This window comes from Pararhizobium sp. DWP1-1-3 (assembly GCF_049896125.1).
Taxonomy (GTDB): Bacteria; Pseudomonadota; Alphaproteobacteria; order Rhizobiales; family Rhizobiaceae; genus Pararhizobium.
In genome coordinates, this window is sequence record NZ_JAFCTR010000014.1 from 112,056 (window position 1) to 152,586 (window position 40,531).

Sequence of the window (40,531 nt, forward strand, 5' to 3'; positions counted from 1 at the left end):
AGAACCGGCCGAGCCGAGCGAAATGACGAGGTCGGGCAGGCTGTTGCGGTGCGCCAGTTCCGCGAGCGCGCGCGTCAGCGTTACCGCCGCTTCGACCGGACCGACACCGGTCATCAAGGGCGAGATGCGCTCGCGCAGGTGCACGCCGTATTCGGCATCGACGGCCATCACGTAGAGCAGGCTCTTATCCGCTACATGCTTCAGTTCGAATGTCATCCTTCGATCCCCTCGCGCCCACGGATCACCATCATCGTGCCGGTCATCGAGGCGATCAGCTTGGCCGGGCCATCCTGCGAAATCGCATAACCACGGCCGTCGGAGACGATGATCGTCGTGCCGGGTTTCGTCACTTCGCCGCGAAACAGGAAGCGTTCGCCCCGGCCGGGCGACATCAGATTGACCTTGAACTCAATGGTCAGGATCGAGGCATCCGGATCGATCACCGAATAGGCGGCATAGGTGCCGGCGGCATCGAGCGCTGCTGAAATGATCCCCGCATGTAGAAAACCATGCTGCTGGGTCAGTTTCTCATCGAACGGCAGCTCGATCTCGACCGAGCCCTGCTCCACCCGTGTCAGTTCCGCCCCGATGGTGGCCATGGCGGGCTGGCGGCCGAAGCTATTGCGGATGCGCTCGCGAAATTCCACCTTGTGCTCTCTATGTCTCAGTTTCTGGTCGCCGTTGCGCAGACAGTCGCATGGCGGAAAAACAAGGACAAGCCTCAATTCATGAGGAAAATCGATGCGTTGAGCAATGTCGCGAATGCGACCCAGGCAAGATAGGGCGTAAACAGCAGCGCCGAGACAGCATCCTGCTTCCGGCTGACGACGATGAAGCCGACGATCGAGACCAGGAGCGCGGCGATGACGATCAACGCCATCGCAATTTCCTGAAATCCGAAGAACAGCGGCGACCAGGCGAAATTGAAGACCATCTGCGCCACCCAGAACCGCATCGCCGCCGTGGCGCGATGGTTGAGGAAGGTGCGGGCGCCGACAAAGCCGATGATGACGTAAAGCGCTGACCAGACCGGCGCGAAAATCCAGTTGGGTGGATTGAAGGAGGGCTTTGCCAGCGACTGGTACCATTCGCCAGGAATGTTGTTGATGCCGATCAACAGGCCGCAGCCGAGAACGATAACGATGAAGAGGATATGGATCAGGATACGGTTCATGCAGCCGACATAGGGCGAGCATGAACCGAACGCCAGATGGACCGGGCTTTTAATTTGCCACCGGCAATCCCAATATCATCGTCATGAGCGACCAAAAATCTTTCGAGATCAGGACGGGCACGGGCGATGATCTGTTCATGATCGCCGGAGTGCTGGTCGATACATGGCGATCGACCTTTCGCGGCTTGCTGGCAGACGATTTTCTCGATGGCATGTCACGCGAGGAACAGGCCATCCGCCACGCCCGGCGCATGGGCGCTCCGGGCGTCTGTTATCTGGTCGCGGTCGAGCCTTCGGCCAATGAAATCATCGGCTTTGCCAATTTCGGGCCAGGTCGCGGCAAAGTGCCCGGCGATATCCACGAGATTTATGCGCTGTATGTCCGGGCCGGCTATCAGGGATTTGGGATCGGCACGGCGCTTGTCTGCTCGGCGGCGAGGCTCTGCGCGGAGCAAGGGGCGAAATCGCTGTTTGCATGGGTCTTGTCCGGCAACCCCAACCGGCCATTCTACGAGCGGCTGGGCGCAAAAGCGGTAGAGACGAGCAGCATCGGGCTGGGCGATCGGAGTTACGAACAGGTTGCCTATCTTTGGGAGGATATTGCTCCTCTCTTAACGCGCTGACCGGTTTGCGATCAGAGCTTGCCGACTCTGACGATATGCTGATCCCAGACGACCCGGCTTTTGGTTTCGCCGAACGCGCCCGAATAGGACGATGCGACGAAGCCATGTGCCGATGGCGCTATCCCGGCCGCATCGGCAAGGCTTTGCTGCCGCACGACCCGGCCGGTCCTTGCATCGACCGTCACCTCAGCGCCGCCTTTGGGCGATGTCAGGCCGACCAATCCGTCGCGCCGGTTGACCGCAATGGCACCGACATAGTTGGCGAGCGCCAGTGTCGTCTCCTCCGGCAAATCCAAGAACCGGATGTCCTCGCCGCGCGAAAAAGAACCGGCAAGCGGCGGCAGATCGTTGCGGGCACCCTCGTACTGGCAGGCAAACCAGATCCTTCCATCCGCGCCGATATCGACATGGCGGGTGGAGAGCTGGCGCAGGTTATCCGGCATCGCGTGACGTTCGATCATTGCGCCGGTGGCCGTGTCGATCAGCGCCAGCGACGGCTCCATATGGTCGAGATTGAGCTTGGTACGGCCGAAATCCGGATGGGTCTCGATGCCGCCATTGGCAACCACGAGCATCCGCCCATCCGCCGACAGGGTCATGTCGTGCGGCCCGATACCATAGGACGGAAACTCGCCAATGCGGGCAAAGCGGTTGGTGCCGTCATAGACGCCGATCATGCCGCGATTGCCGGCAAAATCATTCTCCGTTGCATAGAGCAAGCGGCCATCCGCCGAGAAGCAGCCGTGGCCGTAAAAATGCCGGCCTTCGACCGAGGTGATGACGATCGGATTCACACTGTCATCCGGCGCGAAGATCATCGCATAGGTGCCGGGACGGCGGGCAAAGGCGACGGCGCGGTTGCTGACCGGCGACCAGGTCATGCCATGGGCACGGGCCGGCAGCGGCACCCGCTCGATAATCTCTCCCTCCTCCGTCAGCGTCGCCACGCCATAGGAGCCATCAGGCGCCATGAATGCGGAGGCATAGATGGCGTCAGTGCGTGACAGGGCGAAGACTGCTTGCGGGGCAAGGGTCGCGGCCCAGGCGGCACCGGCCATCGTCAGGAAGGTACGGCGGCCGGTGAGGATTTGGCCGGTGGAGATGGTTTGGTATGCCATGAGATTTCCGTGGAGCATAAACTGGTCGTTAACCGGCTTGGCCCCTCCCCTTCCGTCATTCCTGTGCTTGTCACAGGAATCCAGCCACGCGACGTCCGTCGCGTGAAAGAGTCCTTCGCTCACGGACGTGAGCGCACTGGATCCCCGCCACAAGGGCGAGGATGACGGAGAATCTGGAGAATCGCCAGAGAAAACAACAAAAACTAAAGCCAGCCCCGCCGCTTGAAATAGAGGAACGGCAGGAAGGCCGACAGCACCATGAAGAACAGGGCCAACGGATAGCCAAACTGGAACTTCAGCTCCGGCATCGCATCGAAGTTCATGCCGTAGATCGAGGCGACCAGGGTCGGCGGCAGGAAGACGACGGATGCCACCGAGAAGATCTTGATGATTTGGTTCTGCTCGAGATTGATCAGGCCCAACGTCGCGTCGAGCAGGAAATTGATCTTGTTCGACAGGAACAGGGCGTGGTCGCCGAGCGAAGCGGCGTCGCGCTGGATCAGCTTGATCCGCTGGCGGCTTTCCTTGATCGCCTTGCGCGTGCCGATCCCGTCCAGCGCCGTATGATAGGCGACGAGACGTCCGACACTGACGAGGCTTTCGCGGATGACGCTCAGAAAATCACCCTTCTGGCCGATCTGCTCGATCAGCGACTGCAGATCGCGGGTCTTTTTGGTGACGCTCGAATGGTTCTTGCGGAACACTTCCCGTGAAATGGCATCGATCTCGTTGCCGATCCGCTCCAAAGCATCGGCCGTACGATCGATCATCGCTTCCAGCAGGCCGAGCATGACCAGTTCGCCGCTTTCGCAGGAAATGCCATTCAGGCGCTGCGTGCGGGCGGCATAGAGATGGAACGGTTTGGGATCGGCATGACGGACGGTGACCAATGTCGCGCCCTTCAGGATGAAGGTCACCGGCACCTTGATCGGGTTGTCGCCATCGAGTTCGGTTGCCGCCGTCATCGTCATGAACTCGGCGCCGTCCTCCTGATACAGGCGGTCGGAGAGTTCGATCTCCTGCATTTCATCGCGCGTCGGAATTTCGATGCCGAGCTGCTGTTCGACGATCCGGGTTTCATCCTGGGCGGGATTGAACAGGTCGAACCATACGACCGGCGTGATGTCACTCAGTTCCGGGATGGCGTCGATAACGGCAAGGTGATTGTTCTGGCAGGAATAGATGCGCAGCATGTCGGGTTCCAATCTGGCAAGTCGTCGACCGCCAGCGGACACCCTTCGATCAGGGCCTGACGGTCGAAAAAATCGAAGCTCTACTTCGACTGTCGGGGTTCATGATCCGTTGATCCTTGTTTGGCCGTGCTCACAGGTGAACACGGCCGATCCCTTGCGCCAATGTGTGTTTGTTGTCAACCGCTTGCTAGCGGCCGGAATGCAGTCTTTTTTGCTCAATCGCCATCGGCAAAAGAGAAGCCTGAGCTCAGCCCGATCGCGGCACCGAAATCCAGGTTTAGCCGCTGCAGGACATCGTTGGTATTCTGCAGGATGCGGTTCAGCCTGCCGCGCTGTTCGTCGTTCGCAATCGCCTCTTCGACCGGCAAATCGATCTCATCGAGATCATCGACGATCGCCTGCAGCAGATAGTTGACGGCGCTGACCACATCGGCGTTGCCATCCGGCAAAAGCGCCTTCATGTCCGCGGTGTTGAATAGGGTCTGCAGCGCCGTAAAGTTCGCGGAGAGCGCCGGCATCGTATTGCCGGAGCGCCAGTAGATCGCCATTTTCGGGTGGCCCTTGTCGGGTTCACCCTTGATGATCCCGGCATAGAACGGCCGCAGACGCTGGTCCCGGATGGCTTCGACACCATGGACGAGGATGCCGAGCAGCTCTGTCGCTGCCTCCTTGCCGTCGCGGTAGATCGGATTGTTCGGGCCGGGGTTCTTCCAGGCGGCCTGGATACCATCCGGCTTTTCCCATTCGGCATGCAGCTCGCCCGCTACCGCTTTCAGATTGTCGGCAATGGCGGCACCATAGCGGCAGCGAAAGCCGTTCTTCTCGGTCGGCAGGATTTCGGCTCCGGTACCGTACAGCACATATTCGAGCGCGCCGAGTCCCTGCGCCGCAACGCTCTTGCCTTTGAGAGTTTCCGCCGAGGTCGCGGTTTCGTCATTCGTTGCCAGAATGCGCTGGACCTGTTTCAGGCCGGTGCTCTTGCGATCCGGGAAAAACAGGAAGCGCTCGAAACGGTTGCCTTCGATCACCGGCCCGACACGGACGATCTCGATCGTCGACCATTGCTGCACGACTTCGTCAAAGCTCATCTGCACATCGCCGAGTGTCTCGTCCGATGGCTTTTCGCACAGCATATGCGCAGCCTCTGCCAGGGTCTCGGTGCCCTCCAGCAGATCGCGGTGACCGGGGCGGATGAAATCGTCGACGGCCTTCTGCATGACACCAGCCACCGCCTCCTGTTTCAGCCCGGCGCGTGGCGCCACCGCCTCTTCATCGTCCGCCATGACAGAAAGCGGCATGAAGGCAAGGCTCAAACCGAGAAACAGGATATGCCGGTGGCGCATCAGAGAGACTCCAGAAATGTGATCAGGGCTTGTCTATCGGCTTTTTCCAGCGCGGCAAACCGGTCGCGGGCTTTTGCCGCCTCGCCGCCGTGCCAGAGGACGGCTTCCGTCAGGTTGCGGGCGCGCCCGTCATGCAGGAAGAACGTGTGGCCGCTCACCGTCTTGGTCAAGCCGATACCCCAGAGCGGCGGCGTGCGCCATTCGCTGCCGGATGCGGCACCCACCGGCTGCCCGTCGGCAAGGCCTTCGCCCATGTCATGCAGCAGGAAATCGGAATAGGGCCAGACCAGCTGGAACGCGTGCGCCGTGTTGGCGGCATCGCGGCGGGTAACGAATTTCGGCACATGGCAGGACACGCAGCCGGTGTCGTAAAACACCTTCTTGCCCGCAAGCGTTTCGGCAAAGCTTGCCTTGCGCCGCGCCGGAACGGCGAGGTTCTCGGAATAGAACGTGATGAGGCCAAGGACAGGATCCGGCGCTTCCGTATCGCCCAGGCGCGGCTGCACGCCGTCTGCCATCGACAGACAGGCCGTCTGGGCGGGCGTGCAATCGCCGTGGCTGCGCCGGGCATCGGGCGACGAGATGCCGATATCATTGGCCAGCGCATCGGCTGCCTGCTGCCGCACCGTGGCGCTCTGCGCCTTCCAGCCGAAACGCCCGAGCGCCAGTTTTCCGGATTGCGGATCGCGGACCACCGGCAGCTTGCCGCTGATGCCATCGCCATCCGCATCGGCCGGATCGGCATTCGCGACGATATCGGCGGGGTGAATTGCCTCGATAAGACTGAGCCCGGACATCACCTGCGTCACCCTTGGCGACAGGGTGGTCGCCGGGTCGAGCGGGCCGTAACCGGGCTTATCGACCGAATAGCTTGGCTTGCGCAGGGAAACGCTTTCCCCGCCCGCCAGCGCCACCGGAGTTTCGGTGTAGCGAATCCGCATATGGCCTTCGGCAGCAAGACCGGGGACGGCGCTATCCTGCAGCTGCTGGCCGTAGACCGGATCAGGAAAATTCAGCACGTCATGCGCCGCGATCGCCGCGCGCTCGGCATCGTTTTTCGGCGCACGGGCAAGGCGCAAGAACATCGACGTGGCATCATTGGACCCCTCCGGCGGATGGCCCCGGCCGTCCTTCAGATGACAGGTCTGACAGGCGCGGGCGTTGTAGAGCGGTCCCAGACCATCCGAAGCCTGCGTAGAGGACGGCGATGACACCCAGAGCTTGCGAAACAGCGCATTGCCGAGCTTGAAGCTCTCTTCCTCGGCAAAGCCGATATTGGCGGAAAATTGCGAGAGACTATCCTGGTTGACGGATGCGATCGACGTGCCCGCTCCGCCGGACATGGCTTCGAACTTTTCAGCCTTGGAAAAATCAGTGGCGGGGCGCGTGAGAGTCTCGACGCGAGCTCGATCAGCCTCAGTCAGATCATCACGGGTGGAGGAAAGCGGGAGCTGTTCCGCAAGACTTTCTGTCTTGGCAGGCCGCATACCCCCCTCTGCCACATCGATCTCGCTCACCCGCTCGAATTTTCCAGTTTTTGACAGCAAGGGCTCTGAAAGATGGTTTTGCTCTGAGCCGATCTCCCCCCTTGAGGGGGAGATGTCACGCAGTGACAGAGGGGGGTATGCCGCACCCGCAAAAATATTGCCGTCAAGAACGGAAAAGCCGCCCGCCGCTGTCAGAAACAGAACGGCAGACGGCAAGATCAGGCGTCGGACAAGCCAAGTACGCATTCAGAAAAAACCGGGCCGCTCGCGGCAAGCGGCGGCCCGCCTTTGCTTTCTCATTGGAAGACAGCGTTAGGATTATCCAGGCTGTCTGAACCTTCAAGCTCGATCGTACCAAGTTCCAGCGACGCAATGACGCGCTCCACCGTCTTTGCCTGCGCAACGAGGCCATCAATGGCGGCCTGCACGACGGCATTGCCCTCGGTATTGCCCTCGCCGATCATCTGGTCGTATTTTTCCACGGTCTCGCCGCGCTTGGCCATGGCCTGCATCGCGGTGATCGTGGTCGCCAGCTTTTCCTTCATTTCCTTGTCGAGCGCCGGATCCTTGGCGGCAACGAGTTCGGACAGCGACGGGCCGGTCACCTTGGTACCATCGACCTTGGTATAGTCGCCGGTATAGGCCGACTGAATGCCGATCGCGTCATGCAGATGCGAGTTGTAGGTGTTGTCGGAGAAGCAGTCGTGTTCTTCTTCCGGATCGTGCAACAGCAGGCCGAGCTTCATACGCTCGCCAGCCAGTTCGCCGTAGGACAGCGAGCCCATGCCGGTCAGGATGGCGCCGAGGCCAGCCTTGGGGTCGGCTTCGACATTCTTGGTGGCAGCGCCGTCCGGCGTCCAGTTGGCAACCATGTCCTTCAGATCGGACACCAGCAGGTCGCTGGCAGCCTTCAGATAGGCAGCGCGGCGGTCGCAATTGCCGTTGGTGCAGGCCTTGGCATCATAATCGGTGTAGGGCCGGTTGCCGGCGCCCGGGCCGGTTCCGTTCAGATCCTGGCCCCAGAGCAGGAATTCGATGGCGTGGTAGCCGGTGGCGACGTTCGCCTCGATGCCGCCTGCCTCCTGCAGGGTGCCGGCGAGGAATTCCGGCGTGATATTGGTCGCGTCGACATCCTTGCCGTCGATCTTGATCGACTTGTTGGCAATAACGTTGGCGGTGAACAGCGCGTTCTCGTCGCTTTCCGCGCCATAGCTCGGGTCGACATAATCGATCAGGCCTTCGTCCAGCGGCCAGGCGTTGACCTTGCCTTCCCACTCATCGACGATCGGGTTGCCGAAACGGTAGACCTCGGTTTCCTGATAGGGGTTGCGGGCGGCGAGCCAGGCTTCGCGGGCGGCCTTCAGCGTCGCTTCGCTGGGGGTGGCGATCAGCGCGTCAACGGCCTTGTCGAGCGCCTCTGCAGTCGAAAGAGCATCCGAAAATTTTGCATGCGCCACATCGGCATAGTGCTTGACGACTGCGGCGGCATCAGTGGCAGCCTGCGCCGGCTGCAGCGCAAGCATCGAGGTAGCGGTGGCAAGCGCCAGCGCAGCGCCGCGAAGGAATGATTTGGTCATGGCCTCTCCTGGTATTTTCCCGGAAAAATCCGGCGTTCCCGCCGCCCGGTCCGGTCGCGCAAGCCGCGCGGCCCGAGATTAGGGCGTCGCTGTTCAGCCCGGTTTTCATGAACCAAAAGCAAACTGGTGTCAAAGTGTATAGTTTAGAATGTTTTCAATGTGGGGTGCCGCAGAAAGGCCCGCCGCATCTGTAGCGACGAGCCTATCGAGAACCTCGATCAGGGCTCAGTTCTTGCGGCCCATCACACAGAAGAAGAAGCCATCGGTATCGGTCGATGCTGGGGTCAGTGTCACGGTCTTCATGTCCGCAGACCACGGCTGCCTCTTGTCGGTGCCGTAGAGATCGGCCCAGGCGTCGGCTGCCGACAGGATTTCAAACTCGGGATTGTCCTCACAGAACGCATAGACCTGCGCCTCGTTTTCCTCCGGCAGTACCGAACAGGTAACGTAGATCAGATGACCGCCGGGACGCACGAAGGAGGCGGCACCGCCAAGCGCTTCCTGCTGCTGGCCCAGCCGCTCTTCAAGGTTCTTCTGCGTCAGCCGCCACTTGGTATCCGGACGGCGGCGCCAGGTGCCGGTGCCGGTGCACGGCGCATCGACGAGAACGCGATCGAACTTGCCGGTAAACGGCATCAGGCCGTCCAGCCGGTCATGGACCTGCACGTTGCGGGTGCCGGCGCGCTTCAGACGCTCGATGATCGGGGCCAGACGCTTGCGGTCGGTGTCGTAGGCGTGGATCTGGCCCTTGTTGTTCATGGCGGCTGCCATGGCCAAGGTCTTGCCGCCACCGCCGGCGCAATAGTCGAGGATCTGGTCGTTTTCCTTCGGCATGACGAGATCGGCGACGATCTGCGACCCCTCGTCCTGAACCTCGAACCAGCCCTTTTCGAAGGAGATTTCGGCGGTGACGTTGGGAAGGCGCGATGCACCCTCGCCCGCCTTGACGCGGATGCCGTTGCGGGCGATCGCCGTCGGCTCGACCGCGCTGCGATCCAGTGCCTTCAAAACCTTGTCGCGCGTCGATTTCAGCGTGTTGACCCGTAGGTCGAGCGCCGGACGGCCAGCCAAAGCCTGGGCTTCTTCAAGCCAGTCTTCGTCAAAATTTTCTTCAAACGACGGCTGAACCCATGCCGGGATATCGCCCTGCACATGCAGCGGCGCATCTTCGAGCTTGCGGCTGGCAAACGCGGCGGTCATTTCGGCGGTCAGCGGCTCAGGCGCAAACTTGTCGCCATCCAGTTCAGCGGCCAGCTGTTCGGGCGAAACGCCCCACTGGCGAAACATGACGGCATGGCCGAGCGCCGTGGCGCTGTCGCTATCCATCAGATAGGCATGCGAGAGTTTCATGCGCAGCGCGTCATAGACGATATTGCCGATCGCGGCACGATCGCCGGACCCGGCGAAGCGGTGCGCCAGCCCCCAATCTTTGAGGGCGTCGGCAACGGGACGCTTGCGCGTTTCGATATCGGCAAGAACCTCAATGGCTCCGGCGAGCCTGCCACCCAGTCGCATCTTTTAAACTCCATTTTCCGCCGTGGTAGCGGTGATGGCCGTCAAGAGCAAGCCGGGAGGTGCTGGCGTATGACGAATGCTGACCAGATGGGAGGCTGTGGTTTATGTCGGAAGGCAGCGCCTTTCCGTTCGAACCGTATCAAATGCATCCGGAACAATTCCCGGGCGGACGTGTTTGTTGTCAGCTGACGACGCGGTAACAGATGCTGGCAGTACCCGAGCTGACCATGCCGATATGGGATGCGGCGGCCTTGGAAAGATCGAGGACACGGCCGCGAATAAACGGGCCACGATCGTTGATGCGAACAACGACGGTCTTGCCGTTGCGCTTGTTTGTAACGGCGACCTTGGTGCCGAATTTGAGATTGCGATGAGCAGCAGTGAGAAAGCTGGCGTTCATGCGTTCGCCGGAGGCGGTGCGCGATGAGAGCGCATACCAGGAGGCACCGCCGCAATTACCGGCCCGGGCCTTTGACTGACCAGATGCAGCCTGGCTCGGTGTCACCGCTGTAAAAGTTGCCCCCAAGGCAAAAACCGCTGCTAGAGCAACAGACGTTATTTTCATCTTGATCAAACAGATGACCCCTACGCTGGAAAATTAGTTAAGTCTTAAGAATGAAGGCTTGTGTTTTCAGCGGGAAAAATGGCGAAAACGTGCTTCAACCTTTAACGTTGCGTTAGGAACTTTTGGCGATCTACGAAAAATTCAAATTACGAAATTTTGAAATTCTGTCACAAAGCTGCAGAAATGCTTTGGATTCAGGCGTTAGCCTGCTGGAGTCAATTACCATCCTCGTGAGCCTCTATAGCCTCAAGAAAAAGGATTCAATTTTTTGAAATCGTCTAAAACCCTCCCATTTCTAAGCTAGAGAATCCAATATTCCCGTCATAAGTGTATGAATTTGGCAATACCACGGGGATATTCTTGCCGCTCCGATAGACCATACGGCCATCGCCGGGGCGATATTTCGCCACAATTCGCCCCGATCTATCGGAAACAAAACATAGACTATCGGGAGCGTTTTTTACTTGAAATATTAGCCACGCCAGTGGCCGTTACTCCATAATTCAGCTAGCGAAATCCGATAGTCTGGGAAGCGGAAGACGAAGCCGAGATCACGCAGCCGTCTATTGGAAACGCGCTTGTTTTCCCCATAGAAAGACCGGGCCATCGGCGAAAGTTCGGCGGTTTCGAAGGGTATTTCCGGCGGTGGCGCCACACCCATCAGGCGGGCCGCCTCAGCGACGATATCCTGTGGCGGCGCCGGTTCGTGATCCGTGACATTGTAAATGCCGCCGATCGACCTCCCGGAGAGAAAGACGGCAGCACCGGCAATATCCTCGACCCGGATGCGGTTGAAGACCTGGTTGGGCTTGATCAGGCGGCGCGCGGTTCCAGCCGCAAGATTGCAGAATGCATTGCGGCCGGGTCCATAGATGCCGGAGAGCCGCAGCACGGCCACGGGGATGTTGCTGGCCTGTCCGATAGCCAGCCATGCCTGTTCGGCCGCGACCCGCTCGACGGAACGGGCGGAAACGGGCTCCAGAGAGGCATCCTCAGTCACCCAGGCGCCGCCATGGTCGCCGTAAACGCCAACTGTCGAAAGATAGCCCGCCCATTCCAGATTGGGCATCAGCTCGGCAAGAGACTGCGCGCTGGGCCGCATCATCGGATCGCCGTCGCGGCCCGGCGCAATCGACTGGATAAGATGCGTCGTGCGCTTCATGATTGCGGCCAGTTCCGGCGAGATCGCCGTACCGTCATAGACAAGCGCATCGATGCCCAAAGCGCGCAGGCCGGCAAGCTTGTCCTCGGAGCGTGTCGTTCCGGTCACCGATTGCGCCAAGGGTAGAAAAGCCTTGGCGCTCGCCGAGCCGGAGAAACCGGCGCCCAGAACCAGAACATGCATCAGACCACTCCTGCCAGTTTCCATTCGGCGAGAACCTCGGGATCGGTCTCGTCCTGCCGTCTTGCCGCAAAATCAGAGAAATCGCCAGCCGTCATCAACCGCGACAGCGCCCAGACCGCCATGCCCCGCACAATCGCCGACGGATCAGCTGACAGGACGCGACAAAGGTCGATCAGGTTGGTCTCACCGGAATTTCCGGCAGCAATCAGACAGTTGCGGACAAACCGGTCGCGGCCGATACGCTTGACCGGCGAGCCGGAAAAGAACGTCCGGAATGCCGGATCGTCGAGCGTCAGCAGAAACGACAGCGGCGGTTCCTTCAGGTCCTCGCGTGCCTTCAGCTTCATCTCGGAGGCTGCGGCTGCAAACTTGTTCCACGGACAGACGGCAAGACAGTCGTCGCAGCCATAGATGCGGTTGCCGATCTTTTGGCGGATGGCAGGATCGATCGGACCTTTATGTTCGATCGTCAGGTAGGAGACGCAACGGCGCGCGTCGATCCGGTGGGGTGCCGGAAACGCGTCGGTCGGGCAGGCATCGAGGCAGGCACGGCAGGAGCCGCAATGATCCCGCTCGGGCGCATCGATCGACAGATCGGCCGTGGTGAAAAGGCTACCGAGAAACAGCCAGGAGCCGAACTCGCGGCTGACGAGATTGGTGTGCTTGCCCTGCCAGCCGAGGCCAGCCTGCTCGGCGAGCGGTTTTTCCATCACCGGTGCGGTATCGACGAACACCTTGACGTCCTCGCCTGCCCTTGCGGCAAAACGGCTGGCGACTTCCTTCAGCTTGCCCTTGATCACGTCGTGGTAATCGCGATTGCGGGCATAGACCGAGATGGCGCCGAGTTCCGGCCTGTCGAGAAGATAACGCGGGTCTTCGTCCGGCCCATAATTCATGCCGAACAAAACGACGGAGCGCACATCGCTCCAAAGGACACGGGGATCGGCCCGGCGGTCGGCCGTATCGGCCATCCAGTCCATCGTACCGTGATAGCCTTCGGCAAGGAAGTCGGCGAGGCGCTCCGGTGCTTTGGGAATGGAATCGGGCAGCGTCACCCGGCAGACGTCGAAACCCTTGTCGCGGGCCTCGTCCTTCAGGAAGCTGGTGAGCGTCCGGCGCCGCTTGTCATGCTTCTCCTCAAGGAGCGCATTGCCGGGCACGGGACCGCTCCTTAAAAATCGAGGTCGGCGTAATGGGAAACGGGCGTAACCCCGCGCACGCGCTCAGCCAGCAATGGGCGGAACGATGGACGCGACTTGAGGCGCTGATACCAGTCCTTGACGGCCGGTGCTTCCGACCAGTCGATTTCACCGAGATAGTCCAGGACCGAGATGGCAGCAGCGGCGGCAAGATCGGCGTAGGACAACCGGTCGCCGGCCAGATAGGTGCGCGAGCCCGCAAGCCAGCCGAGGTATTTCAGGTGCTGGCGGATATTGGCGCGCGATGTGCGCAGCATTTTCGAGTCCGGCGCGCCGCCACCCTGATCGGGTGTCATCTGCAGCTTGAAGATACGTTCGCGCACCAGTGGCCGCGTCACGTCGGCTTCCATCTTCTGCAGGAACCATTCGACCAGCCGGCGGATTTCCGCACGCTGGAACGGGTCTTCCGCCAGAAGCCGACGGTCGCGCTTCAGCACGCCGTGGGTTTCGTCGACATATTCGGAAATGACCATCGCACCACAGAGCGCCCGCATGCTGTCATCGACATAAACCGGCAATGTGCCCGCCGGATTGAGCGTCAGGAAATCCCGGCGCTTCTCCCAGGGCTGCTCCTCCGCCAGTTCCGTCTGATAGCCGTATTCCGACAGGATCAGGCGGACGAACCGGGAGGATGTGGACATCGGGTGGTGATAAAGTGTCGGCATAAGCGATCGGATTTCGTCAGTTCGGTTAGGAGGGGATGGGTGTGTCGTGGCGGTTTCGTCTGGCCACGGTGTGTTAGAAAAAGCTATAGGAACTTGCTGCCGCAAACACAAGCGAATCAGCCAATGCCCTTCATTGGCCCAGAGCCTAACCTCCAATGCTTCAGGGAAGCTTAATTCATGGCCGATCAATCGATCATCAGTGCGCTTATCCTTGGCCTCATCGAAGGCCTGACCGAATTCATTCCGGTATCGTCCACCGCCCATGTCCTGCTCGCCGGGCATTTCCTCGGGTTCAAATCGCCCGGCAATACCTTTGCAGTGCTCATCCAGCTCGGTGCGATCCTCGCCATCCTGCTGGTCTATTTCCAGCGGCTGCTCTCCATCGCGCTGGCCCTGCCCTCAAGCGCGAAGGCCCGGCGGTTCGTCCTGTCGGTCCTTCTCGCCTTCCTGCCGGCGGCCGTGATCGGCGCCATAGCGCATGACTTCATCAAGGCAGTTCTGTTCGAAACACCGGCGCTGATCTGCGTCGTTCTGATCATCGGCGGTGTCATTCTCTACGCGATCGACCGCATGCCTCTGAAGCCGATATATCGCGACATCATGGATTATCCACCCTCGCTGGCGTTCAAAATCGGCCTGTTCCAGTGCCTGGCGATGATCCCCGGCACCTCGCGCTCCGGCGCGACGATCGCCGGCGCGCTGCTGATGGGAACCGACAAGCGTTCGGCGGCCGAATTCTCGTTCTTCCTCGCCATGCCGACAATGCTCGGCGCCTTCACGCTCGATCTCTACAAGAACCGTGACGCACTCAACTTCGACGACGTGACGCTGATTGCAGTCGGCTTCATCGCCGCCTTCTTCTCCGCGCTGCTGGTGGTGCGTTCGCTTCTGAACTTCGTCTCGAACCGGGGCTTCGCACCGTTTGCCATCTGGCGCATCCTCGTCGGCACGGCCGGCCTCATCGGCCTTTGGCTGTTCGGCTGAGCCCAATAAAAAAACCGCATGCACCTCAAAGAAGAGGATGCATGCGGTCCCTGGCCCCCGCCATAGTCCATGCCGCCTTTTGAAAGGCGGAAACTCTTATTCTGCTGCGAGCGCACCGATCGACGCGGTCGTGCAAGGATCGACGCCATAGGCAGGCGCGCAGCCGCTATGATTGCTGGCGACCGTCTTTGGCGCCGCGAAGGATCCAGCCAGGACGATAAGTGCCGCGCACGCAAAGAAAATCGCGATCGACTTGCCCATAAAAATGTGCCTCTCAAGATGATGTGACGGCGCCGGTCATTCCTTGGGTAAACGATGCGGCGCGGCTGCTGTGTATGTGCTGGAACCGTTGTTATCAATATCGATACATGTTGAATCGACGGTAAAGACCAATCGCTTTTTTAAGTGAGGCAGAACTGCAACGTTTTATTCTGCGACGGTCAAAAAGAAACCGCCGGTGGGTACCGGCGGCTTGTTCAACAACAGATTTTCAAGCTGCAGTCAGCGTGATCAGGCAGCGCTGCCGGAGCGGGTATACTGGCCCTGCGGGCGATAGCGGACCACGTAGGAGGGCAGCACGGCCTCGACCGAGGTCGGCTCGATGCCAAACGCTTCCAATGTGCGGCCTTCGGCCTGCGCCTTGGCAGAGACGATATTGTCGCTCTTCAGCAGGGTCACCTGATCGACGGTCAGCGGCGGCGCGATGAACGGTACCATCGAGGCGACGGAGCCGATCAGGGATGCGAGACCGAACGGGATCGGCAGCAAGGTGCGCTTGCGATCGATGGTCTTCAGGAGAATTTCGAGACAGTTCTTGAAGGTGAGGACGTCCGGTCCGCCGATCTCATAGATCCGGCCGCGCGCAACCTTGCCCTCGACGGCCTTGGCAACGGCCTCGGCGATGTCGGTCACATAGATCGGCTGGAACGCCGTATTGCCACCGCCGACCAGCGGCAGGACCGGCGAAAAGCGTGCCATTTCGGCAAACTTGTTGAAGAAGCCGTCCTCTGGACCGAAGACGATCGAAGGCCGCAGGATGACAGCTTCCGGGACGGTCTCGAGGACCGCCTTTTCCGCACGGCCCTTGCTGCGGGCATACAGTGATTCAGCATTGGCATCGGCACCGATGGCGGACACATGCGTCAATGTCGCGCCGGCACCACGGGCGGCCTCGGCGACTGCGCGGGCGCCGAAATCCTGAACCGAGTCGAAGGTGTTGCGCCCGGCTTCAAACAGGATGCCGACGCAGTTGACGACGTGATCGGAGCCAAGAACGGCCGAATCGACCGACTTGCGGTAGCGCAGATTGGCTTGGACGAAGGAAATCTGACCGACATTGCCCAAAGGCTGCAGGAAGCCTGCGAGATCGGGACGGCGAACGGCAACGCGAATGCGAAAGCCGCGCTTGGCCAGGGCCCGCACGACATGCCGGCCGACAAACCCGGAACCGCCGAAAACGGTGACGAGCGGCGGGAGATTGGACAAAGTCATGGCACAGGCACTCCTGATCTGCAGTATGGCGTATATGAGCTACATAGCCCAATCGTAGGGCCACGGGAAGGCTTATCGCCAAGGCTTTTCTGCCGCTTTACGCCGCAGTTGCGGCCGGGCGTCAGACGCCCTCGACAACGACCATTTCAGCATCGGCGACCTGCTGGCGGATTGCAGCGGCGATCTGGTATTCGGGAGAATTGTAGCAATCGATCGCCGCCTGCAGCGACGGGAATTCGATCACCACGTTGCGGGCACGCACATCGCCCTCCAGACGCTGGAAAGCGCCGCCACGCGCCAGGAAATTCGCACCGTATTTCTCGAACGCCGGCTTGGCGGCTGTGACATAGTCCTTGTAACGCTCGGCATCGCGAACATCGACCCGTGCAATCCAGTAGCCCTTGGCCATGGCAATCTCCTCAATCTCTCCGCTTGCTGCGAATTGTCGCCTCGATTTCTTCCGTCAAATCCCCGGTTTGGTCAAGCCGAGGGAAGACATGTCCAGGGTGGCATCTGCAGCAGGCGTAGCAGGGCGATTGCCTAGAGGGCGCCGGTCATTTCATTCAGGATAGCCAGGGCCGCAGCGTGCGGATCGGCGGCCTTGACGATCGGGCGGGCGACGACGAGATGGCTCGACCCGGCGCGCAAGGCATCGGCCGGTGTCATCACGCGCTTCTGGTCGCCCTTGTCGCTGCCGGCCGGACGAATACCTGGGGTGACGACGGCCATGTCCGCGCCGACGATCTTGCGGACGGCGGACGATTCTTCGGCCGAGCAGACGATGCCGCCCATGCCGGCGGCGCGGGCCTGTTCTGCACGGCGCAACACCAGCGTATGGGTGTCGTGCTGATAACCGGCGTCGATGACGTCCTGCTCGTCCATGGAGGTGAGCACGGTGACGCCGAGCAGACAGAGATCGGAGCCACGTGCGGCTTCCACGGCCGCCCGCATCGCCTTCGGATAGGCATGCAGCGTCAGCATCGACATCCCCATCTTGGCGATGTTTTCGACACCCTTGGCAACCGTGTTGTCGATGTCGAGCAGCTTCATGTCGAGAAAGATCTTCTTGCCGTCGGCAGCCAGATCGCGGGCAAATTCGAGACCGCCGGCGAAGGCCAGCTGGTAGCCGATCTTGTAGAACAGCACGTCGTCGCCGAGCGCTTTGACGATAACCTCTGCCTCGCCGATGGTGGGGATATCAAGACCGACGATCAGCCGGTCGCGCGCGGTTGCAGTCATTGTTGCCATCCTTGCCAGAGCTCCATGGCGGTCCAGTCGCATGCAAGGGAACGGTCCGCAAGGGAAAATGCGTAGAGGCAGCCACCGCCTGGCAACTGGTCGTGGCTGCGGGAAATCGGCAGACCGGCCAAGTGGCATTTCAACAGCGTTCCGACGCCGCCATGCCCGACAAAGGCAATCGGCCTGGCCGGATCATGCCGGTCCAGCACGGACGTGACTGCCGTGACAATCCGCCTCTGGGCATCGATCGCCCGCTCCCAGCCATGAAAACTCTGTTCGGGATTGGCGAAGAACCAGTTGGCGGCCTTTTCGAATTCTTCGGGTATGAGAAAGCCAGTGGCCGAGCGGTCGTTTTCACCGGAATGTTCCAGGACCTCGACTTCGATGCCGCTTGCCCGTGCCATGATCGCGGCCGTTTCCAGCGCCTTGGTCTCGTCGCTGGAGAGGATGCGGGAAAGCTGGTTTGTCCAACTCAGCTGCGCCGTCTTTTCGGCCCGCGCGATGCCGACCTCAGACAGTCCCCAGCGTGGAACCGGCACATCCGGCTCCAGACGGATTTGCGGATGCGTCATATAAACTCCGAACATCGACAGGCCTCAATGCGTCTTGCGGTAAACCCATAGCTGCGCCGGCGGGATGTTGCGGACGACGAAATCATAATGGGAGATCTGGTAGCGATCCGGCATGGCGACAACAGGCGAGAGCGGGCCGTAGGAAATCTGGATGACCGGGCGGCCGACGGGGATACGCGACAGGAGATCATCAATCAGCGAGACACGCTTATGCATCGGGAAGTTCAACAGCGGCACGGCGGAAACGACACTGTCGAACTGCTGGTCGCGGCGTGTGCCGAGCGTCTTGTCGAGATCGAAGGCATCGCCATTGATGAAATCGACATCCGGATAGGTCTTGACCAGATGCTGGAAGAAATCGGTGGAAAATTCGACCGACACGAGGTTTTCCGGCTGAACGCCCTTCTGCAGGATCGCCTTGGTGATGACGCCGGTGCCAGGCCCGAGCTCGAGAACGGGGAGGCCTGAATGCGGATTGACGACGCTGGCCATCCGCCGCGCGGTGATGCCGGATGTCGGCACGATCGAACCGACCGCCTTCATATTGCTGCGCCAGCCCTTGAAGAAACGGATTTCCTCATCGAATTTCTTGCCAAAACGCTCTTTCAGACGAAAATTCATGCGTATCTCCAGAAATCCCCCGTCTGCGTCTCAAACAGGCTTCATGCCTGCCGGCGCAAACGCAGCGGCCCCAACTGCAAAATGATTATGTCTTGCCCTATGCGACAAAAACAAGTCATTCCGCGCCATTATAGTCGACTACCAACAAGCGGGTAAGTCCTTGCCGCACGTGGATAACCGCATACGAAAACGGCCGGATCAGGTCCGGCCGCTTTCGATTTCAAATATCTACCGGGCCTAAACCCGCATCGGCATCAGAACATAGAGAGCGTCATCGCCCGCCATGTCGCGCACCAAAGTCGGCGAGCCAGCATCGGCCAGCATGAAGACGGCATCGGTGCCAGACAGCTGGGCGGTGATGTCCAGCAGGTACTTGGCGTTGAAGCCGATTTCCAGCGGATCGCTGTCGTAACCGACGGCGAGTTCTTCCGTGGCGCTGCCGGAATCCGGGTTGTTGACGGTGAGCGTCAGCTGTCCGTCCGACAGCGCCAGCTTGACGGCGCGGCCGCGCTCGGACGAAATCGTCGAAACACGGTCAACGGCCTGGGCGAAGGACTGGCAATCGATCTTCAGCTCCTTATCGTTATTGGCCGGAATGACGCGCTGGTAATCGGGGAACGTGCCGTCGATCAGCTTCGAGGTCATGATGATCGAACCGATCGTCAGGCGGATCTTCGCATCCGACACTTCGACGGTGACGACGACATCCGGATTGTCGACCAGCTTCTGCAATTCGCTGACGGTCTTGCGCGGGATGATGATGCCCGGCATGCCTTCCGAGCCCGACGGGGCTTCGAGATCGGCGCGGGCGAGACGATGGCCGTCGGTGGCGACGGCGCGCAGCTTCAGCTGCCCCTTGCTTTCGATCGTGTGGATATAGATGCCGTTCAGATAATAGCGTGTCTCTTCCGTCGAGATCGCAAACTGGGTGCGATCGATCAGCATCTTCAAATCCGTCGCCTTCATGCGGAACGTGTGGGTGAAGGCACCGGCGGTCAGATCCGGAAAATCGGACTGGGGCAGGCATTGCAGCGAGAATTTCGAGCGGCCGGACTGGACGGTCATCGCCGTGCCTTCGGCATTGGTAGCCAGCGCCACTTCCGAACCGTCCGGCAGCTTGCGAACGATATCGTAGAGCAGGTGTGCCGGCACCGTCGTTGCACCGGGTGTTTCCACCTGCGCCGGGGTTGCCTCGGTGATTTCGAGGTCGAGGTCGGTTGCCTTCATTTCAAGGCTGGCACCGTCGGAGCGCAAAAGCACGTTCGAGAGGATCGGAATGGTATTGCGACGCTCGACCACGCGGTGAACGTGGTTCAGCGACTTCAGGAGATTGGACCGCTCGAGAGTAATGCGCATGAGATGCTACCGCTTTCAACCATCGCCGGGCGGGCCGCGCCTCCCGGCTTGAACTTTTGAAGTGTCCCCTTTCGGACGGGGAAGATGTGGACGGGCAAAATGGCAGAAACAAGCCGTCAAAAGCAAGGGGTAACGCCGGAAAGACGGGACGATTGTCAACGGGATTGATTGGTCATCCCCATTATACAAACGCCTTCGGCCGCTGGAACACTGTGGCAGAAGATTCAGCATATCTCTTCCGCTCGCATATGATCGAGTTTGAGCGCACGGATATGCTTTTGGCCCCGTCCAATTTGGGGACGGTTAAATCGGATGGAAAGCCCTGTTCCCTGTGGACATAAAGCCCATCCGCCAGCCATAGTTTCTTGGATGACAGAAGCCAAGCCATGAACACTCAGGGGAACTAAAGGTGAGTGCCAAAAGTGATCAATTAGCGATCCTTCAGTATCTCTACCAGCGCTTAGCTAAAGGAGATACGCGGTATTGCACTATTCCGACGATCAAGAAAAACACGGGCCTTGAGTACGCTAATCAATATATGTTGGCTTTGACAGATGACTTAGAGTCCGCTGGGTTGGTTATAACACGCCAAGCTTATCAAATGTCCGGCGGTAGATTGTTTCAGATTACCGCCGCAGGGTTCGATGCGGTTGATGAGGGCAAGGTCCCAATCAGAGTAGACAGTGCAGCTTGGACCGGCCGCTTTGACTTGTCCGAATATCAGAAGGCTGAGATTAGGCGCATTCTTAAAGAGATGCGCGTTGTCATCGAATCCGCCAGGCTATCCAACGCTCGTACCGCCAACGCCTTGGCACTGATTGAGTCTGCGGAGAAGCTGATCGAAACCCCGGACCCACTCTGGCCTGAAATCATGCGTCTCTTACGCTCTCCCACGCTTTCGGGGGTGATAGGAATCGCAGGCCTCTTGATAACCCTCGTACAGATCGTGATGGCTACGGCGAATTAAAACGTACATTAGGGGCCACGCCGTGCTCTTCTCACACATTATCCTCCCTTCAATCGGCGACATGGCACCTACAAAACTACGTGAGCGGGGACAGCAAGGCGTGCGGTATATCCCTTAATACCCGCATACAGGGAGAATGTGGCCGACAGGCCGCATGAGGGGCCTGTGCCGGGTTCAGTTTGCCCCTCCCCCTACCCTTGACCCCCCTCGCTGGGAGAGGAAACAGCGAAGAGCGTGGCCCTTGCCCCCGACCCGGCACTCCCCCATAAAGACCGGGCGCCGGCTCAACGGCGGGCAAAGGCATGAGGGCATAGCGTTTTGGAAAAGCAGGCATCGGGCGAAACGCAGACGAACGAGCGGCAGAAGAGCTACCGCCTGCACAATGTCGCGGTGCCCGCACGGCCGCTGGAACCGGCGCTCTATCTGGTCGCAACCCCGATCGGCAATCTCTCCGACATCACTCTGCGCGCCTTGGAAACGCTGGCCGGGGCCGATGTGCTGGCCTGCGAGGACACCCGCGTCACCCGCGTGCTGCTCGATCGTTACGGCATCGTCAACCGGCCCTATGCCTATCACGAATACAATGCCAACGAAGTCGGCCCCAAGCTCCTGGCAGCGCTCGACGAGGGCAAGTCCGTTGCGCTTGTCTCTGACGCCGGCACGCCGCTGGTTTCCGATCCCGGCTACCGGCTCGGCCAGATCGCCATTGAGGCCGGGCACCGGGTGGTGCCGATCCCTGGCGCTTCGGCGCCCTTGGCAGCCCTGGTCGGCTCCGGCCTGCCGAACGACGCCTTCCTGTTTGCAGGCTTTCTGCCCTCCAAGGACAAGGCGCGCCGCGACCGGTTTGCCGAGCTTGCCGATATTCCAGCGACACTGATGTTCTTTGAATCGCCGCACCGGATCGCAGCCAGCATCGTTGCGGCCCATGATGTGCTGGGCGGCGAACGGCGGGCGTCCGTCTGCCGCGAATTGACCAAGACCTTCGAGGAATTCCGCCGCGGCACGCTGGCCGAACTCAAGGCGTTCTACGACGAAGGCGCCACCGTCAAGGGCGAGATCGTGCTGGTCATCGGTCCGCCGGATGCACCGGCGGCACCGGAGGCCGACGATGTCGATGCGATCCTCTTGAAACTCGTCAAGGACATGTCGACCGGCAAGGCAGCGACCGAGGCGGCGAAACAGACCGGCCTCAACCGCAAGGAACTCTACGACCGGCTGCTGGAGCTCAAAGACCGGGATGAAACCTGAGCCACCGGACCAGAAAAGACGGAAGGCGCTGCGGCGCGGCGCGCTTGCGGAATATCGCGCCGCCCTTTGCCTCCTCCTCAAGGGCTACCGCATCGTCGCGTTCCGCTACCGCACGAAGCTCGGGGAAATCGACATCATTGCACGCAAGGGCAATCTGATCGCCTGCGTCGAGGTGAAGGCCCGCCGCTCGCTTGAAGATTCTGTATTCGCCGTTTCCGATTTTGCACAGCGCCGCATCCGCGCCGCAAGCGACCTCTGGCTCGCCAAACAGCCGGATTTTTCCGCTCTTTCAGTCCGCTATGACATAATCTCCGTCACGCCCTGGCGCTGGCCGGTCCATCTTGCGGATGCTTTTTGAACAGCTGTGCACAGTTGTAATCGTCCCGACATAAAAGCGTTATGCTGATGTCATGAAAGGGCTTTAGCCGGTTCCTCACCCTAAACCTGGTGAAAGGAACTGCCATGATCAGGAAATATACGATGACCGGCCTCGCGCTGGTTTTTTCCGCCACCTCCTCGTTTGCCGCGACCAATATCAGCTGGTGGCACGGCATGGCCGGCCGCAACGGTGAAGTCATCAACGAGATCGCCACCAAGTTCAACGCCTCGCAGACCGCCTGCGCGCTGACACCGGTTTCCAAAGGCACCTATGAGGAAGCGCTGGCTTCCGGTATCGCCGCTTTCCGTTCGGGCGAACAGCCGAACATCCTGCAGGTCTTCGATGCTGGTGCGGCAACGATCATCAATGCCAAGGGCGCCGTCATCCCGGCCGAAGACCTGATCAACAATGCCGGCTACAAGTTCGACCGCGAAGCTTTCATCGACGGCGTTCGCTACTTCTACGCCGATAGCGACGGCAAGTTCGTCGGCATGCCGTTCAACTCGTCGGCGCCGATCATGTACATCAACGACGAAGCCCTGAAGAAGGCCGGCGTCGAAGCCCCGAAGACCTGGGAAGAATTCGAAACTGCCGCTCCGAAGCTGAAGGAAGCCGGTTACATCCCGCTCGTCCAGTCGCAGCTGACCTGGCAGTTCACCGAGAACTTCTTCTCGCGCAACAACATCCAGTTCGCCACCAACAATAACGGTTATGACAGCGTCACCGACACCCAGCTGAAGGTCACCGATCCGAACCTTATCATGATGTTCGACAAGCTGAAGGCCTGGGCGGACGAAGGCTACTTCGCCTTTTACGGTGCCGGCTGGAACGATAACCAGAAGATGTTCGAAGAAAACAAGGCCGCCCTCTGGATCGGTTCGTCCGGCTCGTTCGGCGGCCTGCAGAAGACGGCCCAGATGCCGTTCTCGGCAACCTTCCTGCCCTATTGGGGTTCGATCAAGGGCGCGGGCACCTCGTCCTTCATCGGTGGTGCAGCGCTCTTTGCAATGGCCGGCAAGCCTGAAGCAGAAAACAAGTGCGTCGCCGACTTCTTCCAGTTCCTGACCTCGCCTGAAATCCAGGTTTTCTACCACAAGGCCACCGGCTACGTTGCCATCACCAAGGCAGCCTACGAGCTTGCCAAGAAGGAAGGCTACTACGCCGAGAAGCCGGCTGCCGAAGTCGGCATCCAGCAGCTGATGCTGCCGGCCGGTGAATGGTCGAAGGGCTACCGCCTCGGCTTCTACCCGCAGATCCGCGAAATCATGGAACGCGAATACGGCCGCATCTTCTCGGGCGAAGTCACCGTCAAGGACGCCTTCGACACGATCGAGAAGGAAGGCAACGAACTGCTTGCCCGTTTTGCAAAGACGGCTGGTTGATCTCTGATCTTTCCCTCCCCCTTGTGGGGAGGGTGGCCCGAAGGGTCGGGAGGGGTTCTTTCTTCTTAGGAAGTCCCCTCCCCAACCCTCCCCACAAGGGGGAGGGAGTTCGCCTCGCGCTCGCCGACATTTCCACCGCCCTTAAGGCCACACCATGACGAACACGCCCTCATCTTCGGCCATGTCCGCAACACTCACGGCCCACGTCCCAGGCGGGTTTTGGCGCATGTTCGGCCTGAACAAATCCGCCAGCAGACCGCCTGAAGAGACCGACGCCAAGCGCGTGCAGTTCAACTCGCGGTTCCTGCCCTATCTCTTCCTCGCCCCGCAGATGGCGATCATCTTCGTGTTCTTCTACTGGCCCTCGGTTCAGGCGATCCATTCGTCCTTCTACCTTGAGGACCCCTTCGGCTTCGGCTCGACCTTCGTCGGCATGGCCAACTATACCGACGTGCTGAAATCCGGCGAATATCTGGGCATCGCCCGCTTCACCGCCGTGTTCACCGCCCTCGTCACCTTCTTCTCGCTGGCGATCGGCCTGCTGCTTGCCGTCAAGGCTGACGGCGTGATCCGCGGCAATGCCACCTACAAGACGCTTTTGATCTGGGTCTATGCCATTGCCCCGCCGGTTGCCGGCCTGATGGGCATGATGATGTTCGACCAGCATATCGGCCCGCTGGTCAAATTCGCCGCCTTCTTCGGATGGGATATCAAGGTCGGGCTCAACTACAACGACACGGCCTTCGCGATGATCGTCGTCTCGGTCTGGAAGCAGATCCCCTACAATTTCATCTTCTTCCTGTCCGGCCTTCAGGGCATTCCGGTCTCGGTTCGCGAGGCGGCGCTGATGGATTGCCGCTCCGGTTTCCGCCGCTTCTGGACGGTCATCCTGCCGCTGCTGGCGCCGACAGCCTTCTTCCTCCTGATCATCAACACCACCTACGCCCTGTTCGACACGTTCGGCGTCATCGACGTGATGGTGAAGGACAAGGCCGCCAACAACCCGATCACGCTGGTCTACAAGGTCTATATGGACGGTTTCCGCGGCAATGATCTCGGCGGTTCCTCGGCCCAGTCGGTCATCCTGATGATCATCGTCTTCGTGCTCACCATCTTCCAGTTCCGCTTCATCGAGCGGCGCGTTCACTATAATTGAGCGGGGGCGAGAACATGCATCGCACGAAACTTTTCGACCACTTTATCCTGATGATGGGCGTCTTCTTCATGGTCGGGCCATTGCTCGTCGCCCTGATGACCTCTAGCCACGAGGCCGCCGATATCCATCGCAACGGCTTGCAGATCCTGCCCGGCGGCCATTTCATCGATACCTACACCACCGTCTTGACCAAGCAGGGCGGCTTTACCGGCAAGATCACCGGCCTCAGAATGATGATGAACTCGCTGATCCTCGGCATTGGCTTTGCCGCGGGCAAGATCATCCTGTCTATGCTGGCGGCCTATGCGCTGGTCTATTTCCGCTTCCGCTTTGCCACCATCACCTTCTGGATGATCTTCACGACGCTGCTTCTACCGCTCGAAGTGCGCATCCTGCCGTCCTACGAGGTGATGAACACGCTGAAGCTGACCAATACCTATACCGGCCTGATCGTGCCGCTTCTGGCGTCGGCCACCGGCACCTTCTATTTCCGCCAGTTCTTCAAATCGATCCCCGACGAACTTTTGGAGGCCGCCCGCATCGACGGCGCCGGACCCTTCAAGTTCTTCATCGACGTGATCGTGCCTTTGTCGAAGACGATGATCGCGGCGATCTTCATCATCATGTTCGTCTATGGCTGGAACCAGTATCTCTGGCCGACCCTGATGACCACCGACGAGAGTTTCTTCACGCTGGTGCGCGGCATCAAGCAGATCCTGCTGGTCTGGGTCGGCTCCAACATTCCCGACTATAACGAGGCCTTTGCCCTGGCGATCCTTGCCATGGTGCCGCCTGTGATGATCGTCATGATCTTCCAGCGCTGGTTCATCAAAGGCCTTACCGAAAGCGACAAGTAGAGGAACGCCACCATGGCAGCGATCAACATCACCAATGTTTCGAAGATCTACGCAGGCGGCGTCGAGGCGGTCAAATCCGTCTCCATCGACATCGCCGACGGCGAATTCATCGTGCTGGTCGGCCCGTCCGGCTGCGGCAAGTCCACGCTTTTGCGCATGGTGGCGGGCCTTGAGGCTATCTCGAAGGGCACCGTCGAAATCGGCGACCGCGTCATCAATGACGTGGAACCAGCCGAGCGCGACATCGCCATGGTGTTCCAGAACTATGCGCTCTATCCGCATATGACCGTCTACAACAATCTTGCCTATGGCCTGAAAAACCGCGGCACGCCGAAGGCCGAGATCGAGGCGCGCGTCGCTGAAGCCGCCCGGATGCTGGAGATCGAACAGTATCTCGCCCGCAAGCCGCGCGCGCTTTCCGGCGGCCAGCGCCAGCGCGTCGCCATGGGCCGCGCCATCGTCCGCAAACCCGCCGCCTTCCTGTTCGACGAACCCTTGTCCAATCTCGACGCCAAGCTGCGCGTTTCGATGCGCGGCGAGATCAAGCAGCTGCAAAAGCGCCTCGGCACCACCTCGCTCTACGTCACCCATGACCAGCTGGAAGCCATGACGCTGGCCGACCGCCTCGTCGTCCTCAATGGTGGCGAAATCGAGCAGATCGGCAAGCCGCTCGACGTCTACCACACGCCCGCTTCCACCTTCGTCGCCAGCTTCATCGGCTCTCCGGCGATGAACCTCGTCCAGGCGACGCGCGAAGGAACGCGCATTCATTTCGGCAGCCAGGTGCTCGACACGGGTCGCATGGCAAGCATGCCGGGACTGGTGACCGTCGGCATCCGCGCGGAGGACCTGCGGATTGCGGCCCCCGGCGAACCGTCGCTAACCCAGAAGGTCGACTATATCGAAGAACTCGGCGCCCAGCGCCTGGTGCACGGCACGATCGACGGCAAAAAGCTGACCGCCTCCCTGTCTCCCGAGATCGAGATCGGCGAAACGATGGCGCTGACCATCGCGCCGGAGCGCCTCCATTTCTTCGATGCCCAAAGCGGCAAACGGCTGGTGCAGCCGTTTGCCGTATCCGAGGGCAGGCGCGTGGAGAGACTTGAGGTCGCGGACGCATGACCACGAAAGGCCGTAAAGGCTGCTGCCGGCCCGTCGCGGACGTCCGTGTTGGTTCGCCTTGGCGCTGAAGCGCCTTATCGTTCAGCCCTTCGGTACGTAGATCAAATGAACTGTATCGTCATCGATCAATGTACTCGACATCAGTTGCAGCGCAGGCCTTGCCTCGTGGAAGAATGGCTTTCCCTTGCCGAGCACGAACGGCCTCACGTGCAGATGATATTCCTCGATCAGGCCCAGCCGGGTCACAAGGCCTGCCAGTTCCGGACCGGAAACGCTAAGGGTACCGTCGGTGCGGGCCACGATCTCGCGAATTTGCGTTTCAATATCGCCGGAGATGAGCGTGGCCTTCGGGCCGACCTCTGAAAGCGTGCGCGAAACGACCCATTTGGGCAGCTTGCGCCAGAGTGCCGCGAACTCGCGCAGCGAAACATCCCATTCCGCGTGATCATCGTCCCAGTAGCGCATCACCTCGTACATCCGCCGGCCATACACAGCGCCGGCATGGCTGCGAATCGTCTCGATCCAGTAATCGAAGTGCTTCCGGCTTGGTGCGCCCATGACCAGATTTCCGGCAAGGTCATCGACATAGCCATCGATGGAGACGTTCATTCCCAGGATAAGTTTGCCCATGACCGGCCCCTTCTCATGGTAGGTTTTCAGATTAAACTGCTTTTAGTTTGCAACTGGTCGAACGCTAGCGCAACTGTTTGCAAATCGCAAGCGGTATGGAAGGAAGCGTTCATGCCGCAAACGCGCCCTGCTTGTCCCGTCAACCTGACACCTAACTGCCAGGTGACTTGTGGCCTGTCCGCTGACAGCAAGAGCGGGCACGTACAGACGTCCGCACCCGGCGCGAAGCGGCCCCGGCGTCTCGGCCGCATGGGGCCGGTTCGCGCTGGTCCGCTCCGGTGCCGCATGTTCGAAAGCCGACGCACTGCTCCCATCCATCGTCACCCGTTGACTTCAGCATTTTTCACCGCGATAGCGTCAAGCCAAAAAATGCGGTAATCGCCAGCCAAACAACAACAGGAGTGTAACTAGTGAGCGAACCGACCGTAGCAGATGCAACAAACCGCATTTATGAATCGCTCCAGGCGGACAATGCCGATATCGACGTACATATCGCCAGTCTCAAGGCAGCGTTGACGCAGGCGGGTTTGAAAGAAGCCCTATTCGACCCGGCAAGGCTGGTGCAGAACAATCGTTCTGGCAGGAAGCTCATGCAGGCCTACTTCCGGCAACGCGGCGTGACTGTGAAATTCTCGGCTTCGTGAAGCCTTCCGATGACGTCAGACAGACCGCAGCATGACGGCAGACCTGATCAACCGCAATGCGGCCTGACACCGAGCCTTGGGCTTGAAGCGAATTGAAGAGCCGCGTCCGTTGCAGGGCGCGGGACTGCCGAAGGAATTTGGCAGGTTTAGGCCCGTTGCGGACATTGGCCGTCGCGAAACTCCGCCGCGAAATTTCAAAAAAAATCATCCCCGCAAATCCCCGCCCTTAAAACCCGTGCCATACTTCTTTCCGTCCCACCACGGATACACCGGAAAGCGTTGCTGGCGAGGTGGGGCCGGTGCCCGGATGGTTTGGCGAAACGCGCGCGAAATCCCCGGGGCTGCGTGAAAGGCGGTTCTCCTCCGGTTCGTGAAAGCGGACCGGGCGTGCCGGGTGGTCACGCCGTCCTTGGACGGCCCAGGGCCAAACCCCGCCTCATTGAAAAGCTCAGCGGATAAGCGGCCGGGCCGGGGCATTGGAGGCTTTCCCGTCAAAAAGGAAAGCGCAGAAGAACCTGAGAAGCGCGGCAAAAGACACTGAAACGGGGCACATCGTGTGTCACCTACTACTATCTACTGCGGCACCCGATGTGCCCCGGCCGACCCTGCCAGGCAAAAGCCGGCAGACATGCAGATGACGCAAACCACGGGCGAAAAAGCCGCCGCGTGAACGGCAAGGCGTGTTCGATGGAGACGGCGGCAGAAATCTGTATGGCGTCCCCGACGCCATTTGATATAGACAGGCTCTCTCAACGACGCAGACGATCAACAGGGAATGTCTCATGGCGAAAATTGTAAATGTCGCGATCCAGATGGATCATGTCTCCGGCATCAATATCGCTGGCGACAGCACGTTCGCGATGAGCCTTGAGGCGCAAGCGCGTGGCTACAAGCTCTTTCACTATACGCCCAACCAGCTGTCGCTGCGTGACGGCAAGGTGATCGCCACGGTCGAGCCGATGACGCTGCGCGACGTCAAGGGCGATCACTACACGCTGGGTGACGCCGAACGTATCGACCTTTCGACCATGGATGTGGTGCTCCTGCGCCAGGATCCGCCCTTCGACATGGCCTATATCACCTCGACGCATCTGCTCGAGCGCATCCACCCGAAGACGCTTGTGGTCAACGATCCGGCCTGGGTGCGCAATTCGCCGGAAAAGATCTTCGTCACCGAATTTCCCGACCTGATGCCAAAGACGCTGATCACCCGCGATCCGGCCGAGATCGCCAGCTTCCGCGCCGAAATGGGCGACATCATCCTGAAACCGCTCTATGGCAATGGCGGCGCCGGCGTCTTTCATTCGACCCGCGACGACCGCAATATGTCGTCCTTGCTCGAAATGTTCGGCCAGATGTTCCGCGAGCCCTTCATCGCCCAGGAATACCTGCCGGCGGTGCGCAAGGGCGACAAGCGCATCATTCTCGTCGATGGCGAGCCCGTCGGCGCGATCAACCGGGTGCCGGCTGAACACGACGCCCGCTCCAACATGCATGCCGGCGGCACGCCGATGCCGACCGAACTGACCGCGCGTGAAAAGGAAATCTGCGCCCGTATCGGACCAGCACTGCGCGAGCGCGGCTTCCTGCTCGTCGGCATCGACGTGATCGGCGACGTGATGACCGAGATCAACGTCACCTCTCCCACCGGCATTCGCGAAGTCAAGAAATTCGGCGGCGCCGATATCGCCGCCCTGCTCTGGGACGCGATCGAGCGCAAGCGCGCCTGACTGCGTCTTCAACGGACCGGGGCGGATAGCCGTTCCGGTTCGGCCGATGCAACCTGATTTCACCCTCCGGATGTTCGCGGTTGTTCCGCTTCGTTCCGGAAGGACAACCGGCCTGCAACCTGGCCGTTTGTGCAGGGCGAATCCGTTCGATTATTGTTCTTGTTTTATTTCGTTATTCGTGCAAGATTTTACACCACAACCGGAGAAGGTTGTGGTGGCGGGTTGTCGGCCTGCCTCGCGGCGAGAGGGGCAATCATGGTCGCGCGTGTCAGTACGGTTGCATTTCAGGGCATCGAGGGCGTGCCTGTCGATGTTCAGGTGATGGTTGCACCGGGAAAAGTCGGCATGCAGATCGTCGGCCTGCCGGACAAGGCCGTGGCCGAAAGCCGCGAGCGGGTCCAGGCAGCGCTGCACGCATCCGGCCTGTCGCTTCCCGCCAAGAAGGTGACTATCAATCTTGCGCCTGCCGATCTTCCCAAGGAAGGCAGTCACTTCGATCTTCCCATCGCGCTCGGCCTGATGGCAGCGCTCGGCGCCATTCCCGGCGATGCGCTGGATGGTTATGTGGTGATCGGCGAGCTCAATCTCGACGGCACGATTGCCGCCGTCTCCGGAGCCCTGCCTGCGGCCATCGGCGCCAACGGGCTGGGCAAGGGCCTGATCTGCCCGTCCGACAGCGGCGCCGAGGCTGCCTGGGCAGGCGCGGACATCGACATTCTGGCACCCCGTAGCCTGATTGCGCTCGCCAATCATTTTCGCGGCACGCAGGTTCTGGCGCGTCCCGAGCCCGCCGTGCGCGCCAGCCCCGCCAACATGCCGGATCTGGCCGACATCAAGGGCCAGGAAAGCGCCAAGCGGGCGCTGGAAGTGGCGGCCGCCGGCAACCATAACCTGCTGATGGTCGGACCGCCCGGCTCCGGCAAGTCGATGCTGGCCGCCCGCCTGCCCTCGATCCTGCCGCCGCTGTCGCCGGCCGAACTGCTCGAAGTGTCGATGATCCATTCGATTGCCGGGCAGCTGGCGGGCGGCAAGCTCTCAGACCGCAGGCCGTTCCGCACGCCGCACCATTCGGCCACCATGGCGGCAATGATCGGCGGCGGTTTGCGTGCCAGACCGGGCGAGGCGTCGCTGGCCCATAACGGCGTGCTGTTCCTCGACGAATTTCCGGAATTCACGCCGCAGGTTCTCGATGCGCTGCGCCAGCCGCTGGAAACCGCCGAATGCATCATCGCCCGCGCCAACCACCGCGTCACCTATCCGGCGGCGATCCAGCTGGTGGCCGCGATGAACCCCTGCCGGTGCGGCATGGCGGGAGAGCCCGGCCATAGCTGCGCCCGGGGGCCGCGCTGCGTTTCCGATTATCAGGGCCGCATATCCGGCCCGCTGATGGACCGGATCGATATCCGCATCGACGTGCCCTCGGTCACGGCCGCCGACCTGATCCGCCCGGCGCCCGCCGAACCCAGCAGCGTCGTTGCCCGGCGGGTGGCGCGCGCCCGCGACATCCAGATGGACCGCTTCATCGCCCTGGGCATGCCGCACATCCTCTCCAATGCCCGCTGCTCGACAGCAATGATCGAAAAGATGGCCGAGCCCGATGCCGGAGGACTGCAATTGCTGCGCGATGCGGCAGAAAAGATGAAGTTTTCGGCGCGCGGCTATCACCGGGTCCTGAAAGTGGCCCGCACCCTTGCCGACCTCGATGAAAAGATGACGGTCGGCCGCATTCATCTCGCCGAAGCGATCTCCTACCGGATCGCCGGCGAGCGTTTGAGTGCGGCGGCTTAGAGTGGTGGCGGACCTGAAGATGCTCAGCAAGCCGACGTTTATGAAACTGAACATCGACTGGAATGCGGATCCCAACGTTCCTTCCCCAGACGTCATTCCGGACTCAAGTTCGATACGATTACGTTTTTATCTCAATCCGTGGATTCACGTGGCAAGGCAGGACCAAAAAGGCACTGTTACATTCGCCAATTGCAGTCGATGGCGGCTTGGTCCCACGAACGACGAAGGCTGGTATCGAGGGCAATGCCGTTACAGCGGGGTCGCGCCTGGATGGGGTGAATTCTACGAACTGATAGGGGATGACGACCACCGCGACGACCCGCCCGACTGGGTATGCAGCAATGCGCCAAGTTTAGGCCAAAGGCATTTTCTCTTTTATTTTAGAGACGAAACTTTCGAATGCTTCAGCGCCGACTGGCATTATCAGGCGGACCAAGCCTGAGCCCAGTCCGCCACCGATATATGCGAGCCTTAGCCGCCCAGCCCTTCGAACAGCGCCGTCGACAGATAGCGCTCGGCAAAGGACGGGATGATCACCACGATGGTCTTGCCTTCGTTTTCCGGGCGCTGGCCGATCGTGATCGCAGCCTTCAGGGCGGCACCCGACGAGATGCCGACCGGGACGCCCTCAAGACGCGCCACGTGGCGGGCGGTCTCGATCGCGTCCGGGCTCGAAACGGTGACGATCTCGTCGTAGATCTTGGTATCGAGGATGGCCGGCGCGAAACCCGCGCCGATGCCTTGAATCTTGTGCGGACCGGGAGCGCCGCCGGACAGCACCGGGGATTCCGCCGGCTCGACGGCGATGACCTTGATCGACGGCTTTTTGCCCTTCAGCACCTGGCCGACGCCGGTGATCGTGCCGCCGGTGCCGATGCCGGAAACGAGGATATCGACGCCGCCGTCGGTGTCGTTCCAGATTTCCTCGGCCGTCGTCTTGCGGTGGATTTCCGGGTTGGCCGGGTTTTCGAACTGCTGCGGGATGATCGCATCCGGCAGCGACGCGGCAAGCTCTTCGGCCTTGGCGATGGCGCCCTTCATGCCCTTCGGCCCCTCGGTCAGCACCAGTTCGGCACCGAGCAGCGCCAGCATCTTGCGGCGCTCGACCGACATGGTTTCGGGCATGGTGAGGATGAGCTTGTAGCCCTTGGCGGCGGCGGCAAAGGCCAGCGCGATGCCGGTATTGCCGGAGGTCGGCTCGATCAGCGTCGTCTTGCCGGGGGTGATCTTGCCCTGGGCTTCCAGCGCCTCGATCATCGCCACGCCGATGCGGTCCTTGACGGAGGCAATCGGGTTGAAGAATTCGAGCTTGGCCAGAAGGTTGGCCTTGACGCCATTTTCCTTGGCCAGCTTGTCGAGGCGCACGATCGGCGTATCGCCGATGGTCTCGGTGATCGAGGAATAGACGCGGCCGCGGCCGGGCTTGCGCTGTTCTGACATGGTGCTCTCCCTTTTCTCATCAGTTGCAGGGAGAATAGGGGCAAAGCCGTCCGCTTGCCAGAGTGTCATTCGCCAGCACTTTGTTTCGCTTGGAAAAAACGATTGCGGAACCGCCTGTTTCAGAACGATTTTTTCAGGCGGCGCGTGTGGCGATATAGGCGGCGGTCGTTCCGATAATACCGGCGGCAATGCGGTTCAACGACTTCAACGCCCGGGGCTGCTTGAGAAGCAGCCGTGCCCGCGAAGCCAAAAGGATATAGGGAACGAGCACTGCCATCAGCACCAGGAATGTTGCGACCACAAGCACGGCATATTCATTGAGGCCGATCGTGTGCACGTCGATCAATGTCGGGACCAGCGCCACATAGAACAGCATGGTCTTCGGGTTGCCAAACGTCACCAAGAGGCCGGACAGGAAGGACAAGCCCATGCTGGTGCTTTTCTTGGCCTGGATATCCTGCGGCAAAAGCCCGGCAGTCCAGAGCTTGTAGGCGATGTAAACGAGATAGAGGGCGCCAAGGATCTTGATCACCATGAAAGTCGTGGTGAAGGTCTGTGCAACAAGCGCGAGCCCGAGGATGACTGCGGTCAGATAGACGAGATCGCCGAGCGCAAGGCCAAGTCCCATGAAGAAGGTCTCGCGAAAGCCCGAGCCCAGCGCCCGCGCCACGATCGCGGTCATGCCGGGACCGGGGATCGCGGCGGCGATGAAAAGCGCGGTGCAATAGGCAAAAAGCGTGGTGAGGCTCATCATCGGCTCCGTAGATCTGCGAAGGGAATATCTAGCCGGTTTTCTAGACGCTGGCAATTTGCCCGGCATTGATCGAAACATCCGTTCCCGCTAATGCAATGCAAATCACAGACCGGGATACCCGCCTCATACATTCTTCAATGGAGATAACGTTCATGCCCGAAGCAACAAGTCTTGCAGCCTTTGCCCTCGTGGCACTCGGCATGGTGCTGACGCCCGGCCCGAACATGATCTACCTGATTTCCCGCTCGCTCTGTCAGGGCCCGGCAGCGGGGCTGATTTCGCTGATCGGCGTCGCGCTCGGCTTTCTCGTCTACATGCTGTCGGCCGCTTTCGGCATCACCGCGCTGCTGTTTGCCGTGCCCTATGCCTATGATGCGCTGCGGATCGGCGGCGCGCTCTACCTTCTCTATCTCGCCTGGCAGGCGGTGCGTCCCGGTGGGCGATCGGCTTTCGAAGTTCGCGATCTGCCGAAGGATTCACCCAAGCGTCTGTTTCTGATGGGCTTTGCGACCAGTCTGCTCAATCCGAAAGTAGCCGTACTCTATCTGTCGCTGCTGCCGCAATTCATTGATCCGTCGCTCGGCCATATCTTTCTGCAGTCCGTCGCCTTCGGAACCATCCAGATTGTCACCAGCGTTACCGTCAACAGCCTTTTCGTGCTGACGGCAGGCTCCATCGCCATCTTCCTCGCGGGCCGTCCAGTCTGGCTTTCCATGCAACGCTGGCTGATGGGTGGCGTTCTCGGTGCGCTTGCCTTGCGGATGGCGATGGACAGCCAGCGCTGAGCCTCATCCTTTTTCGACAACAAGAACAGAGCATACCCATGACAACAGCACTTCTCATCATCGACGTTCAGAACGCCGTTCTCGACGGCGAGGGAACGCCCGAGCGCCAGCCGGCCATCGATGCCGCGCTCACTGAAACCATCGGCCGCCTCCAGTCGATCCAGGCCCGGGCCCGGGCCGCGCATATTCCGGTTATTCTCGTCCAGCATGACGGCGGCCCCGGGGATCCCCTGGCGCGCTCCTCCAACGGTTGGGGTCTGCGCCACGAAATCGCGCCGGTTCTCGGAGAAACGATCATTCACAAGGTAAGCTGCGACAGCTTTTTCCAGACCAGCCTTGAGGACGAGCTAACGAAACTGTCGATCACCCATTTGGTTATCGGCGGCTGTCAGACGCAATTCTGCGTCGATACCACGGCGCGCCGCGCCGTCACGCTGGGCTACGATGTTACACTTTTGTCCGACGGCCATACGACCGGCGACATGGGCGAACTGACCTTTTCCCAGATCATCGCCCACCACAATCGCGTGCTCGGCGGCTTCAATGCCGGAGGACACGCGATCGAACTGCGCGGGTCGGGTGAAATCACGTTTTGAGTTTGCTTAAAAGACCGGCCGCATGAAGCTGCGCTCGTAGCTGACGATGCAACGGGTCTTTTCGGCCAACGCAAAGGCTGAGAGACATTCGGCATCTTTGGCCATTTTCACGCGGTAGTCTTCATAGGCCGCGAGACTCGGAAAGCTGAAGAGGGCGAGTGCGATATTGTTCGTCCCTTCATGCGGCATGAAATAGCCGTGATGCGTGCCGCCAAGACGGTTGACCAGCGGTATCCAGAGCTTGGCGTATTCCTCGAATTCGGCAAGCTTGTAGGGATCGATCGTGTAGCGCAGATAGCAGGTGATCATTTGGGCCTCCATGGGTGAACTCAGCCTGCCTGATGCCGCATCCGGCGGGGCCATGTCCAGCCGAATGTCATGCCGGCCGCCGCAATCAGGATCGCTGCAGAGCCGAGAAGCTGCGTCGCCTGCAGTTGATGCCCAAAGGCGAGGCGATCAACGGCGAGCGCTGCAATCGGATAGATGAAGGACAGCGCGCCGGTCAGATGGGTCGGCAGCTTCTGGATCGCACCATAGAGCAGCACATACATCAGCCCGGTATGAACAGCCCCCATCGTCACCAGCAGCGCCCATTGATCGGCCTGCGCCGGCAGGCCGGAAGCGCCGGCGAAGGGTGCGAGCATCAAAAGGCCGGTGACCACCTGGATGAGCGCGATTAGATGCGGCGGGGTTCCCTTCAGCCGCTTGGCGACAAGCGCCGCCAGCGCGTAAAAGAACGCGGCTGCCAGAGCCATGGCAATGCCCATCAGGTAATCGCTGCCCGAGTAACCACCCGCCGGCTTTGCCTGAACGATCGCGACCATACCGGCAAAGGCGACCGCGAGCCAGCCGAGCTTCGTGGCGGTGATCTTTTCCTGGAAAACCAGGCCACCGATGGCGAGCAGCATGAAGGGCTGAGTGTTGTAGACCATGGTGGCGATCGAGATCGATGAGCGCGCATAGGCGCCGAACAAAAGCAGCCAGTTGACGACGATGGCGACGCCGCCAAGCACCGCGAGCCCGAACAGCCGCCATGTCAGGATGCCGGAGTGGAAATGGCCAAGTGCCGCGCAGATCGCCAAAAGCGTCAGTGCCCCAAACAGGCAACGCCAGAACACCACATCGATCACCGGCTGGCCGGACATCAGCACGAACCAGCCGATCGTGCCCGAAATCAGCATGGCCGCCGTCATTTCGAGACTGCCGGTTCTGATATCCTTTTCCATCACATCCACTCCTTTGAACGAAGCAGAAGATTATGACGATGCAGCGCTGGGATATATGGATATCCGAAGGCAATGACGATAAAATGGCTTTTCATAAAAGGAAGATTATCAATTTCACCTTCCGGAGCTCCCATGCTTGACGATCTCGACCGGCGCCTGCTCGATATCCTCTCCCTCAATGCCCGTATCTCGCTGAAAGAGCTGGCACAGGAGGCGGGCTTGTCATCGCCCAGCACCGCCGACCGCCTGAGACGGCTGGAGGATCGCGGTGTGATCACCGGCTTTACCATTTCCATCAATCCGGTAGCGCTCGGTTATGCGCTGCAGGCGATCGTGCGGGTTCGCCCGATGCCCGGCATGCTGCATATCGTTGAGAAGATGATCCAGGAGACGCCGGAATTCGTCGAATGCGACAAGGTGACGGGCGACGACTGCTTCATCGCCAAGCTGCTGGTGCGCGACATGGAGCAGTTGGACGCAATCCTCGACCGGATCGCCGAGCGATCCCAGACCAACACGTCGATTGTCAAATCATCACCGGTCAAGCGCCGGCTACCGCCGCTCGGCGTCAGTAAATAGGCATCAGAACTCGGCCATGGGCGACAGCATGACGGGGCCGGCCGGGACGGCAGCGCTGCCGCGAACCATCAGGCTGATATCGGTTTCGAAGGTCTCCGGCGTACCCTGCCAATCCAGCCGGTCTGGCGGGAAGCAAACCTCGACACGGCCGGGGCGCCGATCAAGCGCTCCGAGAATGGCGGAGAGCGGCGGGATCGTTTTGCCGGCAATATCGAGAAGCTGGAAGGACGTTTCATCCTCTTTCCAAGCGACTACGGCCTGGAACTGGTCGAGATAAGTGAGCCCGACATCGGGATCGAAGAAACCGTTGAGCAGAAACATTTCTGCCTGCGCCGCAACCGCAAAAACAGAAGAAACGGGTGTTCTTTCGCGCAACACACGACGGATCAGGGCGATATCAGCGGCGGTGTCGAGCGAGAGCCCGTGCGCCGTACCCGCAAGCCTCCTCTCCAAAGGCGGCGCGCCAACGAACTTCCGTTGCGGCACGACCGTAAAGCCATACGGCTCATACATCGCCGGCTTGTCCGTCAGGAGAATACCGAGCTCAAACCCCTGTTCGTCAGACCAGCCGAACGCACGGTTCATCAGGTCACGATAAAGCCCTTTGCCCCGCCATTGCGGCCGCACCGCGCCGGACTGGAAACCGGCAGCCTTCACCACGCGGCCATCGATCGTCATCGGCATGGAAAAGGCACTGAAATTGGCGGTGCAAACGCCGCCTTCATCGAAACAGCCAAACGGCATGCTGCTCGGATCCGGCCCACCGAAGCGATCTTGAATGCTGACATCGATGCCAAACGTATCCTCAAGCAACGCCACGAGTGCTGCCCAGGCTGCCGGATCGCTGAAATAATCCTGCCGGAATGTCAGGCCGTACCTGTTCGCAGCGGCGGTCATCAAACGCCGGTGGAGCCGAAGCCGCCGGCGCCGCGCGCGGTTTCGCTGGCATCCGTTGTTTCCAGCACGGCCACCTGCGTCACCGGAGCAATCACCATCTGGGCAATGCGCATACCGCGCTCGACGAGGAAATCCTCGTCGCCGAGATTGATCAGCAGGACCTTGACCTCACCGCGGTAATCGCTGTCGATCGTGCCGGGTGTATTCAGGCAAGTGATGCCGTGCTTGAAGGCAAGACCCGAGCGCGGGCGGATCTGCGCTTCATATCCTGCTGGGATTTCGAAGATGAAGCCGGTCGGCACCAGTGCCCGCTTGCCGGGACCGAGGAACAACGGCCGGTCCGCCTCGACGGCGGCGCGAAGGTCCATGCCGGCCGCGCCCGCAGTCTCGTAGGCGGGAAGATCGATGCCCTCGCCGTTTTGCAGGCGAACAAGGTTGAGGGTCGGGCGGGTCGAGGATTGAATAGACATTCTTCTCCCTAGCAATTCCGGCTCGGGTACGGCCAATGCGAATTGCAAGTTATCCACGGAATCGCTACATACGCGGCAACTCACAGGATTCATATCATGGCCGAAAGTATCGCCGAGGCGGTTTCCCGCCGTCGCACCTTTGCTATTATTGCGCACCCGGACGCGGGTAAAACGACGCTTACCGAAAAGCTGCTGCTGTTCGGCGGCGCCATCCAGCTTGCCGGTGAAGTGAAGGCCAAGAAGGACCGCATCCAGACGCGATCCGACTGGATGAAGATCGAGCGCGAACGCGGCATCTCGGTCGTCACCTCGGTGATGACCTTCGAATATCACGGCAATGTCTTCAACATTCTCGATACGCCCGGCCACGAAGACTTCGCCGACGACACCTACCGCACGCTGACCGCCGTCGATGCGGCCGTGATGGTCATCGATGCCGCCAAGGGCATCGAGCCGCGGACGCTAAAACTGTTCGAAGTCTGCCGCATGCGCGATATTCCGATCATCACCTTCATCAACAAGATGGACCGGGAAAGCCGCGACCCCTTCGAGGTTCTCGATGAAATCGAAGAGAAGCTGGCGCTCGACTGCGCGCCGGTGACCTGGCCGATCGGGCGTTCGAAAACATTCTGCGGCTCCTATCATCTGGCCGACAATACCGTTCGCGGCGCCGATACGCAGGAAATTCCCACCAAGGTCAACGGCCCGGAAATGGCCGCCCACCGCCTGCCGGAAAACGAGCGCGAGGCCTTCATCGATGAAACCTCGCTCGCCATAGAGGCCTGCAAGCCCTTCGACAGGAAGGCTTTCCTCGAAGGTCACCTGACGCCGGTCTTCTTCGGCTCGGCACTCCGGAACTTCGGTGTTCGCGACCTGATCAACGCGCTCGGCGAAATCGCGCCGCCGCCGCGCGACCAGGTGGCCGATATTCGCACCGTGCATGCGACCGACGACAAAATGACGGCCTTCGTCTTCAAGATTCAAGCCAACATGGACCCGAACCATCGCGACCGCATCGCCTTTGCCCGCGTCTGCTCCGGCAAGCTGGAGCGCGGCATGAAGGCGCGGCTGGCGCGCACCGGCAAGCAGCTGGGCCTCACGGCGCCGCAGTTCTTTTTTGCCTCGCAACGGCAGCTGGCTGACACGGCCTATGCCGGCGACGTGGTTGGCATCCCCAACCACGGCACGCTGAGGATCGGCGATACGCTGACCGAAGGCGAACAGCTGGTGTTCCAGGGCGTACCGAACTTCTCGCCGGAAATCCTGCGCCGCGTGCGCCTGGAAGATGCGATGAAGGCGAAAAAGCTGAAGGAAGCGCTGCAGCAGATGGCCGAGGAAGGCGTCGTGCAGTTGTTTTCGCCAGAAGACGGCTCGCCTGCCATTGTCGGCGTTGTTGGCGCGCTGCAGTTGGACGTTTTGAAAGAACGGCTGCAATCGGAATACGGCCTGCCGGTGTCTTTCGATATCGCCCGCTTCTCCGTCTGCCGCTGGATTTCGGCCGACCTTCCAGCGGATCTCGACAAGTTCATCACCGCCCGGCGCGGCGACATCGCCCGCGATCTCGACGGCGATCCGGTGTTTCTGGCGCAGGACGCGTTCTCGCTGCGTTACGAGGCGGAGCGCTATCCGGCCATCAAGATGATCGCCATCAAGGAATATCACGTCGCCAAGGCGGCGTGATCGGTCTCGATCTCCCTTCTCCCCAGCGGGGAGAGCGACTGTCTTGTTCGTCAAGCGTTTTGCCATGGTTTATTGTCCCGGATGATGGCATTGAGAATGGTGAGAAGCTTGCGCATTGTCGCAACGATGGCGAC

Annotated in this window: 44 protein-coding genes (1 of these 44 running past the window's edge); 17 read left to right on the forward strand and 27 right to left on the reverse strand. The window is 60.4% G+C overall.

Translation table 11 applies throughout. The features are described 5' to 3' along the window. The 3 genes from ACP7BS_RS23595 to ACP7BS_RS23605 form a co-directional block, all read right to left on the reverse strand. A protein-coding gene (locus ACP7BS_RS23595) for a 5'-methylthioadenosine/S-adenosylhomocysteine nucleosidase (protein ID WP_426240037.1) crosses the window boundary here: on the reverse strand, positions 1–216 show its 5' end (the start). Its footprint begins 423 nt before the window's first position; the window shows 216 of its 639 coding nt (coding positions 1–216); it begins with the start codon at positions 214–216; its stop codon lies beyond the left edge, outside the window. After that, entirely contained in the window at positions 213–599 is a 387-nt protein-coding gene (locus tag ACP7BS_RS23600) for a PaaI family thioesterase (protein ID WP_234937238.1), read from the reverse strand. Before ACP7BS_RS23600 ends, ACP7BS_RS23595 begins: the two co-directional genes overlap by 4 nt. Before the next feature lie 122 nt (positions 600–721). Beyond that, the gene (locus ACP7BS_RS23605; RefSeq protein ID WP_426240038.1) at positions 722–1,174 is read right to left on the reverse strand and encodes a TspO/MBR family protein; all 453 of its coding nucleotides are present in this window, start codon (positions 1,172–1,174) and stop codon (positions 722–724) included. A gap of 83 nt (positions 1,175–1,257) precedes the next feature. Here ACP7BS_RS23605 and ACP7BS_RS23610 point away from each other — a divergent pair, with 83 nt between their 5' ends. Then, complete coding sequence (locus ACP7BS_RS23610) at positions 1,258–1,797, forward strand: GNAT family N-acetyltransferase (RefSeq protein ID WP_426231108.1); 540 nt, start codon at positions 1,258–1,260, stop codon at positions 1,795–1,797. Between the two features lie 11 nt (positions 1,798–1,808). On the opposite strand, the gene ACP7BS_RS23615 is transcribed toward ACP7BS_RS23610, so the two are convergent. From ACP7BS_RS23615 to ACP7BS_RS23660, 10 genes are all read right to left on the reverse strand, one after another. Next, positions 1,809–2,915 carry a DUF1513 domain-containing protein gene (locus ACP7BS_RS23615; protein WP_426240039.1) on the reverse strand — a complete coding sequence of 369 codons (1,107 nt, stop codon included), beginning with the start codon at positions 2,913–2,915 and terminating at the stop codon, positions 1,809–1,811. 203 nt (positions 2,916–3,118) lie between these two features. Next, the gene (locus ACP7BS_RS23620) at positions 3,119–4,108 is read right to left on the reverse strand and encodes a magnesium transporter CorA family protein (RefSeq protein ID WP_426231106.1); all 990 of its coding nucleotides are present in this window, start codon (positions 4,106–4,108) and stop codon (positions 3,119–3,121) included. A 215-nt stretch (positions 4,109–4,323) separates the two neighbouring features. Beyond that, positions 4,324–5,451 (reverse strand): imelysin family protein, encoded by a 1,128-nt coding sequence (locus tag ACP7BS_RS23625; RefSeq protein WP_426240040.1) that lies wholly within the window; start codon positions 5,449–5,451, stop codon positions 4,324–4,326. Further along, entirely contained in the window at positions 5,451–6,938 is a 1,488-nt protein-coding gene (locus ACP7BS_RS23630; protein WP_426240074.1) for a di-heme oxidoredictase family protein, read from the reverse strand. The genes ACP7BS_RS23625 and ACP7BS_RS23630 overlap by 1 nt, the downstream gene beginning before the upstream one ends. A 296-nt stretch (positions 6,939–7,234) precedes the next feature. Then, positions 7,235–8,515 (reverse strand): imelysin family protein, encoded by a 1,281-nt coding sequence (locus ACP7BS_RS23635; RefSeq protein ID WP_426240041.1) that lies wholly within the window; start codon positions 8,513–8,515, stop codon positions 7,235–7,237. 225 nt (positions 8,516–8,740) lie between these two features. Beyond that, positions 8,741–10,030: an RsmB/NOP family class I SAM-dependent RNA methyltransferase gene (locus tag ACP7BS_RS23640; protein WP_426240042.1), complete on the reverse strand. Its 1,290-nt coding sequence runs from the start codon at positions 10,028–10,030 to the stop codon at positions 8,741–8,743. 181 nt (positions 10,031–10,211) lie between these two features. Further along, positions 10,212–10,604: a septal ring lytic transglycosylase RlpA family protein gene (locus tag ACP7BS_RS23645; RefSeq protein ID WP_426231102.1), complete on the reverse strand. Its 393-nt coding sequence runs from the start codon at positions 10,602–10,604 to the stop codon at positions 10,212–10,214. Positions 10,605–11,067: 463 nt separating this feature from the next. Next, positions 11,068–11,940 (reverse strand): SDR family oxidoreductase, encoded by an 873-nt coding sequence (locus tag ACP7BS_RS23650; protein ID WP_426240043.1) that lies wholly within the window; start codon positions 11,938–11,940, stop codon positions 11,068–11,070. Beyond that, positions 11,940–13,100, reverse strand: a complete 1,161-nt coding sequence (gene queG / locus ACP7BS_RS23655) for a tRNA epoxyqueuosine(34) reductase QueG (protein ID WP_426240044.1) — start codon at positions 13,098–13,100, stop codon at positions 11,940–11,942. Before queG ends, ACP7BS_RS23650 begins: the two co-directional genes overlap by 1 nt. 11 nt (positions 13,101–13,111) lie before the next feature. After that, positions 13,112–13,804, reverse strand: a complete 693-nt coding sequence (locus ACP7BS_RS23660; RefSeq protein ID WP_426231099.1) for a glutathione S-transferase family protein — start codon at positions 13,802–13,804, stop codon at positions 13,112–13,114. Between the two features lie 177 nt (positions 13,805–13,981). Between ACP7BS_RS23660 and ACP7BS_RS23665 the strand changes: the two genes are divergently transcribed. Then, the gene (locus ACP7BS_RS23665; RefSeq protein WP_426240045.1) at positions 13,982–14,788 is read left to right on the forward strand and encodes an undecaprenyl-diphosphate phosphatase; all 807 of its coding nucleotides are present in this window, start codon (positions 13,982–13,984) and stop codon (positions 14,786–14,788) included. Positions 14,789–14,884: 96 nt separating this feature from the next. Here ACP7BS_RS23665 and ACP7BS_RS23670 read toward each other — a convergent pair whose 3' ends face one another. From ACP7BS_RS23670 to dnaN, 7 genes are all read right to left on the reverse strand, one after another. Continuing rightward, complete coding sequence (locus ACP7BS_RS23670) at positions 14,885–15,049, reverse strand: hypothetical protein (protein ID WP_426231097.1); 165 nt, start codon at positions 15,047–15,049, stop codon at positions 14,885–14,887. Between the two features lie 249 nt (positions 15,050–15,298). Continuing rightward, on the reverse strand, positions 15,299–16,279 hold the full coding sequence (locus ACP7BS_RS23675; protein WP_426240046.1) for a complex I NDUFA9 subunit family protein: 981 nt from the start codon (positions 16,277–16,279) through the stop codon (positions 15,299–15,301). Between the two features lie 121 nt (positions 16,280–16,400). Further along, entirely contained in the window at positions 16,401–16,688 is a 288-nt protein-coding gene (locus ACP7BS_RS23680; RefSeq protein ID WP_426240047.1) for a DUF1330 domain-containing protein, read from the reverse strand. A gap of 131 nt (positions 16,689–16,819) precedes the next feature. After that, positions 16,820–17,518 carry an orotidine-5'-phosphate decarboxylase gene (pyrF, locus tag ACP7BS_RS23685; protein WP_426240048.1) on the reverse strand — a complete coding sequence of 233 codons (699 nt, stop codon included), beginning with the start codon at positions 17,516–17,518 and terminating at the stop codon, positions 16,820–16,822. Beyond that, positions 17,515–18,105, reverse strand: a complete 591-nt coding sequence (locus tag ACP7BS_RS23690) for a histidine phosphatase family protein (protein ID WP_426240049.1) — start codon at positions 18,103–18,105, stop codon at positions 17,515–17,517. The genes pyrF and ACP7BS_RS23690 overlap by 4 nt, the downstream gene beginning before the upstream one ends. Before the next feature lie 9 nt (positions 18,106–18,114). Then, positions 18,115–18,711, reverse strand: a complete 597-nt coding sequence (gene pmtA / locus ACP7BS_RS23695) for a phospholipid N-methyltransferase PmtA (protein WP_426231093.1) — start codon at positions 18,709–18,711, stop codon at positions 18,115–18,117. A 237-nt stretch (positions 18,712–18,948) separates the two neighbouring features. After that, a complete protein-coding gene (gene dnaN, locus ACP7BS_RS23700) occupies positions 18,949–20,067 on the reverse strand; it encodes a DNA polymerase III subunit beta (protein ID WP_037157387.1) in 1,119 nt (372 codons plus the stop codon). Positions 20,068–20,476: 409 nt separating this feature from the next. Between dnaN and ACP7BS_RS23705 the strand changes: the two genes are divergently transcribed. From ACP7BS_RS23705 to ACP7BS_RS23735, 7 genes are all read left to right on the forward strand, one after another. Beyond that, positions 20,477–21,034, forward strand: a complete 558-nt coding sequence (locus tag ACP7BS_RS23705) for a hypothetical protein (protein ID WP_426240050.1) — start codon at positions 20,477–20,479, stop codon at positions 21,032–21,034. 318 nt (positions 21,035–21,352) lie between these two features. Further along, on the forward strand, positions 21,353–22,282 hold the full coding sequence (gene rsmI, locus ACP7BS_RS23710; RefSeq protein WP_426240051.1) for a 16S rRNA (cytidine(1402)-2'-O)-methyltransferase: 930 nt from the start codon (positions 21,353–21,355) through the stop codon (positions 22,280–22,282). Continuing rightward, complete coding sequence (locus ACP7BS_RS23715; RefSeq protein WP_426240052.1) at positions 22,272–22,640, forward strand: YraN family protein; 369 nt, start codon at positions 22,272–22,274, stop codon at positions 22,638–22,640. Before rsmI ends, ACP7BS_RS23715 begins: the two co-directional genes overlap by 11 nt. Positions 22,641–22,744: 104 nt before the next feature. Then, a complete protein-coding gene (locus ACP7BS_RS23720; protein WP_426240053.1) occupies positions 22,745–24,043 on the forward strand; it encodes an extracellular solute-binding protein in 1,299 nt (432 codons plus the stop codon). 226 nt (positions 24,044–24,269) lie between these two features. Then, positions 24,270–25,199 carry an ABC transporter permease subunit gene (locus ACP7BS_RS23725; protein ID WP_426231088.1) on the forward strand — a complete coding sequence of 310 codons (930 nt, stop codon included), beginning with the start codon at positions 24,270–24,272 and terminating at the stop codon, positions 25,197–25,199. Between the two features lie 14 nt (positions 25,200–25,213). Then, positions 25,214–26,056, forward strand: a complete 843-nt coding sequence (ugpE, locus tag ACP7BS_RS23730; protein ID WP_426240054.1) for a sn-glycerol-3-phosphate ABC transporter permease UgpE — start codon at positions 25,214–25,216, stop codon at positions 26,054–26,056. Between the two features lie 12 nt (positions 26,057–26,068). Further along, positions 26,069–27,178: a sn-glycerol-3-phosphate import ATP-binding protein UgpC gene (locus tag ACP7BS_RS23735; RefSeq protein WP_426240055.1), complete on the forward strand. Its 1,110-nt coding sequence runs from the start codon at positions 26,069–26,071 to the stop codon at positions 27,176–27,178. A gap of 81 nt (positions 27,179–27,259) precedes the next feature. Here ACP7BS_RS23735 and ACP7BS_RS23740 read toward each other — a convergent pair whose 3' ends face one another. Next, complete coding sequence (locus tag ACP7BS_RS23740) at positions 27,260–27,808, reverse strand: dihydrofolate reductase family protein (protein ID WP_426240056.1); 549 nt, start codon at positions 27,806–27,808, stop codon at positions 27,260–27,262. Positions 27,809–28,218: 410 nt separating this feature from the next. Here ACP7BS_RS23740 and ACP7BS_RS23745 point away from each other — a divergent pair, with 410 nt between their 5' ends. The 4 genes from ACP7BS_RS23745 (at position 28,219) to ACP7BS_RS23760 (ending at position 32,412) form a co-directional block, all read left to right on the forward strand. Then, entirely contained in the window at positions 28,219–28,452 is a 234-nt protein-coding gene (locus tag ACP7BS_RS23745) for a hypothetical protein (RefSeq protein ID WP_426240057.1), read from the forward strand. Positions 28,453–29,234: 782 nt separating this feature from the next. Then, positions 29,235–30,182, forward strand: a complete 948-nt coding sequence (gene gshB / locus ACP7BS_RS23750; protein WP_426240058.1) for a glutathione synthase — start codon at positions 29,235–29,237, stop codon at positions 30,180–30,182. Between the two features lie 255 nt (positions 30,183–30,437). After that, complete coding sequence (locus ACP7BS_RS23755; RefSeq protein ID WP_426240059.1) at positions 30,438–31,970, forward strand: YifB family Mg chelatase-like AAA ATPase; 1,533 nt, start codon at positions 30,438–30,440, stop codon at positions 31,968–31,970. 19 nt (positions 31,971–31,989) lie between these two features. Beyond that, positions 31,990–32,412: a hypothetical protein gene (locus tag ACP7BS_RS23760; protein WP_426240060.1), complete on the forward strand. Its 423-nt coding sequence runs from the start codon at positions 31,990–31,992 to the stop codon at positions 32,410–32,412. Between the two features lie 29 nt (positions 32,413–32,441). On the opposite strand, the gene cysK is transcribed toward ACP7BS_RS23760, so the two are convergent. Then, on the reverse strand, positions 32,442–33,410 hold the full coding sequence (gene cysK, locus ACP7BS_RS23765) for a cysteine synthase A (RefSeq protein WP_426240061.1): 969 nt from the start codon (positions 33,408–33,410) through the stop codon (positions 32,442–32,444). Between the two features lie 133 nt (positions 33,411–33,543). Next, complete coding sequence (locus ACP7BS_RS23770) at positions 33,544–34,161, reverse strand: LysE family translocator (protein ID WP_426240062.1); 618 nt, start codon at positions 34,159–34,161, stop codon at positions 33,544–33,546. Between the two features lie 155 nt (positions 34,162–34,316). Between ACP7BS_RS23770 and ACP7BS_RS23775 the strand changes: the two genes are divergently transcribed. Next, complete coding sequence (locus tag ACP7BS_RS23775; protein WP_426240063.1) at positions 34,317–34,949, forward strand: LysE family translocator; 633 nt, start codon at positions 34,317–34,319, stop codon at positions 34,947–34,949. 38 nt (positions 34,950–34,987) lie between these two features. Then, positions 34,988–35,545: a cysteine hydrolase family protein gene (locus tag ACP7BS_RS23780; protein ID WP_426240064.1), complete on the forward strand. Its 558-nt coding sequence runs from the start codon at positions 34,988–34,990 to the stop codon at positions 35,543–35,545. 6 nt (positions 35,546–35,551) lie between these two features. Here the strand turns inward: ACP7BS_RS23780 and ACP7BS_RS23785 are convergent, their stop codons facing one another. Both ACP7BS_RS23785 and ACP7BS_RS23790 read right to left on the reverse strand, forming a co-directional pair. Continuing rightward, a complete protein-coding gene (locus tag ACP7BS_RS23785; RefSeq protein ID WP_426240065.1) occupies positions 35,552–35,854 on the reverse strand; it encodes an NIPSNAP family protein in 303 nt (100 codons plus the stop codon). Between the two features lie 20 nt (positions 35,855–35,874). After that, the gene (locus ACP7BS_RS23790; protein WP_426240066.1) at positions 35,875–36,771 is read right to left on the reverse strand and encodes a DMT family transporter; all 897 of its coding nucleotides are present in this window, start codon (positions 36,769–36,771) and stop codon (positions 35,875–35,877) included. Between the two features lie 132 nt (positions 36,772–36,903). Here ACP7BS_RS23790 and ACP7BS_RS23795 point away from each other — a divergent pair, with 132 nt between their 5' ends. Continuing rightward, a complete protein-coding gene (locus ACP7BS_RS23795; RefSeq protein WP_426240067.1) occupies positions 36,904–37,350 on the forward strand; it encodes an Lrp/AsnC family transcriptional regulator in 447 nt (148 codons plus the stop codon). Between the two features lie 3 nt (positions 37,351–37,353). Here the strand turns inward: ACP7BS_RS23795 and ACP7BS_RS23800 are convergent, their stop codons facing one another. Both ACP7BS_RS23800 and dut read right to left on the reverse strand, forming a co-directional pair. Next, entirely contained in the window at positions 37,354–38,247 is an 894-nt protein-coding gene (locus tag ACP7BS_RS23800; protein WP_426240068.1) for a GNAT family N-acetyltransferase, read from the reverse strand. Next, positions 38,247–38,717 carry a dUTP diphosphatase gene (dut, locus tag ACP7BS_RS23805; protein ID WP_426240069.1) on the reverse strand — a complete coding sequence of 157 codons (471 nt, stop codon included), beginning with the start codon at positions 38,715–38,717 and terminating at the stop codon, positions 38,247–38,249. The genes ACP7BS_RS23800 and dut overlap by 1 nt, the downstream gene beginning before the upstream one ends. A gap of 96 nt (positions 38,718–38,813) precedes the next feature. Between dut and ACP7BS_RS23810 the strand changes: the two genes are divergently transcribed. Beyond that, positions 38,814–40,397: a peptide chain release factor 3 gene (locus tag ACP7BS_RS23810; RefSeq protein ID WP_426240070.1), complete on the forward strand. Its 1,584-nt coding sequence runs from the start codon at positions 38,814–38,816 to the stop codon at positions 40,395–40,397. The last annotated feature ends 134 nt before the right edge of the window (positions 40,398–40,531 follow it).

Coding starts and splice junctions, on each gene's coding strand:
- ACP7BS_RS23755 (WP_426240059.1), top strand. CDS start 30,438: ATGGTCGCGCGTGTCAGTACGGTTGCATTTCAGGGCATCGAGGGCGTG.
- ACP7BS_RS23790 (WP_426240066.1), bottom strand. CDS start 36,771: ATGGAAAAGGATATCAGAACCGGCAGTCTCGAAATGACGGCGGCCATG.
- ACP7BS_RS23660 (WP_426231099.1), bottom strand. CDS start 13,804: ATGCCGACACTTTATCACCACCCGATGTCCACATCCTCCCGGTTCGTC.
- dut (WP_426240069.1), bottom strand. CDS start 38,717: ATGTCTATTCAATCCTCGACCCGCCCGACCCTCAACCTTGTTCGCCTG.
- ugpE (WP_426240054.1), top strand. CDS start 25,214: ATGCATCGCACGAAACTTTTCGACCACTTTATCCTGATGATGGGCGTC.
- ACP7BS_RS23625 (WP_426240040.1), bottom strand. CDS start 5,451: ATGCGCCACCGGCATATCCTGTTTCTCGGTTTGAGCCTTGCCTTCATG.
- ACP7BS_RS23600 (WP_234937238.1), bottom strand. CDS start 599: ATGGCCACCATCGGGGCGGAACTGACACGGGTGGAGCAGGGCTCGGTC.
- ACP7BS_RS23795 (WP_426240067.1), top strand. CDS start 36,904: ATGCTTGACGATCTCGACCGGCGCCTGCTCGATATCCTCTCCCTCAAT.
- ACP7BS_RS23725 (WP_426231088.1), top strand. CDS start 24,270: ATGTTCGGCCTGAACAAATCCGCCAGCAGACCGCCTGAAGAGACCGAC.
- dnaN (WP_037157387.1), bottom strand. CDS start 20,067: ATGCGCATTACTCTCGAGCGGTCCAATCTCCTGAAGTCGCTGAACCAC.
- ACP7BS_RS23780 (WP_426240064.1), top strand. CDS start 34,988: ATGACAACAGCACTTCTCATCATCGACGTTCAGAACGCCGTTCTCGAC.
- ACP7BS_RS23665 (WP_426240045.1), top strand. CDS start 13,982: ATGGCCGATCAATCGATCATCAGTGCGCTTATCCTTGGCCTCATCGAA.
- ACP7BS_RS23605 (WP_426240038.1), bottom strand. CDS start 1,174: ATGAACCGTATCCTGATCCATATCCTCTTCATCGTTATCGTTCTCGGC.
- ACP7BS_RS23785 (WP_426240065.1), bottom strand. CDS start 35,854: ATGATCACCTGCTATCTGCGCTACACGATCGATCCCTACAAGCTTGCC.
- ACP7BS_RS23770 (WP_426240062.1), bottom strand. CDS start 34,161: ATGAGCCTCACCACGCTTTTTGCCTATTGCACCGCGCTTTTCATCGCC.
- ACP7BS_RS23690 (WP_426240049.1), bottom strand. CDS start 18,105: ATGTTCGGAGTTTATATGACGCATCCGCAAATCCGTCTGGAGCCGGAT.
- ACP7BS_RS23680 (WP_426240047.1), bottom strand. CDS start 16,688: ATGGCCAAGGGCTACTGGATTGCACGGGTCGATGTTCGCGATGCCGAG.
- ACP7BS_RS23650 (WP_426240043.1), bottom strand. CDS start 11,940: ATGCATGTTCTGGTTCTGGGCGCCGGTTTCTCCGGCTCGGCGAGCGCC.
- ACP7BS_RS23670 (WP_426231097.1), bottom strand. CDS start 15,049: ATGGGCAAGTCGATCGCGATTTTCTTTGCGTGCGCGGCACTTATCGTC.
- ACP7BS_RS23720 (WP_426240053.1), top strand. CDS start 22,745: ATGATCAGGAAATATACGATGACCGGCCTCGCGCTGGTTTTTTCCGCC.
- cysK (WP_426240061.1), bottom strand. CDS start 33,410: ATGTCAGAACAGCGCAAGCCCGGCCGCGGCCGCGTCTATTCCTCGATC.
- ACP7BS_RS23615 (WP_426240039.1), bottom strand. CDS start 2,915: ATGGCATACCAAACCATCTCCACCGGCCAAATCCTCACCGGCCGCCGT.
- ACP7BS_RS23620 (WP_426231106.1), bottom strand. CDS start 4,108: ATGCTGCGCATCTATTCCTGCCAGAACAATCACCTTGCCGTTATCGAC.
- ACP7BS_RS23760 (WP_426240060.1), top strand. CDS start 31,990: ATGCTCAGCAAGCCGACGTTTATGAAACTGAACATCGACTGGAATGCG.
- pyrF (WP_426240048.1), bottom strand. CDS start 17,518: ATGACTGCAACCGCGCGCGACCGGCTGATCGTCGGTCTTGATATCCCC.
- ACP7BS_RS23715 (WP_426240052.1), top strand. CDS start 22,272: ATGAAACCTGAGCCACCGGACCAGAAAAGACGGAAGGCGCTGCGGCGC.
- ACP7BS_RS23810 (WP_426240070.1), top strand. CDS start 38,814: ATGGCCGAAAGTATCGCCGAGGCGGTTTCCCGCCGTCGCACCTTTGCT.
- ACP7BS_RS23800 (WP_426240068.1), bottom strand. CDS start 38,247: ATGACCGCCGCTGCGAACAGGTACGGCCTGACATTCCGGCAGGATTAT.
- ACP7BS_RS23635 (WP_426240041.1), bottom strand. CDS start 8,515: ATGACCAAATCATTCCTTCGCGGCGCTGCGCTGGCGCTTGCCACCGCT.
- ACP7BS_RS23640 (WP_426240042.1), bottom strand. CDS start 10,030: ATGCGACTGGGTGGCAGGCTCGCCGGAGCCATTGAGGTTCTTGCCGAT.
- ACP7BS_RS23735 (WP_426240055.1), top strand. CDS start 26,069: ATGGCAGCGATCAACATCACCAATGTTTCGAAGATCTACGCAGGCGGC.
- ACP7BS_RS23675 (WP_426240046.1), bottom strand. CDS start 16,279: ATGACTTTGTCCAATCTCCCGCCGCTCGTCACCGTTTTCGGCGGTTCC.
- gshB (WP_426240058.1), top strand. CDS start 29,235: ATGGCGAAAATTGTAAATGTCGCGATCCAGATGGATCATGTCTCCGGC.
- pmtA (WP_426231093.1), bottom strand. CDS start 18,711: ATGAATTTTCGTCTGAAAGAGCGTTTTGGCAAGAAATTCGATGAGGAA.
- ACP7BS_RS23740 (WP_426240056.1), bottom strand. CDS start 27,808: ATGGGCAAACTTATCCTGGGAATGAACGTCTCCATCGATGGCTATGTC.
- ACP7BS_RS23610 (WP_426231108.1), top strand. CDS start 1,258: ATGAGCGACCAAAAATCTTTCGAGATCAGGACGGGCACGGGCGATGAT.
- ACP7BS_RS23775 (WP_426240063.1), top strand. CDS start 34,317: ATGCCCGAAGCAACAAGTCTTGCAGCCTTTGCCCTCGTGGCACTCGGC.
- ACP7BS_RS23630 (WP_426240074.1), bottom strand. CDS start 6,938: ATGCGGCCTGCCAAGACAGAAAGTCTTGCGGAACAGCTCCCGCTTTCC.